Raw genomic sequence first — 57,671 nt, 5'->3', positions numbered from 1 at the left:
CAGCTCTATCACCATCAGATAAAAGCGAGTGTATCACGGATGGAAATGTATCACCGTTGTTCGTATCAACATTTTAGTCAGTATAGTTTAAATCTGGAAGACCGACCAACCTATAAATTAGATGCGCCTGATATTGGCCAGCTTTTTCACGAAGCTTTGAAACAAATTACTGAGTGGGTTCAACAAGATAATCAGTCATTTAAAGACATTCAAGAGACAGATGCAAATCGCTACGCGAAGCAAGCGATTGATCATTTAGCGCCTGTCTTACAACATCAAATCTTGCACAGTTCTAACCGCTATCAATATATGAAAAGAAAGCTTGAGACAGTGATTGCCCGCGCAACGTTCATTTTGAGTGAACAGGCAAGACGTTCAGCTTTTACACCGGTCGGTTTAGAGATTGGCTTCGGCTTAGAACATTCACCGCTCGCTCCGGTACGCATGAATTTAGCAAATGGCTATGAACTTGTGTTACGAGGCCGGATTGACCGGGTTGACCATGCAACCTTAAATGATCAGTTGTTTTTACGCATTATTGATTACAAATCAAGTAGAAAAGATCTTAACTTAATCGACGTTTACTACGGCTTAGCACTGCAAATGCTTGCCTATCTAGATGTGTTACTTAAAAACTCCGAAGCTTGGCTTGGCTTAAAAGCATCTCCGGCAGGGGTCTTATATTTCCATGTTCATGATGCGATATTAAGTAAAAATGAACGTCCGAATGATGCGCAAATAGAAACGGAACTATTTAAAGATTATAAAATGCGCGGTTTACTCCTTGATCAAAAAGAAGTTATTTCATTGATGGATGAAGATTTAGAAGTTGGATTTAGTCCAATTATACCAGCGGCTTTAAAAAAAGATGGCGAAATTAGAAGTGGTTCGAAGATTGCAGCCGGAGAAGATTTTACCACGTTGCAAAACTATGTTCATCAGTTAATCGAACAAGCTGGCCTCAATATATCATCCGGTGAGGTGTCATTAAACCCATATCAAGATGATCAACAAACAGCCTGCACCTATTGCCCGTTTAAATCGGTCTGTCAATTTGATCCTTCGCTGGATGAAAATAATTTCCGTCAAATTAAAAAACTGGATGATCGAACGATTATCGAACAGATGAAACAAAGGGAGGAATCATAATGCCGCAGTGGACGGATGAGCAAAAGCAAGCCATTTATACAAAAGGTCATGATACCCTTGTTGCAGCCGCGGCAGGATCAGGAAAAACAGCGGTATTGGTTGAGCGAATTATCCAAAAAGTTATTGATCTGGATGATCCGGTAAATATTGATGAATTGTTGGTAGCGACATTCACCAATGCAGCTGCCCAGGAAATGCGTAACCGTGTTCAACAAGCCCTCGAGTCAGCACTTGAAGAGAATCCAACTTCAACGCATTTAAAGAAACAAACAACCTTATTACAACAAGCCTCTATTTCAACATTGCATGCGTTTTGTTTGGATCTGGTTAAACGTCATAGCTATCTAATTGATATCGATCCGGGGTTTAGAATTGCTGATAACTTGGAGGCGGACTTATTAAGACAAGAGGTCATTGATGATTTATTTGAAACATGGTATAGCGACAGTCATCCTCAACAAAGCGATTTTTTCAATGTTGTTGAGCGCTTCAGTAATGATCGTAATGATAAAGATGTTGAAACGTTAATTCTAAAACTATACGATTTTGCGATGCAAAATCCCTGGCCAGAAACATGGCTTAGTCATGTTGCGGAAACCTATCATGTTGAAGAAGATCAATTGCTTACTTACCCATGGTTTAACGTATTAAGTCAGTCGATTGATGACGCGCTTCTAGAAGCGGAGAATTATTTAGAAAAAGCGTTACAGCTAACTAAAAATGTGGATGGCCCCTATCATTATGCCGAAGCAGTTGAATTCGACTTAGAACAGCTTCAGCAGTTAAAAGGTCAAAAGGCAATCGGTTGGTCCGAGCTGTACCGCGGCATGGAAACATTAAGTTTTAAGAGTCTATCAAGAAAGAGCGTCGATTGTGATCCGGCTCTAAAAGCGAAGACAAAAGACTATCGGAATCAAGCGAAAGATCGCTTGACCGATTTAAAACAACAACTGTTTACCCGTTCACTTGAAGACTATCTTGCTGATATGGCTGAGTTATATCCAACCATCCAACAACTTGTCACACTAGTGAAAGTATTTAGAGAAAATTATCAGGCTGTGAAGCGAGATAAAGGTTTGGTTGATTTTTCTGATTTAGAGCACTTTGCTTTAGCGGTATTAACACAAAAAACAAGTGAAGGCTTTGAAAAAACCGAAATAGCCAAACAACTTGAAACAAAATATAAAGAAGTTTTGGTTGATGAGTATCAAGATACGAATATGGTACAAGAGACAATCCTACAAGCCATTACTAAAGATGATCCGGGAAACTTATTTATGGTAGGTGATGTGAAGCAGTCGATTTATCGCTTTCGTCATGCTGAACCTAGCCTGTTTTTAACTAAGTATAAAATGTTTTATGATCAGCACCATAGTGGTGAACGGATTGATCTAGCGAAAAACTTTCGAAGTCGTAAAGAATTACTTGCTGGTGCAAACTTTATTTTTCGTCAATTATTTGATGAGAATGTCGGTGAAATGAATTACGATGCTGAGAGCGAATTGATTTATGGGAATTTGAATTATGACGAAGCAAAAAAAAATGATCCTGAAGTCGAACTTGTGATTGTCGACCGTAACGATAATGAGGTGGATGATGACGCAGGTGAAACAACTGTGGATTTAAGAAAAGCAGAATTAGAAGCACGTATATATGCTGAGAAAATTAACAGTTGGATTGGTCGGGGAGCAATGGAACCGGCTGTTATTTTTGACAAGGATACGTTAGAAAGACGTCCGTGCCGTTATCGTGATATTGTTATTTTACTCAGATCAATGACAAGTGCGCCTGTCGTAATGGAAGAGTTAAAAAAACAAGGCATTCCTGTATATGCAGAATTACAAACAGGTTACTTGCAAGCAATTGAAATTCAAGTGATGGTCAATGTGTTGAAAATAATTGATAATACAAAACAAGATATCCCACTAGCTAGCGTGTTAAAGTCACCAATTGTTGGATTAAATGAAGAGGAATTAACACAAATACGCCTAATGGACAAGAAAGCAAGCTTTCATGATTGTTTTAAACTCTACCTGGAAGCAGGTGGAAATGACAAACTTAAAGAACGCTTAAATAGATTTAAAAATCAATTAAGTGATTGGAAAAACCGCAATCAAATTGGAGCACTTTCAGATTTAATATGGTATATATATCGAGATTCAGGTTACTATGATTTTGTGAGTGGTATGCCAGGTGGTAGACAGCGTCAAGCTAATTTACGGGCACTTTATGACCGCGCACGAGGGTATGAAGAGACATCATTTAGAGGCTTATATCGCTTTTTACGAATGATTGAACGTATGGAAGAGCGTGGTGAGGATTTAGGAGCTGCTCGGGCGTTAGGTGAACAAGAAGATGTGGTTAGAATTACCACGATTCATAAAAGCAAAGGACTTGAGTATCCAATTGTTATCCTAGGTGCAATGGATAAAAACTTTAATCAACAGGATTTAAAAGCGAAATATTTACTGCATAAAGATTTAGGCTTTGCCAGCAAATACATTGATCCTGAAAAAAGAATCATGTACCCAACCTTAATTTATCAAGCGATTAAACACCACATGAAACGTGAATTGTGGGCCGAAGAAATGCGCGTGCTATATGTTGCTCTAACACGTGCAAAAGAAAAGCTAGTGATGATTGGAACAGTTGCAAACTTCGAGAAGAAGCAAGCTGCATATCAAGAAGTCATTGATGCACAGGACTGGGTTCTGCCCGCAGATATTCGACTGAAAAGTAGTTCATACTTAGACTGGGTCGCATATAGTTTGGTAAGGCATCCTGCCGGCCAGGTTCTTAGAGTAAAAGCTGATGAAACAGATACACAAGGTGCTGTCTTTACTGGAGACGACGCTCTATTTAAAGTGGAACAACACGGTGTCCACCGCTATCATACAGAGGATGTTGAAAAAGCTAAAACTGTTGTTGATCTAGAAGCAGTAATTAATCACGAGGCACCATTACCAAAAACAGACGAAGCAGACAATCAATTTGTCAAGCATCGCCTAAATTACCAGTACCCACACCAAGCTGCGACCATTCATCGCGCTAAGCAAAGTGTGACAGAAATTAAAAGACGTTTAACAGAGCCAGATCCATATGCAGCTGATGAATTGTTGCGCGAGGTTAAACCCTTAAAAAAAGAGCGTCCCCGCTTCATGCAAGGAACAAAGAAGTTAACGGCCGCTGAGAAGGGGACAGCAATGCATACAGTGATGCAACATCTACCGTTTGATAAGCCTCTAACGGAGGCGACACTGAATCATTTCATTGATCAATTAATTGAGAAAGAATTGTTGACCTATGAGCAAGGTGAGGCAATAGATCGCGCGAAAATACTTGCCTTCTTGGCTTCTCCTGTGATTGATGCACTAAATAAAGCGAAAATCATTGAGCGTGAGGTGCCGTTTAGTTTGATGTTAAATACAGAAGATGTGTATCAGAACTGGGAAGGTGCGTCTGAGCAAGTTTTTCTTCAAGGTGTGATTGATTTGCTTGTAAAAACAGATCAGGGGTGGACCATTGTTGATTATAAAACAGATACAATTACTGGCGCTTTCACGGCAGCTAAACGCAAGCAGTTGGTGGAACGTTACCGGGTGCAGTTAGATTTGTATACGAAAGCCATTGAGACAATTTTAGCCATCACCATTCATAAACGTTTCTTGTATTTCTTTGATGTTAATCAATTAGTGGAAGTGGAATAACCAGATGAAGTACCCGAGACCGACATCGTTATGTACAACGATGTCGGTCTCGTTTAGTTGAAGAAGGACAAAACATGTAAAAGGATCTAGATAACAGACAAAAAAGTATTTTAAGTTTGACTATTGACAGAATATTTATACATGGTAGAATGATAATCATCTAATTGATAATGAATCTCATTATCGAATACAAAAAAAGGATTTTTCTATGACCTATCTTATACTTATTCCATTACTTATTATTTTATCGTTAGCTTCAGTTTTTATCGGTGTTGTCCCCCTAGAGTTAAGTGATATTTTTCAATTAACCGAGCAACAAGTACAGATCATTTGGGTGAGTCGAATTCCAAGGTTATTAAGTATCATCATGGCCGGAGTCGGTTTAAGTATTTCGGGTTTAATTATGCAACAATTAAGCCGAAATAAATTCGTTTCACCGACAACAGCGGGTACCATGGATTCAGCGCGCTTAGGGATTTTAGTTGCCATGATGTTTTTTCACCAAGCTTCACCGCTTGAGCGCATGTTTGTCGCTTTTATCTTTTCAATCGCAGGAACCTTGATTTTTATGAAGATCTTAGAAAAGGTGCAGTTTAAAGATCCAATTTTCATCCCGCTTGTCGGTTTAATGTTTGGTAACATTATCGGCTCGATTACAACGTTTTTTGCTTATCAGAATGATTTAGTACAAAACATGTCTGCTTGGTTACAAGGGAATTTCGCCTTAATTCTTCAAGGGCGTTATGAGTTGCTTTACTTGAGCATTCCACTTGTCATCATGAGTTATCTATTCGCTAACCGCTTTACCATTGCTGGTATGGGGGAAGATTTCTCGAAAAATTTAGGGCTCAATTATAAATGGGTCGTCAATACCGGCTTAATTATCGTTGCCTTAATTACGTCTGTGGTTATTTTAACAGTTGGAACGATCCCCTTTTTGGGGTTGATTGTTCCTAACATCGTTTCGATCTACCGTGGTGATCATCTGAAGAAAAGCTTGCCAATGACGGCGCTATTGGGCGCTGTTTTCCTGCTTTTCAGTGATATTCTCGGCCGACTCATTATTTTCCCTTATGAGATTGCGATTGGTGTCGTAGTTGGTGTAATTGGAAGTTTCATCTTCCTCTATCTTGTTTTGAGGAGGAACGCATATGAGTAATAAATACAAACTGGTGCTATTACTAGGATTAGGGATACTGTTTGTTTCTCTTTATCTTTTTATCGATTTAAGTGGAAACATCGACTATATTTTAACACGCCGTTTGACGCGCGTTTTGTCGATTGTTCTTACTGGCGCTGTCATCGCAATTGCAACGATCGTTTTTCAAACCATTACTAATAACCGTATCTTAACGCCGAGTTTGATTGGACTTGATGCGCTCTATCAGTTAATTCAAACATTTATTATTTTCTTTTACGGATCGACAAGTATTTCGACAACAAATCAGAAATTAAACTTTGTCATTTCTATTGTATTAATGGTTGGGTTTGCATTACTGTTGTTTAAGTTATTATTCAAGCGAGGCAATAATATATATTTCTTACTTTTAATTGGCCTTATCTTCGGCACATTTTTCCAAAGTTTATCGACTTTTATGCAAGTGCTCATTGATCCGAATGAGTTTTTAGTCGTACAGAATCGCATGTTTGCAAGTTTTAATAATGTTCAAACGGACTTATTATATATCTCACTAGGACTGGTTGTACTGATCATTGCTTATGCAAGTCGTTATTATAAGTACTTGGATGTTTTGTCACTAGGGAAAGCTCATGCGGTAAATCTAGGTGTTGATTATGACCGGATAGTCCAGCAGTTAATGATTGTCGTGGCTGTATTAATCGCTGTTGCAACGGCACTTGTTGGTCCAATCATGTTTCTTGGTATATTGGTTGTTAATGTTACTTATGAAGTGTTTAAAACCTATCGCCATACGGTATTGATTGTTGCGACAGTTCTCGTCAGTATTATCGCACTCGTTGGTGGTCAAGTGATTGTTGACCGGGTGTTTAACTTTTCAACCACACTAAGTGTGATTATTAATCTTATTGGAGGGGTCTACTTCCTCTATCTTATTTTAAAGGAGAATAGAACATGGTGAAAATTAAAAATGTAGCAAAACGTTACGGCGATACGATGGTCGTTGACCATGTATCTATGACTATACCTAAAGGGAAAATCACGTCGTTTATCGGCCCGAATGGGGCAGGAAAAAGCACCTTATTATCGATTGTCAGCCGCTTAATTGCTAAGGATGAAGGCGAGGTCCTCATTGATGGGGAGGAAGTCTCGACCGCTAAAAATAAAGATTTAGCTAAAAAATTATCAATTCTAAAGCAAGCCAATCATATAAACGTCCGGTTAACAGTGCGACAACTGGTTAGTTTTGGCCGTTTTCCATACTCGCAGGGACGACTAACAGAACTTGATGAGAAAATGATTGATAGTGCCATGCAATATATGGAATTAGAAACGATGGCAAATAAGTTTCTCGATCAGTTAAGTGGTGGGCAACAGCAACGCGCTTATATCGCGATGGTTATTGCTCAAGATACTGAATATATATTACTGGATGAGCCATTGAATAATTTAGATATGAAGCACTCTGTGCAAATCATGAAAGTACTCAGACGGCTTGTGGATGAATTAGGGAAGACCGTCATCATTGTCTTGCACGATGTTAACTTCGCTTCTGTGTATTCAGATTATATCGTCGCTTTGCGTGATGGAAAGATTGTTAAAAAAGGCGCAACACACGAGATTATTAATAATGGCGTCTTAAAGGAAGTCTATGACATGGATATCAAAATTCAAGATATCGATCAATGTCGCATCTGTTTATATTTTTCTTAACTTTGTTTTAAATATAGGCGTTTGCTGGCTGCTGGGCCCAGAAATAAGCAATTAGTTAACGCCTATTTTAAATATATTAATTAATAAGGGAGCAATTAGAGATGAAAAAATGGCTAATCTACTTGGTAGTAGCATCAATAGTGTTAGTAATCGCAGCTTGTGGAGAAGATACAACTGATGAAACATCGTCAGATCAAGATACAGAAACAGAAACAGAAACAAATCAAGAGCAAGAGGAAAAGACAGAAATTGTGGTGGAACATGAGCTTGGTACAACAACTGTTCCAGTTAATCCAGAAACAATTGCTGTGTTTGATTTTGGTACGATTGATAGCCTTGACTATTTAGGGGTTGAGGTCGATGCTTTGCCAACTGCAAACGTACCAAGTTACTTAGAAAAATTCGAGGACGAACACTATACAAATGCTGGTACGTTGTTTGAGCCAGACTTTGAAACGCTTGCAAACTTAAACCCAGACTTAATCATCATTTCTGGTCGAACGCAAGAAGCTTATGACGACTTAACTGAACTTGCACCGACGATATATTTAGGTGTTGATACCGCACGCTATCTCGAGTCGTTTGAAGAAAACGTAACCTTACTCGGTGAAATTTTCGAAAAAGAAACTGAAGCAGAGGAAGCCGTTTCAACTGTGAAAGCCGAAGCGGAAGCCGTTCAAGCGCTTGTATCAGCTGATGAAACAGCTTTAATCATATTGACCAATGACGGGTCGGTAAATGCATATGGTCCAGGGTCTCGCTTTGGAATCATTCATGATGAACTTGGTGTAAGTCCAATTAGTGAAGAGATCGAGGCATCGACACATGGGCAGAATATTAGTTTCGAATATATTGCAGAGCAAAACCCGGATTATTTATATGTTGTTGACCGAAATGCAGTTACAGGCGGTGACTATACAGCAGAAACGACGTTAGATAATGCGTTAATTAATGAAACTAAAGCAAAGAAGAATGATCAAATCACCTATTTAACACCTGATTATTGGTATGTTTCAAGTGGGGGAATTACTTCGGTATCTGAAATGATTAATGAGGTAAAGGTAAGTATAGCTGAGTAAGAAGTCTCAATATTTGGAAGACCTAAGCATTACTTAATGCTTAGGTCTTTTTTTGGGTTTTGTCAAGAAAATTTTCGCGAAAAATGCTACTTTCTTATATGAATGTCACAAAATGTCTAATTGTAAGTTAGATAGTCATGTTATATATTTAGTATGTATTAACAAATTAAATATAAGAAGGGCAAATCTATTGAAAAGTAGAGACGCAAAACTATAGGGGCTAAAGGCTTAACCAAAGTCAATGCCAGCCAGTTGCATTTTAAAGAAAGGGATCCTTCTAATTTTCGGGGGGTCTTTTTTTGTATAATGTTTTCTAAACAGAGGGAGAGATAGGATGACTAACAAATACTGCGAGTAAACATATAAATACAATTATTGGTCAGCAGGTTTCTGCAGAATAAGAATTGTGTGCGGTGAATGACAGCTGTTTTTTTGTCACAGTTTCTGTTTCGTGGGTCACCTGATTGAATTAATGTTTTCGCTTATGAAAGACATAGATTATGTTTGTTTCTCATTCAGTCATCGCAGTGAGGAATGAAAAACGTCTAATTACATCAATGAATCAAAAATCGTTTTAATAAATCGTACATTGAAAAGGAATGAAGAGCATGAAATTTAACATTTCAAAAAAATTATTGTTGGGATTCTTTGCAGTCTTGTTGTTATTAGCGACTGTATCAATCATCACCTTGGTGCAATTTACAACAGTGGACAGAAATTACTCAAACTCAATAACGGACAGTTTTAATAAAGTAAGAGTCATAACAGAAATGGAGAATGCCGTATTAAATGAACAAATAGCTGTCAGGGGTTACCTTGTCAACGGAAATCAAACGAATTTAGAATTAGTGAATCAATCTGCTGAAACATTTGACCTGATGGCGCAAGAATTTTTAAGCTTAGATATAACTGATGAAGCTGAACAAATTGTTGAAGAGTTTATGGCCGTTGAAGATGAGTATTTTCAATTAGGTCAAGAAGTAATTCGCCTAAGAGATCAAAACCAAATGGATGAGATCACTAGACTGATGGAAGAGAGAGGAAATGGTCTAACCTCAAACGTAACTGCGGTAGGGGCAAAAGCTCGAACCTATCAAGAAACAAATATTAAAGAGACTAGTGATGCTCTTACTAGCAAAGCAGTAGCAAGTAAAAATGTAATTATCGGCATTAGCATTTTGGCGTTCATCATCGGTCTCTTTATTGCCTTATTTATCAGTAGATTGATCTCCAAACCAGTTCAGTTGATTTCTCGATCTGCTGAGGAGGTTGCGAAGGGAAATCTCGCAATTGATGATTTGAAAGTTAAGAATAACGATGAGATTGGTCAATTAGCCGAGTCATTTAATGAAATGAAAACAAATTTAAGGGATTTAATTTATAATGTTAGCAGCACCTCAGAACAAGTGGCTTCTTCAGCAGAAGAGCTTATGGCAAGTGCAGAACAAACGAGTTCTGCGACTGAGCAAGTAACAACTGCGATTCAAAAGGTTGCGAGTGGTTCGGAAGTGCAAGAGAAGGCGACAGAAGAAAGTGCAAGAGGTATTAACGAAATGGCTACCGGAATTAATAGGATTGCAAGCACAGCATCTAATGTAGCAGAATCCTCTACTGATACGACAAACCAAGCTATTAATGGTAATAACATGTTAACAAAAGTAGTTGGTCAAATGAAGTCGATAAATGAAGCTACAAATGGGACAAATACAGTGATTCAACAATTGGATAGCAACTCGAATGAGATTGGAAAAATAATCGATGTTATTACAGGTATTGCAGATCAAACAAATTTATTGGCATTAAATGCAGCGATTGAATCAGCAAGAGCGGGTGAGCATGGGAAAGGTTTTGCGGTAGTAGCTGATGAAGTTAGAAAGCTAGCCGAACAATCAAGAAACTCAGCAAATCAAATTTCAAATTTAGTGCAATTAATCCAAAATGATGTCCTCAAAGCAGTAGAAATGATGAGCAAGAGCACCAAAGAAGCAGACGAAGGCGTAAGATTAGTGAATGATACGGGTAAAAGTTTTAGTGAAATTTTAACTTCTATTGAACAAGTTAGTGGTGAAGTTCAAGAACTTTCCGCCGTTTCTGAACAAATGTCAGCAAGCATGGAGCAAGTAAATGGATCAATTGAAGAAGTTGCTACGATTGCAAAAGCGTCTGTGGAAAGCACAGCAGATATTGCTTCATCATCAGAAGAGCAATTAGCAACAATGGAAGAAGTAACATCGTCAGCTTCTCTTTTAGCTAATATGGCTGAAGATTTGAGAGAAATGATAAAGAAATTCAAAATTTAATGCCTGTAAACTTACCGAGAATGACTGTTAGCAGATGTTGAAACAGTCACCTTTAAAGCGTCTGATGGTAGAATTATCAATCATCAGACGTTCAATTTTTTAAGTGAGATCACATTTTTTGGATATGTTTAAATGTGTGGTGGAAATCTTGGGATTTTGCCAGGGATTAAGAAAGCTAGACAAAATAAGTTGAGAAAAACAGAGTAAGACAGATTAATGTTTTAGCGATAAGATTGAAAATTTAATTCATCCTGGTATAATCGCTCTATCGAAAAGAGCAATTTTTTGGCCTTAAATATAATACTACACGAGGGGTGAAGGCAATGACATGTGTGATTATTACTGGACCACAAGCAGTAGGGAAGATGACCGTCGGGCAATCATTAGCAGAACTGACGGATTTGCAATTGTTTCATAATCACATGACGATTGATTTGGTTAGTCATTTTTTCAATTATGATGAGCCAGCCGCAAAACGCTTGGTCGATCTATTTCGAGAAGAAATATTTAGAGAAGTAGCAAGGTGTAAAGAAAAAGGCCTAATATTCACATACGTATGGGCCTTTAACGAACCTGATGATTGGGCATTTATCGAAAACTTGAAATCAATTTTTCACAACGCTGATAAAGAGGTTTATATTGTTGAACTTGAAGCTGATGTGACTGAGCGGTTGAAGAGAAATGCATCAGAAAACAGGTTGTTGCACAAGCCTTCTAAACGAGATACTACCTGGTCAAAAAGTGAATTGATTTCCTCTATGGAAAATTATCGCTTGAATTCTCTTGATGGAGAAATATCTGATGAAAATTATCTGAAGATAAATAATGAGACACTAACGGCAGCTGAAGTAGCTAGAAAAATCGTGAGTCATTTTAACTTATCAGAACGAGATAAATGACTTGTTTTCGTTTGAGACGATCATCAAATGCAGTTCAAGATTTGATTGCATATAAAGATTTTTTGAAGAATTATTAAGATTTGCTTTATTATTTTGTAATTAATCCGAAAATAATAGGGAACGTAGACATAAAGGATTAAGACGTAAACCATGTGTTTACACATATGGTTTGATTTTGGGGAGGAAGAACATTGACAACAGGGGACAAAAGTATGAATGAAATTATTAGAGAAGTGTATAATGGCACAATCGTTGCTGTTAAGAAAATTATTCCAATCGATCCGACGGTAGGGGCGCCACAGTTGATTAAGCCACCGTTAAAAGTAACTTATGGTGTGATGATTGGTTTTACTGGTAACATCAAAGGAGAATTGATTTTACAGTCGTCTGCAGAATTCTTTAGTGCAGTGGGTGAAAAAATGTTTGGTATGCCAATCAGTGGTGAAATGTTAGAGTCGTTTTCAGGCGAGCTTGGTAATATGATTGCAGGTAGTCTATCGACGTACCTAGCAGAACAGGAATTAACGACAGACATTACGCATCCGACACTTTTACAAGGCGATGCAACCTTGTCTGGGTTTAAACGTGCCTTGCTTGTAGAGGTTAACTACCCAGATGATCAAGTTTTATCCGTATATCTATTACTTAATCAGTAATTTATCATTTTTAGGTTGATTATTGAATTCTTTTTAAGGTATGCTATGGAATGTAACTATTATTGATAATCGTGGACCTCACCGATAAAGGAGACCGAAGATGAGCACAGAAAAGTTTATTGTTTTTCAATTAAAAGGCCAAGAGTATGGCGCAAGCATTCAACAAATTGTTTCTATTGAAAAATTACAAGACATCGTAAGTTTGCCGCAAGTATCTGATTTTATTGAAGGCATCACAAAGTTGCGGGGAGAAGTCATTCCTGTTATTGATCTTAAAGCACGCATGGATATGGAAAAGTCAGAGAAAACAGATCAATCGCGAATGCTTGTAGCACTCGTTGATGGTGTGTCTGTCGGTTTTATTGTAGATGCAGCTTCAGATGTACTAGATATAGACGAAGAAATTATTGAACCTGCACCGACAACAATTAGAGGTGTTCATGCACACTTCTTGAATGGTGTAGCTAAATTAGAGGATCGCTTACTTCTACTTGTTGATTTAGCTTATATTTTAAATCATGATGAGATCAAAGAAGTTAAACAAGTGGTCGAAGAGGAATAAACAGTAAGGGGAGATTAGAGATAATGGCACGTATTTTAGTCACAGATGATGCAGCGTTTATGCGCATGCAATTAAAAAATATTTTTCAATCGCTTGGACATGAAGTAGTTGGCGAAGCTGAAAATGGCCAGGTAGCAATTGACATGTACAAAGACTTAAAGCCTGAATTAGTAACCATGGATATCACAATGCCAGAGATGAATGGGGTCGAAGCAGTTAAAGAAATTAAAAAACATGACGCGAATGCAACAATTGTTATGTGTTCTGCAATGGGACAACAACAAATGGTTTTAGAAGCCATCCAAGCAGGTGCAAAAGACTTTATTGTAAAACCGTTTGATCAAGAGCGTATTAAACAAGCAATTGATAAAATTTTCTAAACTGATGGAGCGCCAAAGGATTGTTGGGTCACTAACAATCCTTTGGCGTTTTTATATAAATTAAAAGATAAAATATTCAGTCGATAGAAGGTTTGAGAAGAACTTAAATAGGATAAAGTAACATATAATGACTTATAAATTGATTGGAGAGTGATCACTAATGTTTGAAAAAATTTTGTTAGCTTCAGATGGTTCGGAATTTGCGATTCGTGCGTGTGAAAAGGCTGTTGAATTAGCTAAATTAAATGAAAATGCACATGTAACGATTTTGTACGTCGTTGACGGAGCGACATCAAAAGCAGATGCGACACGGCAATGGAATGCGAGTGATCTGGATCGAAGTCGTAAAGAAAAACTAGCCATTTCCGAACGTAAATTAAAAGAGGCTAATGTACCGTATGAAATTAAGGTATTGCATGGTGATCCAGGTCCGACGATTGTAGAATATGCAGATGAAAACAGTTCTGATATTGTCATTATCGGTAGCCGTGGCTTGAATAGCTTACAAGAGATGGTGTTAGGAAGTGTCAGCCATAAAGTAGCCAAGCGCACAACTTGTCCAGTTATGATTGTGAAATAACTAGCTATTTTTAAACATTAATTGAATAAGAAGGATCAAAAGGATATATGTTCTGGTGTTGAGCATCTATCCTTTTTCACATTTATGATGCAGATGTTTATTCAGGACGATGAAGGTCGTATGTATGCTGAAACATAATACTGAAAGGTTGATAAATATGACAAAGAAGTATGATTTAATCGTAATTGGTTCTGGGTCTGCTGGTTCAGTCGCAGCAAGTAAATGTAACCAAGCAGGATGGAACGTGGCAATCATTGATGAACGTCCGCTAGGTGGTACTTGTGCGCTAAGAGGGTGTGATCCAAAAAAAGTTTTACATGGTGCAGCAGAACTCTATGATTGGCAAAAGCGAATGAAAGGAAAAGGAATTATCGGTGATATTTCGATTGATTGGTCGGAACTTATAGCATTTAAACGCACCTTTACAGCGCCTGTTCCAGAACAAAGGGAAAAAGCATTTAACAAACAAGGAATTGATACCTATCGTGGGAAGGTGACATTTAGCAGTGAAACAACCGTGACAGTTGAGGGGACCGAATTGGAAGGGGATAAGTTCTTAATTGCGTCAGGCGCAATACCTCGACCTTTAGCCTTCGAGGGGAGTGAGCATTTGATAAACAGCGATGCATTCATGGCGCTAAATGCCTTGCCTGAAACCATCGTATTTGTAGGCGGAGGGTATATATCGTTTGAATTTGCCCATCTTGCGGCGCGAGCGGGAGCGAAAGTTCATATTATTCAGCGCGGAGACCGAGCACTCAAACATTTCGATCCAGAATTAGTGAAAATATTATTAGAAAAGACAAGCGAACTTGGCATCGACGTGCATATTGGACATGAAGTTAATCGGATTGTAAAAGAGGCAGACGGCTATACGGTCCATGCGAAAACTCAAGCAAGCGATGTAGCATTTAGCGCTGACTTGGTTGTTCACGGAGCGGGCAGGGTGCCGGCGCTTAATTTAGCCTTAGAAAAGGCCAATATCACTAGTGAAAAAGAGGGGATAAGTGTCAATGAGTATCTACAAAGCTCATCAAACCAACACGTGTATGCTGCTGGTGATGTCGTCGCAACGACAGGTCTACGATTAACACCAATTGCTAGTATGGAGTCGCACATTGTGGCAAAAAATCTATTAAATGACAATCAGCAAGTGGTTGATTATAGAGCAACGCCCTCAGTCGTATTTACTGTGCCAAAACTTGCATCAGTTGGAATGACAAGTCAAGAAGCGGAGCAATCAAATCGAAACATTGTGATAAAGTATAAAAAAGCAGAGGATTGGTTTACCCATAAACGGACCAACGAATCGCATGCAGCCTTTAAAATTATCATCGACAAAGATGAAGACAAAATCTTAGGTGCGCATTTACTGAGCGAGGAAGCTGATGAATTGATTAATCATTTTGCGACAGCGATTCAAGTGGGTTTAACGACCAACGCCTTAAAACAAATGATATATGCGTATCCAACAGCAGCTTCTGATATTGCCCATATGTTGTAATTAAAAGCGATTAAACTATGTTTCGATGATTTATCGAACAGTTAAAAATGGTCCGCAATTATCAAATTGGATAGGCGTGGCTTGTAGGGGAATAATAGCTACGATTTAACTGAAGGATGGTATTGAAATAAAAAAAGGGCTCACCTGTTGCATTTTCAACAGGTGAGCCCTTTCATATTTATGCTTGTTCTTGGCACTGTGGGCAGAGACCATAAATTTCGAATTTATGACTTTCTATCATATAATTATCGAGTTCTGTTCCGATTGTATCCATGGGGCAACAATGAATTTCTTTGGTTATGCCACAATTCTTACAAATAAAATGATGGTGATGGTGGTTCGTGCAGCGCATTTGGTAGTGCTTCTCGCCGGCTAATTCAGTTGATTCTAAAATGCCCAACTCACTGAATAAATGCAGATTACGATAAATGGTATCAAAACTGATGCCATCAAAATGCGGTTCTAAGTGATTAAGCAAGTCTTTAGCTGTTCGGTATTTACCTTCATCATTAAAATATTCTAAAATCATTGCACGTTTATTGGTGTATTTGTATCCTTTTTCTTTTAATACATCAAGTGCTTCGTCTAAGCGCATTTATACCGCCTTCTTTCTTTGTAGAGATACCCAAGCATTTTTGGCCAAAATAGTAATAAAAAGAATCGAAATCGAGACCATCACGATCGTTCCGCCGGGAGGGATTTCTAAGTAATAACCTGAGATAATTCCGAAGATAACACTTGCTTCTCCAAAAATTATTGAGTAGATAATGGTTTGTTTAAATCCTTTCGCGATGCGAATACTTGCAGCTACAGGCAAGGTCATCAGTGCTGAAACAAGTAAAACACCAACAATTCTAATTGATGCGGAAATGACTAAAGCAGTTAACAGAATAAACAACAGGTGAATGCGCTTAGCATGGATCCCTGAAACTTCCGCGTGTTCTTCGTCGAATGATAACATAAAGAGTTCTTTATAAAAAACAATCATCAGCGTTAGAACAACGACGGCAATGATTCGAATGGTATTAAAGTCTGTGCGGCTCACAGCTGAAACAGAACCAAACAAATAGGAGTAAAGATCGTTATTTAGACCATCGGCAAGGGCAATGAAAATAACACTTAAGCCAACACCGCCAGACAGAATAATTGGTATCGCTAAGTCCTGATAGGATTTATATACGGTTCTTAACTTTTCAATGAGCAAGGCGCCAAAAACAGAAAAAATTGTACCCGTTGTAAACGGTGTTAATGTAGCTAATCCATATTTCTTATCCATGAAAAGGCCGAATGCAATACCAGCTAAGGTGACGTGCGATAAGCCGTCAGCGATCAAAGCTAGCCGCCTGACAACGACAAAGGTACCAAGTAACGGAGCAATTAGTCCAATAATTAACCCTGTATAAAAAGTGGTTCTTAAAAATTCAAATTCAAAAAATTGACTAAACATTCCCTTTACACATCCTTAGTGCTGGTGTGTCACGACATTCAAGTCGTGACCGTAAAATTTTGATAAACGTTGTTCAGATAATTGGTTAAAAGAAGAGGTGTCACCATGGAAGTGAATTTCTTTGTTTAAGCACGCAATACCATTTGCATGCTTTGTCATTGTTCCAATATCATGTGAAACTAAAAGAAGTGTGATCCCCTTTTCACGATTGAGCGTTGCTAATAGTTCATAAAATTTTTGAACATTTTCAGTATCGATTCCCACGGTAGGCTCATCAAGAATTAATAATTCTGGATCCGAGACAAGTGCGCGAGCAATAAAAACACGTTGTTGTTGTCCGCCGGAAAGATCCCCGATGTTTTGGTTAAGGTATTTGCTCATGCCAACAAGTGCAACCGCTTCTTTTACTTTCTGGCGGTGCTTATTGGTAAATAGTTTTAAGTAGCCAATTTGAGCGGTTAGACCGGTGCCAACGACTTCTTTAACTGTTGCTGGAAAGCCGCGGTTAAATGCATTGGCTTTTTGTGAAACAAAACCTATTTTATGCCACGCTTTAAATTGATCGATGTCTTTTTCGAAAAGATTAATCGATCCTTGTTGTGGTTTTAAGACACCAAGTAAAAGTTTAATTAGCGTAGTCTTACCACCGCCGTTTGGTCCAACGAGTCCGAGGAATGCCCCTTTTGGTAAGGTTAAGCTTATGTTATCTAAAGCAATTTTGTCCTCATAGGCATAAGTGATATTTTTAAATTCTACAATTGGTGCGGTCATCTGGGCACACTCCGTTTCAATTCAATGTTATAATTATTGTAGCGTACTTCGACCTAAATGTAAATAAGAACAATTACGGTTTAGTGTAATTAATGAATTGTTAAAGCTGAGAGGGATGACTAGAAAAAGTGGATACATCAGTTTATACTAGAAATGAACAAAAAATGGAGGGATAGATAATGTCAGTAACTTTTTATTGTTATCCGAAATGTGGAACCTGCCGCAATGCAAGAAAGTGGTTTGCCGCAAATGATGTGATTTATAATGAATTACATATCGTTGAACAAACACCAACAGCAGAAGAATTAAAAGCATTAATCCAAATGAGTGGGTTGGAGATTAAAAAGTTTTTCAATACAAGCGGACAAAAATACCGAGATTTACAATTAAAAGATAAACTAAAATCAATGTCAGATGAAGAAAAAATGAACTTACTAGCTAGTGATGGTATGTTAATTAAGCGACCGTTAACAACAAATGGTTCAGTGGTCACGGTTGGTTTTAAAGAAGATCAATTTGAAACAGCGTGGAAATAATGGAGGGATCAAATATGGCATTACCAGAAACATATTATTATACGGATGAACACATATGGTTAAGTATTGAAAGCAATCAAGTACGAATTGGTGTCACGGATTATGCTCAAGATGAATTAGGTGACGTCGTCTTTGTTGAAATCAATGAGGTTGGTGAAAAACTAAAGGCAGAAGACAGTTTTGGTAATGTGGAGTCGATTAAGACAGTTTCTGAACTATATTTACCAATTAGCGGAGAAATTATTGAGGTGAATGAAACCTTAGAAGATAAACCGGAAAAGATAAATACATCACCTTATGATGCAGGCTGGTTAATTGTATTAAAGCCAAATTCTTTAGATGATGTCGAGAAAATGATGACAAAAGATGCGTATGCAGATTTTCTTAAAGGAATAAATGAAGCGTTTATTAGTCAAAACCTTGGACAAATCAACGATATTGATTTAACTAAATAATAAGCGTAACGACAAACACCTCCCAGCAAGGAGGTGTTTGTCGTTACTGCTAGCTAGGGATTATTGGTTTAGTTTTCTGATAGAAAAGGTGCAAGTGTTTCCATGATTTGCAGAGGGCGTGCCTGATCAGAAAATGTTTTGATAATGAAGCCTGTTTGGTCAATAATGACGGTAGTAGGTACACCTAGACAATTGTAGGCCCGGTATGTCTCAAGACCGTGATCAACTAGTGTGGGTTGAGTTAAGAATTGATGATAGTAACGACGTGCTTCTTCTTGATTAGGTTCACGACCACTAACATTAATAGTGATAAATACAATGGCTTCGTTTGTGCTAGCTTGATAAAGTCGTTCTTTAAGGGGAAGGTCATGGCTACAGTCCGGACACCACGAGGTCCAAAAAGTTAAAACAATTACTTTGCCAAGGTGTTTTGATAATTGATAGGTACCTGGTTGATCGATATATGAAAGGGTGAAATCGGGTGCTTTATTCATGTGATCACGTCCTTAATCCTTGTTTTGTTTGGGTTTGTCGAGAATCTAGATGACTTCAGTCAAGCGTGATTGAAGTATCCCTAGTATAGCACGCATAAAAAATCCTGAAAAATGATTGACATGACAAACGTAGCGTGCTATTATCACCATTAACCAATTAAATAGTTATGACTCTTATCAAGAGAGGCGGAGGGACTGGCCCTGCGAAGCCCGGCAACCGTTAACTAACAACGCATGTTAGTTAAAAAGGTGCCAATTCCTGCAAAACACTTAGTGTTTTGGATGATAAGAGAACAACGACACGGTACTGTTATGATACCAGCGTCTTTTTGTTCTCTTATTTAGAGAGCAGGGAGGCGCTTTTCTTAATTTTTAAGAGAGGATTACCATTAGTCATCGACTGGGTGATTAGGTATACTAAAAGAGAGAATTTTGAAATGGGGGAGTCACATGATTGTTATTGATCAATTATCTAAAATTTTTAAAACGGCGTCATCAGAATTGGTTGCCGTAGACCAACTCAGTTTATCGATAGAAAAAGGTGAAATTTTCGGTGTGATTGGCTACAGTGGAGCGGGAAAGAGTACCTTTATTCGATTGATTAATCGCTTAGAAGAACCGACGAGTGGTCGGGTGGAAATTGAAGGGGAGTTAATCACTGGCCTGTCGAAAAATGCCTTACGTGTTAAACGTCAAAATATCGGGATGATTTTTCAGCACTTTAACTTGTTGTGGTCACGTACAGTTAGTGAAAATATTGCTTTTCCGCTTGAAATTGCAGGTGTAAGTAAAGAAGAGATTGAAAAACGCGTACAAGAATTGGTTGATTTAGTTGGTCTATCTGGTAAAGAAACCAGTTACCCGTCTCAACTGAGCGGGGGACAAAAACAACGGGTTGGTATTGCCAGAGCTTTAGCAAATCGACCGAAAGTGTTGCTGTGTGATGAGGCAACATCAGCCTTAGATCCAGAAACAACAGATTCAATCTTGGCTCTCTTAGTAGACATTAACAAGCAGCTCGGGTTAACAATTATTCTTATTACACATGAAATGCACGTTATTCAGAAAATATGTCATAATGTTGCGGTTATGGAAGCGGGTCGTATCGTTGAGCAAGGCTCGGTTTTAGATGTCTTTTCACATCCAAAGAAAAATGTAACGAAAAAGTTTGTCGAACAAGTCATGGGTAAACCTGACGATGAGGTAGCTGAAGATAGTTTTATTGCAACCGTCGCTGAAGGTCATGTGTTAAAACTACAGTTTATCAAAGAAAATACAAATCAAGCATTGATCAGTGAAGTAGCTAAGAAATTTAAGGTGGATGTGAATATTTTGCAAGGAAATATAAAACGGACCCAAGAAGGCGCATATGGATCACTCTATGTACAAATGGTTGGAGAAGAAGTTACGGTTCAAGAAGCGATTCAATATATTGAACAAACCTCAGTAGAAGTGGAGGTTATCACGCATGACTAATTTATTTCCGAACATTGACTGGGCAGATCTTGTCGTCGCGACAGGTGAAACGCTGTATATGACACTAGCAGCACTGCTTGGCACCCTTATTCTAGGTGTCATTTTAGGATTATTGATTTACTTATCTCAGCCAGGTGGTTTGTGGGAAAACAAGTGGGTTCACTTAGTCACAGCAGCCTTTGTTAATATTTTTAGAGCAGTACCTTTTATAATTCTTATTTTCTTAATCTTACCAATTACGATTTTTCTCTTTGGTACATTTAGGGGGCCAACGGCAGCCTTACCCGCGCTAATTCTCGGTTCTGCACCGTTTTATGGTCGACTCGTCGAGATTGCTTTGAAAGAAGTAGATGGTGGTGTAATTGAAGCAGCGAAAGCAATGGGGGCAAAGACACGCACAATTATTTTCAAAGTACTATTACGCGAATCACTACCAGCTCTCGTTTCAGGACTTACTGTTACCGCTATTGCGTTGATTGGCTACACAGCAGTTGCTGGTGCAATTGGAGCCGGCGGACTTGGCGACTATGCTTACTATTATGGTTTTACTAGACGTGACATGGATATCGTTTATATTTGTACGATTTTAATTGTAGTTATTGTGTTTATTTTCCAAGCGATTGGTGATGCGGTAACGAGAAAGATTGATAAGCGGTAATACGGCTTTTAAATATAAATATAAAAAGGAAAAGGGGAATACAAAATGAAAAAAATTGTAACGTTATTAGTTGTGTTATTGTCGGTAAGTTTTCTAGCAGCATGCAGTGAGGATAGTGCAGAAAATGAAATTAAAGTGGGTGCAACATCTGTACCGCATGCCGAGGTACTTGAAGAAGCGAAGCCGATTTTAGAAGAGGAAGGCATTACCTTAACCATTGAAACGTATACAGACTATGCACTACCAAATGAAGATTTGTCACGCGGAGAAATAGATGCGAACTACTTCCAACACATTCCGTTCTTTGAACTTTCGATGGACGATAACGGATATGATCTAGTGAACTTAGGTGGCATTCATATTGAACCTTTAGGCGTCTATTCGAAAGATATTTCAAGTGTAGAAGAGATTGAAGAAGGCACAGAAGTTATCATCAGTCGTAATGTACCTGATCATGGTCGAATTCTTTCGTTATTTGAAGCACAAGGCTTTATTACATTAGCGGAAGGTGTAGATAAAGCTGGGGCTACTGTGGATGATATCATTGACAACCCATTAAACTTAACCTTTTCACCAGATGTTAACCCGGAATTCTTAATCGAAGCCTATGAGAATGAGTCAGACACATTGGTTGCTATTAATACAAACTATGCGATTGAAGCGGGTCTTTCGCCGGCGGATGATGCACTCTTTGTTGAAGATTCAGACTCATTGTATGTGAATATTATTGCCGCACGTGCAGAAGATGAGGATGATGAACATCTAAATCGATTAGTTGAAGTCCTGCAGTCAGAAGAGATTCAAAGCTTTATCGAAGAACAGTACGAAGGTCAGGTTGTTCCTGTCGGCGCTAACTAAGAGGAATAGGGACGATTTCAAAAGAAATCGTCCCTATTTGCTATTTATGATACGTGAGTTTTACTGAACTTAATATTTGGGGATATTTCGCTTAAGAGCCTCGTATTTGACGTTTGGCTAAATACCTATCGGATGCTACACTTTATGTATTAAATAAAACAAAAAGGGAGACATCTAAATTAGATATGTCTGAAAAGCTAAATTTAACGTACACACCAGAAATGGAAAAGGCGATGCACCAGTCACATGGAATGAATTTTAGCGAGTATGAAATGAATATTGAAAAGCGCTTAGAAGTAGAGAAAAAACGTGAACAAAGTCACCGTAGAGGTTTGGAAGCAGCGAAAGAGATGGACCACGATATTCATCGTTAGGTCAGTCAATTAAATAAACTAAATGAGAAAAAGTGATCCCCCCCATCTATCAGATTATTACTGATAAGGTGAGGGGGTGTTTTATTTTAGTTAACTTTTATAAGCGTAACTTAAAGAAAAATTCATGAATTAGCTAGTTTTTAAACGTTTCGGTATAATAAGTTGGATTGAATGGTCTTAAAATCTTGATATAAGATTTGAAATAGTATAAGATTGTAATGAGAATAAAGTGAGAATGATTGAGTTTATCGATCATGTCTTAATAATTATAAACTATATTTAAGTTGGAGGTATAGAGATGAGTGGATCAACGTTAGAAATAAGAAATCTTCATGTAGAAATCGAAGGTAAAGAGATATTAAAAGGTGTCGATTTAACAATAAAAGGTGGCGAATTTCATGCCATTATGGGACCGAATGGTACGGGTAAATCAACACTAGCATCTGCAATTATGGGGCATCCGAAGTATGAAGTGACTAAGGGTGAAATCTTAATTGATGGTAAGGATGTTTTAGAGATGGAAGTTGATGAACGTGCAAAAGCGGGGCTATTCCTCGCTATGCAGTACCCGAGTGAAATCAGTGGTGTAACGACATCAGACTTCTTGCGTTCATCGATTAATGCCCATCGTGAAGAAGGCGATGAAATCCCATTGATGAAATTCATTAAAGAAATGGATAACGCAATGGATTATCTTGAGATGGATAAGAATATGTCGCAACGTTATCTTAATGAAGGTTTTTCTGGTGGCGAAAAGAAACGTAATGAGATTTTGCAGCTAATGTTATTAAAACCAGCCATCGGTATACTTGATGAAATCGATTCTGGACTCGATATCGATGCTTTAAAAGTTGTGTCGAAAGGAATCAATAAATTACGGAATGAAAATTTTGGTTGCTTAATTATTACCCACTATCAGCGCCTACTTAACTATGTTACACCAGATTACGTACACGTGATGATGCAAGGACGTGTTGTGAAATCAGGTGGACCGGAACTTGTTGATCGTTTAGAAAGTGAAGGGTATGAATGGATTAAAGAAGAATTTGGTATTGAAGACGAGACGGTAGGAGAATAAGTTAAAGTAGTAAGGAGGGGTTATATGTCAGCGGAAGTAACTACACGCTTCGATAAAGCTTATATTGAAGCTTATTCAGATAAAAATAATGAACCAGATTGGATGAAAGCATTTCGTTTAACTGGATTTGAGAAAGCTCTAACACTAGACATGCCAAAACCAGATAAAACACGAATTACACGCTGGGATTTTGATTCTTTTGAACATGATGCTGTTAAAAGTAATGCGATTAATGATTTATCCGAGCTCCCAGCAGACATTCAAAAGTTTGTCGATCTTAAGGAAAAACAAAACCTATTGATTTTAAAGGATAATCACTTAATCTATAAACATGCAACGGAAGGATTAATGAACAACGGCGTTATTTTTACTGATTTAAACACAGCACTAAAAGATCATCCAGAGCTAGTAAAAGCCTATTTTATGACTGATGCCGTCACGATTGATGAGCACAAATTAACTGCACTTCATGCCGCATTAGTCAATGGTGGAGCCTTTGTCTATGTTCCAAAAAATGTCGTGGTTGAAGAACCGCTACAAGCCATCTTTTGGCAAGATCAAAAAGATTTAGCTTTGTTTAATCATGTTATCATCGTGGCAGAAGAAAATAGTGAACTCACCTATGTTGAAAATTACCTAGCAACTCACGATGAGACAAAAGCGGTGGCGAATGTTATAGCTGAAGTTTTTGCTAAAGATAATGCAAAGATTTCGTTCGGTTCGGTTGATAACTTCGCTCATGGAACGACCTCTTATATTAATCGTCGTGGTTTAGCAGAGCGTGATGCAAAAATCGAGTGGGCGCTCGGTCAGATGAATGACGGGAACACCATTTCAGAAAACATTACGCATTTACTAGGTGATTCGTCTGTATGTTATGCGAAGGCTGTCTCAGTAGGTCGTGGCGATCAAATACAAAACTTTACGGCGAAAATAGTTAATTACGGAAAGCATTCAGACGGAATGATTTTCCAACACGGTGTGATGAAAGATAAAGCAACGGCTATTTTCCATGGAATTGGTAAAATTGTACGTGGGGGTACAAAAGCAAATGCAGAACAAGAATCACGCGTCTTGATGTTAAGTAAAGATGCGCGTGGTGATGCGAATCCGATTCTTCTTATTGACGAAGATGATGTAACAGCAGGACACGCTGCTTCAGTCGGTCGCGTAGACCCAGTTCAATTGTATTATTTGATGAGCCGCGGTATCTCTCAACAAGAAGCAGAGCGTCTCATTATTCATGGTTTCTTAGCGCCCGTTGTAAATGAGATTCCAATCAAAGCTGTTCGGGAACAACTAACAGATGTTATTGAAAGGAAAGTAAATTAATGTGTGCAAGAGACATTCGTCGGGACTTCCCAATTTTGGACCAAGAGGTTAATGGCTATCCATTTGTATACCTTGATTCAGCGGCAACATCACAAAAACCAAGCCAAGTGATTGAAGCGGTCAGTGATTATTACCGTCAAGATAATTCAAACGTGCATCGTGGTGTCCATACTGTTGGTACGCGAGCAACGGAAGCTTATGAGGGGGCACGTGAAAGTGTTCGATCATTTATTGGTGCAAGTAAAACCGAAGAAATTATTTTCACACGTGGTACTACTGAAGCGATTAATCTTGTCGCTAGGGGTTATGCAGATAAGCATATCCAAGCCGGTGATGAAATCTTAATCACCCAAATGGAACATCATAGTAACCTTATTCCTTGGCAACAAGTAGCAAAACGGACAGGAGCAACCTTATCCTACATCCCTATGGAACCAGATGGAACGATTAGTCTTGAACAAGTAAGGCAATCGGTGACCAGGCAGACGAAACTTGTAGCCATTACACATCTGTCTAATGTGTTAGGTACAATCAATCCAATTGCCGATATAACTAAGATTGTCCATGCTCATGGTGGTGTTGTGTTAGTTGATGGGGCGCAAGCAGTCCCACATATGACCGTTAATGTGACAGCGCTAGATTGTGATTTCTATGCATTTAGTGGTCATAAAATGTGTGGACCGACGGGTATTGGTGTTTTATACGGAAAACGTGAGCTGTTAGAAGTGATGGAACCTGTTCAATTTGGCGGAGAAATGATTGATTTTGTTGAACTGTATGACTCAACGTGGAAAGAGTTGCCTTGGCGGTTTGAGGCTGGTACACCTATTATTGCAGGGGCTGTGGGCCTTAAAGCAGCAATCGACTATTTGACTGAGGTTGGCTATGATTATATTGAAGCACATGTAGCGATGTTGACCGATTATGCAATGAAGCAGTTACGAGCACTTGGGGGTATCACCATTTATGGACCAGAGCATCGATCAGGATTAATTACATTTAATTTAGATGACGTTCATCCACATGATACAGCAACTGTTCTTGATTCTTATGGTATTGCTGTCAGGGCGGGTCATCACTGTGCACAACCACTAATGAAATGGTTAGAGGTTACAGCTACTGCCCGTGCGAGCTTCTACTTATACAACACGACAGAAGATGTGGATCGCTTAGTAGAAGGACTTAAAAATGCGAAGGAGTTTTTCGGTGATGTCTTTTAATAATTTAGATACCTTGTATCGTCAAGTAATTATGGATCATTATAAAAACCCAAGAAATAAAGGTACATTAGCTGATGATGCGATCACGTTAGAAATGAACAACCCAACTTGCGGGGACCGGATTCAATTACATTTCATTATCGAAGATGATACAGTGATTGATGCCAAGTTTGAGGGAGAAGGTTGTTCAATCAGTTTAGCTTCGGCATCAATGATGACTCAGGCAGTTAAAGGAAAACAAGTAAATGAAGCGCTTGAAATGGCGCAGTACTTTTCTCAAATGATGCTGGGGCAAGAGCCTGAAACTGATGACCTAGAGCTCGGTGATATTCAAGCCTTGCAAGGTGTTCAAAAATTCCCAGCACGAATAAAATGTGCAACACTCGCTTGGAAAGCAATGGAGAAAGCAATTGATAAAAAGAATGAATAGAGAGACTTAAGCTTGAAATAAAGGAGGGCTATTATGTCTAAGAATGCACCTGATGTTGGGGAATACAAATACGGCTTTCACGATAAAGACGTATCAATCTTCCGGACAGAAAAAGGATTAACAGAAAAAGTTGTCAGAGAAATTTCAAATATAAAAGATGAACCAGAGTGGATGTTAGATTACCGCTTAAAAGCACTGAAACATTTTTATAATACACCAATGCCACAGTGGGGTGGCGATTTGTCAGAACTTGATTTTGATGAAATCACTTATTATGTTAAGCCTTCTGAACGCTCTGAAGTCTCATGGGACGAAGTACCTGAAGAAATTAAACGCACGTTTGATAAGCTAGGGATACCTGAAGCTGAACAAAAATATTTAGCAGGGGTTTCAGCACAATATGAATCAGAAGTTGTTTATCATAGTTTGAAAGAAGACTTGAGCAATTTAGGAATCATCTTCAAAGACACGGACACAGCGCTTAAAGAAAATGAAGATTTATTTAGAGAATATTTCGGGAAAGTAATTCCTTATACTGATAATAAGTTTTCTGCATTAAATTCAGCGGTGTGGTCAGGTGGTTCGTTCATTTACGTACCTAAAGGAGTTAAAACAGATACACCCCTTCAAGCATACTTCCGAATTAACTCTGAGAACATGGGACAATTCGAACGGACGTTAATTATTGTTGATGAAGGTGCATCGGTGCACTATGTAGAGGGGTGTACAGCACCAGTCTTTACAACAAATTCACTGCATAGTGCCGTCGTTGAAATTTACGTGAAGAAAGATGGCTATTGTCGATACACAACCATACAAAACTGGGCAAACAATGTCTATAACTTAGTAACGAAAAGAGCAACAGCCGGAGCAAATGCAACGATGGAATGGGTTGATGGCAACATTGGGTCCAAACTAACGATGAAATATCCAGCCGTTCTCTTAAAGGGTGAAGGCGCACGCGGAATGACCTTGTCGATTGCAATTGCGGGTAAAGGTCAACACCAAGATGCAGGAGCGAAAATGATTCACTTAGCACCGAATACATCATCCACGATTGTCTCAAAATCAATCGCAAAACAAGGTGGTAAGGTATCGTATCGCGGGATTGTTCACTTTGGTCGTAAAGCAGATGGTGCACGTTCGAACATCGAATGTGACACATTGATTATGGATAACCAATCAGCATCTGATACGATTCCATACAATGAAATCTTAAACGAAAATATTTCACTTGAACACGAAGCAAAAGTTTCAAAAGTATCAGAAGAACAACTCTTCTACTTAATGAGTCGAGGAATTTCTGAGCAAGAAGCGACAGAAATGATTGTCATGGGCTTTATTGAGCCATTCACAAAAGAGTTACCGATGGAATATGCGGTAGAGATGAATCGATTGATCTCCTTCGAAATGGAAGGCAGCATTGGTTAATTTGGTATGATAAAACCCCGAAATGATGTGTACACGCATCGTTTCGGGGTTTTTAAGTATTGAGATTTAGCATAGAGCTTATAATTGACGCTCGAGGATGAAACCAGTGATTAGACCAAGTGCAATAGGTAATAAAGCGATATCGACATTGAAATTAAATCCTCCGTCATCGGGTGAGTGAAGCACCAGTGAGAAATCAAGCAGAGATAAATCAAAGGTAGCGCCTATCCAAAACAAGAGAACCATGGTGGCGACAGCGGCTAACAACGGTAAAATTACTTTCTTCATTAAATCACTTCTTTCCTGTCAATTTTGAAGCCCCCTATTAAGTAGGGCATGTGGTTAGTGTGTAAAAAGAATAACATATATTTACATATAAATGAATATAAAACCAGAAAAGAATCCTTTCTATTAGCCATTTAAAACAACTTGAAAGACTTGAAGATTTCGCAATAGCTGCTTTAAACCGTTAGTCCAGCGCTTCTGGATTAACGTAAACAAGATGTGTGTCAAGTGAATAACCCAGACTAAATCATTTACTTTCGCAAGTGCTTAGTCAGCAGTTTGATCACCTGATCGAGATCTTCCAATGACGTGAAATAACCACAGCTTATTCTGAGAAAATGATGATGCTGATTGTCACCAAATAGTGGTGCTAACGAACGAAGGGGGCCAGATGAATGGCTCTGGCAAGCGCTCTTAGTGGAGACGTATATTTGTTGGCGATTAAGTGCTTGTTGAATCAAGTCGCCAGAAACGTTGTCGCATAGGCAAGCAATGATATGTGATTGTTCATTTTCACGATTGATTATTGTCAGAGGTAATTGAGCTGCTTGTAACTGTTCAATAAAATAACGTCGGCACATTTTGAGTTGATCAAGACGTGTCTTTTCATGGCTAATATAATCATCGGTGGCAACTGCAAAGCTAGCAATAAGGGCAGGGTCGATGGTCCCTTGTTTAAACCCAAATTGACTTCCAGCATAAAAAGGTTTTGCTAAATTTTCTGGGTGCTTAATTAAAAGGGCTCCGATTCCTTTAACACCATGAATTTTATGTGCGGAAATTGATACGGCATCTGCATGATCAAAGATATGCGCTAGATTGCATTTACCAAAAGCTTGCACGGCGTCTGTATGAAAAAATAACTTGTGCTCTTGGGCAAATGCCCCGATCATTTTAATGTCTTGTTGAATACCAGTTTCGCTGTTTGTTGTTTGAATGGTAATGAGTTTTGTTGTGGGTTTAAGTGCTTGAACCAATTGATTTCTGCTTATTTTTCCATTTTTTTCTGGTTGTAGGAAGGTTACTGAAATGTCTGATCTTCTCTTTAATATTTTTAATGTTTCATAAAGAGAAGCATGTTCGACGGTTGTCGCAATAATATGTACAGCTTCATTTTGGCGCTGCTGAAAAAGTAAGGTTTTAATCAGTAAATAATTGCTTTCTGTTCCCCCAGACGTAAAAATGATGCCGTGTGCAGGAATATTAAAGTAATCGCACCAAATCTTTTTTGCTGCGAGGATTATGTCTTCTGATGATTCGCCTAAGTGATGGGGACTAGATGGATTCGCAAAGTGTTTGGATGCGATTTGATGATAAGTAGCTAAGACATTTTTTAATGGTTTTGTTGTGGCAGCATGGTCCAAATAAATCATTTCTCTCACTCTCTTCTTGAAATAGGTTGTTGTTTCCTTTATTATATGTAAATATAGGTGTAAAGACAACTGTAAAGTAGGGTGACTATGAAACGAAAAAAACTGTTAATAATCGGAACAGGCCTTGCGGCTTGTCAGCTTGCTCGCTATCTCTTCATGGATTATCAGATAACGATGATTACGAAAGGGAAACTAACACATGGGAATTCGGTAAAAGCACAAGGCGGTGTCGCTTGTGTGGTTGAAACGAATGATCATCTAGATAGCCACATCCATGATACACTCATTGCAGGTGGGTTTCATAATGATGTTGAACAAGTGCAGAAGCTCATAGCTGGTGCCCAATCTGTAATTAATGACTTGATTGATTCTGGGTTTTCATTTGACCGATCAGGGAGACGGTATCACTTAGGGAAAGAAGGAGCGCATCAATACCGCCGAATTCTTCATGCGGGTGGTGATCAAACGGGACGCCGACTAATCAAGCATTATCATCACCTCCTAAAAGGGCACGTAACGATAATAGAAAATCAAACAGTGATTGACTTAATGACTGTCGCGGGTCGCTGTGTGGGTGTAAGAACGGTGAATCAAAAACTTAAGAGGCAAGAATACATTGCTGATGTGGTTGTACTTGCGACGGGTGGCTATGCTGGAATATTCGAAAACCACTCTAATCATCCATTATTGATGGGGGATGGGATTGCCCTTGGGTACCGTGCCGGTGCCAACGTTAAAGATTTAGAATTTATTCAGTTTCATCCAACACTTGCATCAATAAAGGGACGTCCCTTCCTTATTTCTGAGGCAGTTCGAGGAGAAGGGGCTGTGTTAGTCAATGGTCAAGGGGAACGATTGTTGGACAATTATCCACTCAAAGATTTATCTTCTCGTGATGTGGTCAGCCAAGCGCTCTATCAGGTGCAGTTAAATGGTGAAGAAATTTATTTAGATATTACGCCTGTAAAGCAATTTGACCAAAGGTTTCCGCAAATCTCTGGGCTATTGAAGCGACATGCGCTTGATTTATCACAAGGACTGATCCCTGTTCAACCAGGCGCACATTTTACAATGGGTGGTTTACAGGTAGATGCAAACCACGAAACAGCAGTTAATGGTTTGTTTGCAGTTGGCGAAGTGGCAGCGACAGGTGTTCACGGTGCTAATCGCTTGGCGAGTAATTCATTACTTGAAGCACTGGTCTTTGGTAAAGATCTGGCAGAAGTATTAAAAGGTAGAAAACCTATAGAAAAACCGCAAAAAATAATCTGTGAACCAGTCAATCCGCTAACGCAAACGAGATCATTGTCAATAGCTGCATTAAAGCGTTACAATGAGCGATATTTAGGTGTGATACGCTATGAAAAAGAGCTACTTCACTATCAAAAGATACTTAATCAATACCCAATGACTAAGCAAGCATCAATTTATCATCCGGAAAAATCGTTAGATGACTATCAATCTGAACAATTGTTGCTGGTTAGCCATTTGGTTTTATCTGCCGCACTAAGCAGAAGAAATTCACTGGGTGCGCATCAAATCAGACGACAAGAAGCTGAACAGGCGGTGAAAGGATGAATCAACTGTTACTTGAAGATCAGTTAAAGCAATTTTTTAATGAAGATATTGGCTATGATGACTTATCAGCCCGCATTATCCCCGAAACGAAAAAGGGGTGCGCACGTTTTTTAGTAAAAGCACCAGGTACGTTTTGCGGAAAAACAATCATTGAGACAAGTTATAAATTGTTTGGGGAGCCATATGCGATTAGGTGGTATAAGCAAGACGGTGATCGTTGTGTCGCTAATGAGGTTATTTGTGAAGTGAGAGCACCCTATCGGCTGCTTCTTTCAACAGAACGCGTCATTCTAAACCTTATTCGCCATTTAAGCGGAATAGCAACGGCGACACAACAAGCCGTTCAAGTGTTAGAAGATTCAGCAACAAAGCTCGTAGATACTCGGAAAACAACGCCGGGTTTGAGGATGTTAGAAAAATATGCGGTGACATGTGGCGGGGGGCATAATCATCGTTTTGCACTTTATGACGCGGTGATGTTAAAAGAAAATCATTTGGCTTGTTTTGATTCATTAGCTGAAGCAGTTAACCAAAGTCGAAATCAGGTTTCACACTTAACAAAGATCGAAGTAGAAATTGAAACGAGGCAACAATTGAAAGCAGCAATTGAAGCAGATGTTGATGTGATTATGTTTGATAATTTAGCGCCTAGTACAATTGCTGAGTGGATAACTGATGTACCAAAAACGATTTTAACGGAAGCATCAGGAACCATTACCCTGAAAAATCTACATACATATAAGACGTGTGGCGTTAATTTTATATCAATGGGCGCGTTAACACATTCTGTTAAGGCGTTAGACATTAGTTTACTGATTGAGGAGGAATCTTAAGTGTTATCATTATTTCAACAAGCAACCATACCTGAACAGTTTTTGACTGCTGACGAAGCGGTGTTGATAGCTAGAATAAAAGAAATTAAAGAGAGACTCGGTGATGATTTATTTATTCCTGGTCACCACTATCAACGAGATGATGTGATTCAATTTGCTGATGCGACCGGTGATTCATTACAACTTGCCCTCTACTCAAAAGAAAAAACGGCGAAGTACATTGTTTTTTGTGGGGTGCATTTTATGGCAGAAACTGCAGATTTATTAGCGAAACCACACCAATGTGTGGTCCTGCCGGATATGCGTGCTGGATGCTCCATGGCTGATATGGCAACAAAAAGCCAAACAGAACAAAGTTGGGAAATACTTACGCAACGGTTTGGTGAGGGAATTTTACCCATTACTTATGTGAACTCATCGGCAGATATAAAAGCATTTGTTGGAAAACACGGTGGAGCGACTGTCACTTCATCGAATGCTAAGAAAGTCATGGCATGGGCAATTAAACAAAACAGACGCATACTTTTTTTACCTGATCAACACCTTGGAAGAAATACAGCTGTAGAACTAGGTATACCACTTGAACATATGGCGGTATGGGATCCAGTTAAAGAAATACTAGAATCAACTGAATCGGACGATATGATTCAGTTAATTTTATGGAAAGGTCATTGTTCGGTGCATCAACATTTTACTGTTAAACAGATTGAGAATTTAAAGAATACAGAACCGGATGTCAGTGTGATTGTCCATCCGGAATGTTCTTATGATGTTGTTCAGGCCGCTGACTTCAATGGCTCTACAAAATACATCATTGAAACGATTGAACAAAGTGAACCAGGCAGCAAGTTTGCGATTGGTACAGAGATGAACTTGGTCAATCGCTTAAAAGACCAACACCCGGATAAAGACATCCGTTCACTGAATCCACAGATGTGTGCATGCATCACAATGAATCGTATTGATTTACCACACTTGGCCTGGACACTTGAGAGCATTATGAGCGGTACGCCAATTAATGTGATAAAAGTTGCCGACAGTAATAGAAAGGATGCGAAAAAAGCAATTTCTACAATGTTTACTATTTAACCAAAGCATTGATTTTTTTGAATAGTACAGAGTTTTTATCTATTAATAAAGAAGTGACTTGGCTACTTGTCTCCGTTATTGATTCCGGGCAGGTAGCCAATCGCTTGTCTATCTATTTGCCCCTTACAACTCTCCATATAAATCACAATGGGATTTCTAGGTTATGTTCCCGTGAGCCCTCTTATTTATAGCAATTACTGGACAGCCTGATCTTATTAATATTAATCCCATTAGGCGTTTTTTTAAAAAATCACTGCTGTATATGATCGACAATCGTATGTTCTCTTCGAATTTCTTTCAAGACGTGTGAAATTAATTTCAGCGATGTCATGTACCCGGAAAGTATCTATCTCTTTATCCAATCTAGAACATCTCCCTAATTATCAAATATTCTTTTCTTTTGCCCATCTAACTATTGGACGAGAGACGTTTTTTTGTATACTATGAGAGAAGAGTAAGACAAAATTAAAATAAAGGAAATAATCAATAGCGTGACACTGGAACACTAAGTAATTGAGTATTCTCTTATGAAACTATGGGAGCACAAAAGGGTGGAGAATATGGAAGAGATATTATACATGTACTATACAAGTGACTTACATAGCCATTTCGAAAATTGGCCGAAAATTAATCACTACTTAAAACATCGATTTAATGAACACCAACACAAAAACGAACAATATTTCTTATTGGATAATGGTGATCACCTTGATCGTGTCAATCCAATGTCAGAAGCCACACTTGGAAAAATAAATGTTGATTTATTAAATCAGAGTAATTATGATGTGGTTACACTTGGTAATAACGAAGGGATTACCCTCGATCGAGGAGACTTATTCCATTTATATGATGATGCTAAATTTGATGTGGTATGTGCGAACCTAGAAAGTCAAGATGATGTGGCACCTTCATGGTTAAAAAGATATAAAATGATAACAACTAAGAGTGGGGTGAATATCGCTGTTATTGGGTTGACCGCTCCTTTTAATAACTTTTATCATCCGATGGGTTGGCACGCTTTAGATCCATTAAAGGTGTTGAAATTAACCTTAACTGAGGTGAGGCCAAAAGCGGATGTGATTATTCTGCTTTCTCACTTAGGAGTAGATCAAGATGAGATCATTGCGGATCACTTTCGAGAAATTGATATCATTATTGGTGGACATACACATCATTTGTTTAAAGAAGGTGAGCGTATCAACAATAGTGTTTTAACCGCTGTTGGAAAGTTTGGTCATTATGTTGGACAAATACGTCTTTATTTCGATCATGAAAAAGGTCGATTAATCAACAAAGAAGCGAACGCAGTTGATATAGATGCTGATAGCCTTGATCGTGAAACAGTTGCATTGCTTGATGATTATCAAGTGAAGACAGCTGCGTTACTTAATCAGACCGTCTGTTACTTAAATGAGGAATTAGAAGTTAATTGGTTTAAAGAAACTCCCGTGATTAAACAATTAACGGAAACGTTGCGGTCTTGGACCGATGCAGATGTAGCCATGCTAAACGCCGGTATTTTAATTGAATCCTTGCCGGCCGGTCCTGTAACCCTTGCTGACCTCCATCGAATTTGTCCTCATCCTATTAATCCTTGTGTAGTTAATATTAAAGGAAGTGCATTAATTGAAGTTATACGAGCTGGTTTAACAGAAACTTATACACACTATCCGGTTACCGGATATGGATTTAGGGGTAAAGTCATGGGTAAATTAATATATGACGGCATTGAAGTAGAATTGAAAGATGAACAAGCCAATGAGCCATTAATCCGAAGTATCTATATTAATGGCAAAGCAATTGATCGTAAAAAATCGTATCGCCTGGCAACGGCGGATATGTTCACCTTCGGTCATTTGGCGCCACAGATTGCGCGTGCCAAAGAAAAACGTTTTTTCATGCCAGAATTTATGCGGGACTTATTGCGAGTTATGTTGGCAACGGATAGTGAAAAGGACTTAGATTAAACAAAAATAGTAGAAAAAATGCGAAAACAATGATAGGATTTGAAGTGTACTTAAATTGAACGGAAAAGATGGGAACAATAGATGAGACTAATTGCAGCTAGAGGTTTAGAAGAAGGACATGAATTAGCCAAACCGATATATAATGATCGTGGTCAGATCCTCGTTCAAAAAGACATCAAGCTTACAAGAGCAATGGTAGATCGCCTTTTAGCTCTTGGTGTGACTTTTGTGTATATAAAAGATGCAATTTCTGAAGATATTATTATTACCTCTCCTGTATCAGAAGAATTGAAAATTGAGTCAATGCGCACGGTTAAATCCGTTTTTCATTCTTATAAATCCGCTGGTTTTAAGGAGAAAGCTTTTCTTTTTGATAAAACAAGTGAGAACATGGCGGCTTTAGTTGATAGCATCATCATGCAAATTCAGCGTGATGATGAGGTTTTATCAATTATGTCCGATATATTTATTAGTGATGATTATTTATTTAGCCATTCAGTTAATGTCACGATTTATGCAGTGGCTCTTGCAAATGAAATGAAATTAACCCGGAAGCAAACACGACAATTAGGTCTTGGTGCAATGCTCCATGATGTTGGTAAAGTCTTCTTACCAGAAGAAATTTTAAAAAAGACGGGAAGATTAACCGATTTCGAGTTTGATCTTGTTAAAACTCACCCAGAACTTGGATTTGAGTTTTTACGTTCTTCATCTGATTTACCATTACTCGTTGCTCATTGTGCTTATCAACATCATGAACGCATTGATGGTTCTGGTTACCCTCGTGGTATCGAAGGTAAAGACATGCATTTGTTCGGAAAAATACTTGGGGTAGCTGATGTATTCGACGCCGTTACAAGTCAGCGTGTCTATCGAGATGCCATGTTACCGCAAGAGGGCTTAGAAATTTTATATTCTGGAAGTGGCACGTTGTTTGAACCTGAAATGGTGAGAGTGTTCAGAGACACAATTGCAGTCTATCCGAATGGTGTTACGATTGCACTGAATGATGGCCGTCGTGCTATTGTAGTTAGGCAAAACCCTAAACTATATAACCGTCCAGTCATTCGTGTGGTTCAAGAAAATGGTCAAACTGTATCTCCCTATGACTTAGACTTGGCAAAAGAGTTGAGTATCACAATCACAGGTTATAAAATGTAGAAGCATATCCTCATGGTCTGAATACCGAAAGTTAGATAAATAAACTAACCTTTAGGAGTCAGCATAAAGAGGCTATGCTTTTTGGTGTGTTCAAGTAATAAATGGAATAATTGTAAAGATACTGTCTTGCAATTCTTCTCTATCATTGTTAAACTGTCTAAGGAAAATTTAATATACCTTATCAGATCGATGAGATAGAGGCGCAGTTTAAAAAAAGTAGTGATTGTGAGTTAGGTCAGATGTTGATCAATCATGAAAGGGTTAAATTGCCGAAGCATGACCATGGACCAAATGGTAGTGCTGGTATGCAGCTGAATAAGCGTCATACTGTCATGACTTTAAAACGTGATGGGCTGTTGATCGACCGGAGGATAACACCATGCATATTTATCAAGATAAATAGCAGCGATAGGTTATTGTCTATTGTTGCTATTTTTTTATGTCTAAAATCGAGTAATGTGGTAAGTGTATATAAAAATCGAGGAGGAAATGATAGTGATTGGATCAATTTATTCATTAATACCGGCGTTACTAATGTTGGTATTGGTTGTATTAACAAGACGTATTTATTTATCATTAGGCACCGGTATTATTGTAGGTGCGTTAATGTTACAGGATTTTAATGTGGTTGATACAACGGTTGAAATATGGACAGTTTTCTTGAATATTTTTTATAACACAGATGATGGGTTAAACTATGCAAGTATTTATTTGCTTGCCTTTTTATTACTCCTTGGTGTGCTCACTGCGGTAATGATTGCAACTGGCGGGAGTCGTGCCTTTGGTCGATTCGCTAGTCGCCATGTCAAGTCTAGGCGAGGTGCCCAAGTCGTCCCAGCTGTCTTAGGGATTCTTATCTTTATTGATGATTATTTTAATGCGCTAGCGGTTGGGCAAGTAGCTAGACCAGTGACTGATCGTCAAAAAGTTTCGCGTGCGAAACTCGCGTATATCATTGACTCGACATCGGCACCTATCACAGTTATCTCACCAATATCAAGCTGGGGTGCTTATATAATTGGAACAATGGGAAGCATTTTTGCAGCTAACGAAATCATTGAGTACGGAGCGCTCGAGGGATTCATTCGAATGATACCGCTCAATATGTATGCTTTTACTTCAATTATTCTTGTCTTTTTGGTTGTTTTTTTCAACTTGAATATTGGGGCCATGCGTGTACATGAAAATCGCGCGAAAGATGAGGGTCATCTGTTTGATCCGGGCAAAGAAAATATGGCAGGTGATATCAAAGAAGAGGTCGATCCACATGATGATGGGAGAATGTATCATCTGATTGTTCCAATTCTTACTTTGATTTTTGCTACTGTAGCATTGATGCTTTACACGGGTTATCAAGCAACTGAAGGAACAGTAACTATTTTTGATATGTTTGCGAATACCAATGTGAATTACTCGCTCTTTGTCGGTGGGCTAATAGCGGTGATTGTAGGTTTCTTATTGTTTAGTGTTCAATCAAAACCACGTACGAGTAGAAGACATGTGTTTATCAAAGGAATGGAGTCGATGCTTCCAGCCATCTACATCCTAATCTTGGCTTGGATGATTGGTGATATTATTGGTACACTCGATACGGGTGGTTATTTAGCGGACTTGGTAACAGAGGCTTCATTTGATATAAATTATCTACCCTTGATTTTATTTGTCATTGCTGGATTTATGGCGCTTTCAACGGGGACGTCTTGGGGAACCTTTGGAATTATGTTGCCGATTGCAGCTCAAGTAGCAGTTGGTGTTGATCCAGCGCTTGTTTTACCAGCGATGTCAGCTGTTTTAGCAGGTTCTGTATTTGGTGATCACTGTTCTCCAATTTCTGATACATCGATACTTTCATCAACCGGCGCAGGCGCTAATCATATTGATCACGTACTGACGCAATTACCATATGCATTTATTAGTGCATTTGCATCAATGGCTGGCTACTTTGTCTTTGCCTTAACACAAGCTGTTGCTTTCTCGCTACTATCAAGTATCGTTATTGTGACAGTATTAGCGGTTGTCATCTACTTTACTAAAAAAAATAAATAATTATTTTTTACTCCACGTTCTAGAAGAGAATTTTAACTTCTAGAACGTTTTTTTAAAATAGCATCCTTTTTATTTGGTGAAAAAATAAATTTACTTTGACAATTTAAAAAACTATCGCTATACTCAGTAAATGTCAGAAAAAAATAAATATTAAAAGAATAAAGAATCAATGATTATAAAGCTTGTGAAATCTTTTATTTTAGTTTACAATAATCAGAAAATTCTTTTTATTCTAAATGAAGGGGAGTATGAAACATGGAACAACGATCTCAATGGGGAACGCGTCTAGGGTTCTTACTTGCAGCGATGGGTTCTGCAATTGGGCTTGGTAATATTTGGCGTTTTCCGGCAACAGCTTATGCGAATGGCGGTGGGGCATTTTTTATTCCGTACTTATTTGCACTTATCACAGCCGGTATTCCACTACTAATATTGGAGTACACGATTGGTCACAAATACAGAAGTTCTGCACCACGTGCATTTCGTAAATTTAATAAGAAATCAGAGTGGATTGGTTGGTGGCAAGTTGGTATTTCATTCGTAATCAACACGTATTACCCAATTATTGTTGCTTGGGCACTTATGTATACGTATTTTTCATTCACTGAAGCATGGGGTAGTGACAGTGAAGCCTTTTTTGTTGGTGACTTCTTAAACGCAAGTGCACCGGGAGAGTTTGGCTCGATTGTACCAAACGTATTATTGCCACTAGGTATTGTATGGTTAATTGTTTTTGCAATTTTATTCCGTGGCGTTAAAAAAGGGATTGAGGTTGCTAATAAAATCTTTATTCCATTACTAATGGTCAGTTTTCTATTGATCGTTATCCGTGCCTTAACGTTACCTGGTGCAGCTGAAGGATTAAACACTTTCTTCGAGCCGAACTGGGATAAGATATTTGATGGATCTGTCTGGATTGCAGCCTATGGACAAATCTTTTACAGTTTATCAATTGCCTTTGCGATTATGATTACTTTTTCATCTTATCTTCCAAAGGATTCTGATATTACAAATAATGCATTTATTACTGGATTTGCAAACTCTAGTTTTGAATTGTTAGCCGGAATTGGTGTTTTCTCTGCCCTAGGGTTTATGGCCGCACAATCTGGACAAGAGGTATCTGAAGTGGTTAGAGGCGGCATTGGCCTAGCCTTTATGGTTTTCCCAGAAATCATCAGTCAAATGCCTGCGTCTTCATTCTTCGGTGTTTTATTCTTTGGTTCCTTAGTTCTCGCCGGTCTATCATCGATGGTTTCAATCTCGGAGACCTACATTGCAGCGTTACAAGAGAAGTTTAGCATTAAGCGTCATACCGCTGTATTTGTTGGTGTCGGCCTATCTGCGGTAATTTCTGTGGTTTACACGAATCAAAGTGGACTATTCTTACTTGATACGGTTGATTACTTTGTTAATAACTACGGTGTTGCTTTGGTTGGTTTAGTTGAAGTAGTCGTTATCGCTTGGTTCTTAAGACAACTTAAGCCATTAAGAGAACATGCAAATAATGTTTCTGATATTCACGTGGGGAAATGGTGGTCATTCTCACTTGGTGTGATTACCCCCGTTGTTTTAGGGTTTATGATGGTCCAAAACTTTAGAACAGACTTCACAGAAAACTATGAAGGGTATCCAACTGCATTTTTAATCTCGTATGGGTGGATTGTTGCTGCTGCGTTAATCGCAATTGGTTTCATCTTTACTCTGAAGAAATGGCCAAAGGAGGAAGTTAAATGAGTGCTTCTGCAATTACAATGATGGTTATTGGTATAGTTATTATATGGGGTGGCTTGATCGCAAGTGTTAGTCATGCTGTTAAAGTAGCTAGAAAATATTAATTGACGAATACATTTATAAAATGCCTTGGTTTTTTTAAAAATCAAGGCATTTTTTTGTTTTCAGTAGAAGAGTATTAAGCGGAGTCCTATTGCTTACTTGAAAGAGTGTGAATAAAATGAAGATAGCTATAACTACTGAAAAACTTTCTGTTGAAACGATCCCCGATAATCGATTTGGTGAAGGGCGCGCTATTAAAGTATTCTGATATGGCTAACTCATAAGTGATATGATAGAATGGGAATAATGATGTGATAAGAAGTGAGGGGTTAGTATGATACAAATAGAAGGTTATAACTATAAAGTAGTTGAAGATTATCGCGATGCTTTTCAAGAACAGGCGTTCATTGACCGTTATAGTGATATATTAGCCAAATATGATTTCATTGTGGGAGATTGGGGATACGAGCAGTTACGTTTAAAAGGCTTCTATGATGATCAAAACAACAAGGCGACTTTTGATACAAAGGCAAGTACAATTGATGATTACTTATATGAATATTGCAATTTTGGCTGTGGCTATTTTATTGTTCAACGGATTGATGATTAATAAAAAGGCGTGAATATCATTTGATATTCACGCCTTTAGATGTTAATCGAGGTCATTTTCAACGTCACTGTGTGCGAGGCGACTTGAGGCTGCAGCCGCAATAGCTCCTACAATATCATCTAAAAAGGTATGGCATTTTTCATTTGATTTATCATTTAGCATTTCTAAAATCCCTGGCTTTTGCTTATCAATGTAACCGAAATTTGTTAAGCCAATTGAACCATAAACATTAACGATAGATAAAGCGACAATTTCATCAACACCATAAAGTCCTTCATCTGATAAAAGGATTTCTTGTAGCGGTGATTCTAATTTATTTTCTTCAGCTAATATATCTAGTTGAATACCTGTAATAATTGCATTTTGAACTTCACGTTTAGATAATACGGCTTCGACGTTTTCAGTGCATGTTTCCATGTCTAAGTTGTCGTGATAGGGTGACTGTAGGTAATAGACGAGCTCGGCCATGTCTTTTACCGTGACGCCACGTTCTACTAACCAATCGCGAGCTTTTTTTTCTAAATTTTGTTTTGGTGTTTTTTTATTCATATGTAATCCATCCCATCTTTAAGTCAATAATTAAGTATACCCGTAAAAAATCAGCATAAAACATAAAAAAACGTGTTGAAATATGATAAACTGTTTACAGGGTTAATCGGAGAATCTTTTGATTTTTTCTTTTTTCAGAAATTTATGTGAATTTAACACTTGAAACTAGTAGAGTCTGACGGTATAATGTCCTCTATAGATAAACAAGTGTGCACGAAAAGAATACAGTTAAGGGGGCGACAAGATGGATAAGATTAGAGTGGGATTATTTGGATTAGGGACTGTAGGTACAGGAGTGGTGAAAGTCCTTGATGACCATAAGGAACGTATTATTCATAAACTAGGCTGTGAAGTTGAAATTGTTAAAATCTTAGTAAACGATGTGAGTAAAACACGCGATGTCATTATTAAAAAAAATTGGTTGACTGACAAGCCAGATGATTTAATTGATGATGAATCAATTGATGTGATAGTAGAAGTTATGGGTGGCGTTGAAAACACTAAAGAACTTCTTGAACGTGCGATAAAGAATAAGAAGCACATCGTGACAGCAAACAAAGATTTAATGGCTGTTAGTGGCCAAGAACTATTAAGACTGGCGAAAGAAAACCATACAGATATTCTTTATGATGCGAGTATTGCAGGCGGGATCCCGATTGTAAGAACACTAGTTGATGGACTTGCAAGCGATCATATTGAAAAGGTAATGGGCATTGTCAATGGTACGACAAACTTTATCATGACCAAGATGACCGACGAAGGCTTACCATTTGATCAAGTGTTGAAAGAAGCTCAAGATCTTGGGTTTGCAGAAGCTGATCCAACATCAGATGTAGAAGGGCTTGATGCAGCACGAAAAATGACCTTACTTGCTAACTTGGCATTTAAAATGGAAGTGAATCTAGCTGATGTAGAAGTTAAAGGTATTACTGCAATTACTCAAGACGATATCAATTTTGCAAAAAGCCTCGGGTACACCATTAAATTGATTGGGATTGCTTCGATGCATGATCATAAAGCAGAAGTGATGGTTGAACCAACGCTATTACCGAAAGATCATCCGTTAGCAAATGTTAAGAATGAATTTAATGCCGTTTATGTCTATGGCGATGCGGTGGGTGAGACGATGTTTTACGGTCCTGGTGCAGGTAGCCTACCAACAGCGACAGCAGTTGTATCTGATTTAATGGAAGTGATTCGTAACATCAGACTAGGCATTAGTGGGAATACTTATGTCGATCCACAGTTTAAGCGCCAAATAAAAACGCCAGACGAAAAATTCTCACGACACTTTATTCGGCTAGAGGTAGAAGATCAAGCAGGCGCGTTCCAAGAAATCACAAACATTTTTACTGATAATAATGTAAGCTTTGCGAAAATCCTACAATTACCTGCAACCGAAGAAGAAGGTCGAGCAGAGATTGTTATGATTACACATAAAATAAGCAAAGCGCAATTGATGAAAAGTTTAGAAGCGTTAGAAAAAATAGCTGTAGTCGACCGGATTATTAGTCATTATCGCGTCGATGGGGAGGAATAATATTATGGTATGGCAAGGATTATTAAGTGAGTATAAAGAGTTTTTACCTGTTACAGATCAAACGCCAGCATTAACGTTGCACGAAGGGAATACACCTCTTATAAAGCTAGATACATTGTCTGAAAAATATGGGATTGAGGCATATGCCAAAATAGAAGGTGCTAATCCTACCGGTTCATTTAAAGACCGCGGCATGGTAATGGCGATGGCTAAAGCAATCGAAGAGGGTTCGAAAACAGTTATTTGTGCGTCAACAGGAAATACATCAGCTGCAGCTTCGGCGTACGCAGCAAAAGCAGGATTACGTTCAATCATCGTTATCCCTGAAGGGAAAATTGCTCAAGGGAAATTAGCGCAAGCTGTTATGTATGGTGCCGAAACTTACTCGATTAAAGGGAATTTTGATGATGCTTTGCGAATAGTCCGTAAGTTAGGCGAACGTGACGACATCACACTAGTTAACTCTGTAAATCCATATCGGATTGAAGGACAGAAAACGGCTGCTTTTGAAGTGTGCGATGCATTAGGTAAAGCACCTGATTATTTATTCATTCCTGTCGGTAATGCGGGTAATATTACTGCTTATTGGAAAGGATTTAAAGAATATAATGAAAAGAAACAAACAGGTCTTCCGAAAATGATGGGCTATGAAGCAAGTGGGGCAGCAGCGATTGTACATGATCGCATCTTTGAAAATCCTGAAACGGTTGGAACAGCGATTCGGATTGGGAACCCAGCGAGCTGGAAGCAAGCGATAAATGCACGTGAGGAATCTGGTGGTACCATCGATGAAATCACTGATGAACAGATGCTAGAAGCGTACAAGTGGATGGCAGCAAATGAAGGTATTTTTGCCGAACCTGCATCAAACGCTTCTGTCGCTGGTTTATTTAAAGCATTAAAAAATAATCAAGTCAAATCGGGGTCTAAAGTCGTTTGTGTGCTTACTGGCAACGGATTAAAAGATCCAAATACAGCGATTGATCATAGCGACATTAAACCAACAGTACTTGAAAATGATGAAGCCGCTGTGATGAAAGTTATCCTGGAACGTGGCGAGGTATGAGTTGGCGAATAAAGGTACCTGCAACGACTGCTAATTTAGGCGCAGGATTTGATTCGATAGGTATTGCTTTAGATATGTATTTGTTTATTAAAGTTAGTTCGTCAGATAAATGGTCATTTGTTTCGCACTCAGCACATCTGAAAGATGTGCCAAAAGGAAAAGATAATTATATTTATCAAATCGCACTTAAAATCGCAAAACAATATGGTTATGAGGAATTACCAGCTTGTCATGTGGAACTTTTTAGCGATATTCCTCTTGCAAGAGGTTTAGGTAGTAGTGCTACGGCAATTGCCTGTGGGATTGAGCTTGCTAACTTGTTACTCGACCTGCATTTGTCTAACCACACAAAAGTAACCTTAGCGACAGAAATTGAAGGACACCCTGATAATGTTGCACCAGCCATCTTAGGGGGCTGTGTGATTGGCTATTATGACGGTGAAGTTGATTATGTGAAAGTCCCCTTAAACAATTTAGTATTCGTAACCATCGTTCCTGATTTCGAGCTTAAAACAAAAGATGCACGAAAAGTGTTGCCAGAGCAATTTAGTCATAGAGATGCTGTGCAAGCAAGTAGTATCGCAAACGTGACAACCGCTGCATTGTTTCAAGGGAACTGGCCTTTGCTTGGAAAGATGATGGAAAAAGAGATGTTTCATCAACCTTTCCGCAAAGCGTTAATTCCGCATTATGATAAGGTGAAAGAAATATTAAAAGATGATGTCTATGGTGTGTATTTAAGCGGCGCAGGTCCAACGATGATTGCACTTGCTGAAGAAGCCGTTGTGACGAAAAATATGCAGAAATGGCGAAATCAATTAAGTGAATGCGAGTGGCTAACACTTCACCCAACAAACCAAGGGCTTGAAGTTGTTGACGGCTATTAAACGAAAAAGACTATATGGGTTCTCACCCATATAGTCTTATTTATATTATATCTCATATTTAAACGATTTGTTCAATTTCTTTAACGCCAGGAACTTCTGCAATAAGTGCACGTTCGATGCCTGCCTTTAAAGTAATGGTAGAACTAGGGCAGGTACCACAGGCGCCCATCAAGCGGAGACGTACAATACCATCATCGACTGTGACAAGTTCAACATCGCCACCGTCACGTAGTAAAAATGGACGTAATTTATTTAAAACTTCTTGTACTTGTTCTTGCATCATCCATCTACTCCTTTCTTTGACCTTCGTTTAGTATAACATTTTTTCAAGTGATTAAGAAGTATTAAAATTGAAGATCATTTGATTTTAAAAAACGAAGTTGCAATTTCATTAAATATCACTATACTAATAAATAACGAATTACCACAGGAGGCACATATGCAAAGATTACCTTTCACTAAAATGCACGGATTAGGAAACAGTTATATTTATATCAATGCCATTGAAACAGATATGACCGGTGTTGATTTAGCTGAATTAGCACAACAGATATCTAATGTGAATACCGGTATTGGATCTGATGGTTTGATTCTCATTGCTCCTTCAGAAATAGCTGATGTGAAAATGATAATGTACAACAAGGACGGTTCAGAAGGAAAGACGTGCGGAAATGGCTTGCGATGCGTCGCAAAATATAGTTATGAAAATCAATTGGTCACCAGTAAAACTTTCGCAATTGAGACAAAGGCTGGTCTTGTCGATGCAGAGGTATCATTTATAGAGGACCAAGTAGATGTTGTAACGATTAACATGGGTGAGCCATTATTAAACAGAAGTCAGATTCCTATGCTAGGAAAAGAACAAGAAAAAATCGTAAATGAACCGTTTCAGATTGGCGACCAGCTGTTGCAGCTAACAGCAGTTTCAATGGGAAACCCGCATGCAATTTTCTTTGTCGAAGATATCAACGCAGCTCCGCTTTATGAACTTGGTCCAATCATTACGAACGATTCTCGTTTTCCTGAAGGGGTAAATGTTGAGTTTGTCGAAATAGTCAATGAGAGAGAAATGAACTTTAGAGTTTGGGAACGTGGTTCTGGTGTGACGCAAGCGTGTGGGACAGGTGCTTGTGCTGCTACTGTTGCAGCAATTTTAAATGGGTATGCGCCCAAAAATGGAGCGGTTACTGTACATCTTGATGGTGGAGACTTGGAAATTCGCTTAGATCAACATAACCAAGTTTGGATGACAGGTGCTGCTGAGGTAACGGCCACGGGGACGTATCAGCTTAACAGGTAATAGAGTACGCAATATTTGAAACGCATTCTACTATTCAGTATACTTATGAGTAAGGGTAAGGAAGGGATAGATGGATGTGCTCATTATTACTGATCAAGCAAAATTACAAATAGATGATATGTTATTTCAAGAAACTAATAAAAAATTAAGGTTGCGTTTTGGCGTGAAAGGCAGTGTATGTAATAGTCTTTCTTATACGTTAGGTTTTGATCAAGCAATTACAAAAGAAGATTATACAGGGACAGCCAATGGCATTCCTTTTACAATTAATCAAGCTGATTTAGAGATACTACGCGGGACGAAAATTGATTTCATCCAAAATATGATGGGCGGCGAGTTTGCGATTCTGAATCCAAACACAGTAGCTGCTTGTGAGTGTAGTCCGACAAATGAACGTGCTTAAGTATTTGTCAAAACATTTTTGATAGTGCCTTATAACGGGTTGAGTTAAAGATTTAAAAGCCCCACCTCTTTTCTGAAAAAGAGGTGGGGCTTTTGGGTATAACAGAACCTTATTCAAAAAGACTTGTTGAATGTTTTGGTTGTAAACGTTCTTTAGGTTCAGTATGATTAATGGCATTATTAATTGCTGTGGGTCCTTCGCCAAATCCAGTCGCAATTAATTTGACTTTACCTGGATACGTACAGATATCACCAGCCGCATAGATGCCTTCAATGTTTGTTTCCATTTTCGAGTTGACGACAATGCTGTTTTTATCTATTTCAAGGCCCCAATCTTTAATCGGGCCCAGTGATGAGATAAAGCCATAATTCACAATAACATCGTCAACATCTAAGGTAATGGTTTCCTCACCTTTTACTTGTTTAACAACGACTTGTTCAATCTGATCATGTCCCGTTAAAGCTTCTGGAACATATGGCGTTAAAACGTTAACGTTTGATTGTTGTAGTTTTTCAACGCTATGTTCATGTGCACGGAACTGCTCGCGGCGGTGCACGATTGTGACTTCTTTTGCGATTGGTTCTAACATTAGTGCCCAATCAAGTGCTGAATCACCACCACCAAATAATACCACTCGTTTGTCTTTGAACTGCATCATCTGGTCAACGTAGTAATGTAAATTACGTCCTTCGTATGCTGTGGCTTCTTTTAAGGCTAATTTTCTCGGCTGAAAAGCACCATTACCAGCAGTGATAATTACCGCCTTTGTTAGGTGTATGCCTTTATCTGTTTCGAGGCTAAATGTACCATCTGATAGTTTTTCAACAGACAGAACATGTTCTTCAAGACAGAAGTTCGGATTAAACATTTGGACTTGTTGTTCTAAATTAGATACAAGGTCTTGTGCGCGTACTTTAGGAAAGCCGGCAATATCATAAATGTATTTTTCAGGATATAGTGCGCTGAGTTGGCCACCTGTGTGTGGTAAACTCTCAATAATTTTTACATCTTTCTGACGTAATCCGCCGTAAAAGGCGGCGAAAAGCCCAACTGGACCAGCCCCGATAATGATAATATCATTTATATTTTTTTGGTTCATTTATATCCCTCCGTTAACATCTGAAACTATTGAATAGTTTAACACACTTCTTTAAGAAATGAATATATCTTGCTCTAAACGAATAATGATTGAAAATAGTTGATAAAAAAGCTAAAATTAAAATATGACAACATTGTGACGGAGAAGAAGGAAGTAGGTGGTTAATTATGACTGAAGTACTCGTTTTAGGGGCAGGTTATGCAGGTTTAACAGCGGTGTTGAAACTTCAAAAATTAGTAAAAGATCAAGATGTTCATATCACATTAATTAATAAACATAATTATCATTATCAAACCACATGGTTACATCGAAATGCCGTAGGTGTATACAAAGATAAACAGTCGATGATTCCAATCGAATCAGTTATTGATCCAAATAGAGTGACCTTAAAAAAAGAAACGGTCGAAATGCTAGATGTAGAGAATCAAGTTGTTACAACAGATACAGGTGAACATAGCTATGACTACTTGATTATAGCACTGGGATCCGAAATGGACACGAAAGATATTCCAGGATTATCTGAACATGCACAGAGCATCGTCACGTTAGCTAAAGCTAATCGATTATACAATCGTTTATTGACTGTGTTATCGGATTATAAAAAGACAAAGCAAACACAACCGCTATCGATTGTGATTGGTGGAGGAGGATTTACAGGCGTAGAGCTCTTGGGTGAGTTAACAGAGCATCTGTCGCAACTCTGTATTGAATACGGAGTTGATTATGAGAAGGTTCGACTACTTGCTGTTGAGTCTGAAGCGACGGTCTTACCAGAGTTTGATCTAGAACTTGGTGAATATGCAATGCAGAAGCTAGAAGGTGAAGGTGTTGAATTTAAGTTAAACACGCGCGTGAAAGCAGTCGAACGTCATCAGATTAAAGTGGAGCACGCAGGTCTTGTATCAACTATTCCAACGGATATGTTCGTTTGGACTGCCGGTGTAAAAGGTAGTCATTTGATTGACAAATCAATATTAGATTCTGTGAACGGTCGTGTTGAAGTGAATGAGGATTTAACGGTGCCGGGTTACGAGAATGTCTTTGTGATTGGAGACGTTGCACTGGTGAACAATGGGCATGGGAACCCCTATTTACCTAACGCTGATATCGCTATTCAAAAAGGAAAATATTGTGCGAAAAATGTAAGTGCTCGTATTAAGGGGCAGCCGGTGAACCATGCTTTTCGTTTTAAACCGTATGGTAGTCAGATTGCTTCACTTGGTCCAAAAGATGCGATTGGCGTTTTAGGGAAGGGTAAAAAAATTGTAGGTTGGCTTGCATCACGTTTTAAACGAACGACGGATCATATTATTTTATTGCAAATGGGTGGAATGGATTTATGGTGGAAATTTCATGTTGAGTATCACGATTAAGTAGCTTTTAAAAGTTGGAGCTTAATTTGAGGGATTAAGTAGTAAAAGAACATAAGGGACATTTAAAAAAGGTGTTACTTTTCAGCGATCGGCCTAGATACTAGACCATCCACTGAAAAGTAACACCTTTTTAGAGCTGTTTATATGCGCCCCTCAGCTAAAAATAGGGTGCATTAAGAATGCTAAAAGAATGCCTGTTAATCCGCCGAAGAAAACTTCAATCGGCTGATGACCGAGCAATTCTTTAAGCTCTTGTTTACGTTCATATTGTTTCTTTTTATTCCAAACTTTAGCTTCATCAATAAAATACTGAAAGTCTTTGACGAGCATATTTAAAACGATGGCTTGTTCTCCGGCTTGTCGACGAATACCAGTGGCATCAAACATAATAATAATACTAAAAATGCAAGAAATCGCAAAAATGCCAGAGGTTAAACCGTGTTCAATACCAACACCTGTTGTTACAGCGGTAACTGCAGCAGAATGACTTGAAGGCATGCCACCTGTACTAAATGCTAATCCAGGTTTAAATTCATGAGTAGCGATAAAATGAATTGGTACTTTTACACCTTGCGCAAATAAGATGGCAAAAAGTGCAACAACTAATGGAAAATTTTGAAAAACTGTCAATATCATCTGTCCCTTCTCTTTCTCTACGACTGTTATCAATAGTATAGCATAAATCTAACGTCGTTCGCATTAAAGTGCTTACCTTCGGCCATTTTTCAAGTGGGGAAGCTGTGTTAATAACCTTAATGCAATGCTCGCAAGTAAAAGTGCTAGGACGAGATCTTTGATTAAAAAGGGGATCATGCTTATCCAGGCAGCGGCATAAGAAACGTTCAGATTGAGCCACACATTCATCGCTAAATACATGTATGAAACACCAATCAGATAACTCACGATGGTACTCGTCATTGTGATTGTTGTTAATGACTTAAGATTCGTGACAGGTAGTTTTTCTTTTAAAAAGCCTGATAAGAAGCTGATGAGAACAAATGATAATAAAAAACCACCTGTGTAATTAAATAACACAAAAGGACCGGCTTGAAGTTGACTAAAAACAGGCACACCAATAACGCCAAGTGCAAGGTATCCTGTCATAGAAAGTACACCTAACCGTCGTCCTAAAAGCAACCCGGATAGAATGGCGAAAAATGGTTGAAGAGATAAAGGTACATTAACACCACCAATCGGAATAGCTAGAAATGGCAGCCAAAACGTAATATTTGCACCTATTGTCATGAGTACGATAAAGATAGCGCTGAAAGTTAGATCTTTTGCGGTAAATGTAAACAATGGGTTTACCTCCTTGTTAGTATTGTTAACTTTAAATTTCTAAAGTTAACAATACTAACAAAAAAAGAGCAAGTCAATACTTGCTCTTAAAAAAACTATTTAATGACAGCATCAAGTGCAACTTCAATCATGTCATTGAAAGTTGTTTGACGTTCTTCAGCTGTTGTTTCCTCACCAGTAAGAACATGGTCTGATACGGTAAGTACAGCTAGTGCTTGACGATTGTACTTCGCCGCAATGGTGTAAAGAGCTGTTGCTTCCATTTCAATCGCTAACACTTGGTATTCAGCTAACTTTTTAAACAAGTCTAAAGCGTTGTCACGATAAAAACTATCACTTGTGAAAACATTACCAACACGTAACTTCATGCCTTTTTCTACACCTGTCTCATAAGCGTTTTTCAATAATTCAAAGTTAGCCGTTGGTGCAAAGTCAATCCCACCAAATACCATCCGATTCATCTGTGAATCTGATGTTGAGCTTTGTGCTAAAATGACATCTCTCACCTTCACGTCTTTTTGAATAGCCCCGCATGTACCAACGCGAACAAGTTTTTGAACATCATACTCTTGGATAAGTTCATTGACGTAAATAGAAATTGACGGTACGCCCATTCCGGTCCCTTGCACAGAAATACGCTCACCTTTATAAGTGCCTGTATATCCATACATTCCTCGCACTTCATTATAACAGGATACATCTTCTAAGAAGTTTTCAGCGATATATTTGGCCCGAAGTGGGTCACCAGGTAGTAAAATTTTATCTGCGATTTCACCTTTTTTTGCTCCAATATGTGTACTCATAAAAATAAAAACCTCCTTCTACAATTTATATTGTTAAGATAGCATAACTAACTTCTGATTACAATTGAATCACTTTTCAGATAAGTACTAATAAATTAACGAAGGAAGCGATTACAATGAAAATAAGCGATCAATGATTTATGAAACAGTAAATATGGACATTAATATAGTGGTTAGAAACAAGATATAGAATCGAAAGAAATGAAAACGGTGTAATAATACTTGTAATGCTATTTATTCTATGGTAAATTTCGTATATAATAGAATTAATTAATTCGTTTACGTAAAGAATGAGTTGATTAAATAATGTTGAATAAGTGGGAGGAATAAAAATGAAAGAACAAACGTTTACAATTACAGATGATACAGGTATTCACGCACGTCCAGCTACTTTGTTAGTAAATAAAGCAGGTCAATATGAATCGCATGTCGAAATGCACTACAACGGTAAAGCGGTTAACTTAAAATCAATTATGGGCGTAATGTCTTTAGGCGTACCTAAAGGTGCTCAAATTAAAGTGACGGTTGATGGTTCTGATGAAGATCAAGCAATCGAAGGTATCTCAGCTGCTATTCGCGAACAATTAGGCGAATAATCTCTGGTTAAACATTCAATAGACTAAAGTAAAAAAACGCCTAAATTAGGCGTTTTTTTTATGTTTAGCTAAAGCGTCTGTAAGTTTATCGAGTGCTTCTTTGATGTAGGCGGTCGGACTGGCGATATTCATGCGCATAAAGCCACTGCCGTTTTCACCAAAGGTAATGCCGCTATTTAATCCGAGCTTTGCTTCCGTTTCCATCCATGTTTTTAAGGTATCATGATCTAGGTTTAAGGCATTTAGATCCAACCATAAAAGATACGTTCCTTCTGCTTTAGTCACTTGAACGAGCGGCTCATTTTCAAAAGTATCTTCAACGAGCTGTTTATTTGTTGCGAGTAATTTAAGTAAGTCATCCAACCAGTGCTTTCCATTTGAGTAGGCAGCTTCTAATGCAGTAATGCCAAGTGTATTAAGCATGGTGATACCATATTTCGAGAAAGCATGTCTAAGTTGCATCCGGACCTTTTTATCAGGAACAATCGCATAGGAGACTTGTAATCCTGCTAAATTAAATGATTTTGTTGGTGACATCAGTGTGATGATTTGTTCTTGAATGGGAGAGTCAAGCGATCCAATCGGTATATGCTTTGATCCTTGATAAACCAAATCAGCGTGAATTTCATCAGAGATAATTAAGACGTTATATGCTTCAGCAAGTTCAAGCACACGTTTTAGTTCAGGTTCAGTCCATACCCGACCAACTGGGTTATGTGGACTACAAAAAATCATGGCTTTAACGCCATCTTTAAATTTAGCTTCTAAATCTTCAAAGTCAATCGTATAGTGTCCATTGGTATTTATTAGTGGGTTTTTCACCAATTCGCGGTTATGATTCTTGATCATACTATGAAAGGGAAAGTACACCGGTGTTTGAATTAATACTTTATCATGTTCTTCAGTCTGCGTAAGAATCGTCATATGAATGGTTTCTAACACACCAGGACTATAAATTAATGAGGCAGTTGACACATTAAAATCATGTTGCGTATCCAACCAGTTCGTGACTAATTGATCCAATAAATCATCAGTAAATGTGTAGCCGAATACGCCGTGGTCGACGCGGTCTTTAAGTGCTTGTTTAATGGGTTCAGCAATTTCTAAGTCCATGTCGGCAACCCAGAGGGGCTGAACGTCAGCGTCACCATAGATTGCTTTTACTTTGTCCCATTTCACCGATCGGGTATTATGGCGGTTAGGTAAATGTTTAAAAGATGTCATGTCTTCACTCCTATATCAATTAATGTTTATCCATACTATCACGCTTGAATGGTTACACCATACAATGGATAAGTAGTAATAACTGGTAAGTATTTCCCTTTACCAAATGATATCATAGAGTAGGTTGTAAGGCCAAGGGTTAGCACTAAGACGTGAGATGAAAAAAGTAAGTGAACTTTTCAACTAAAATGCTTGTATTCTTTCATCAACCTATGCTAATATTAATAATTGCGTATACACGATATCGGTAAATCAAAGACTTTATGTCATTTTCGATTTGTCAAAATTAAATGAGGAGTTGTAATTATGTCAGAAAAATTCACTGAAGGTCAAGTTTTAACAGGTAAAGTTACAGGAGTGCAGCCATACGGTGCATTCGTTGCATTAGATGATCAAGTACAAGGTCTTGTTCACATCTCAGAGGTTACTCATGGTTTCGTTAAAGATATTAATGAGCATATTTCTGTTGGTGATGAAGTTAACGTTAAGATTCTTGCAATTGACGAAGCAAAAAATAAATATTCATTATCTATCCGCGCGACGCAAGAAGCACCGAAGCAAAGTGCACCACGTAAGCAACAAGAACGTCGCCAAGCACCACAACAAGAAGAGCAAGGTTTTAATACACTTAAAGATAAATTAGGTGAATGGTTAAAACAGTCGGACATGAATAAATAAGGTTACAAAAGGCCAGTGTTAGTAACTGGTCTTTTTTTTGTGATTTAATTTCGTCTGGCTATTGTTATAGGTAATGGGTCGATAAAGATGAGCTTTTAGTTTGGCGACTGTCCCTTACCTGTTTAAGTGAAATGAATAAATAATGTTTATGATAAGGAGACAAACATTTAATACTTCTCTGTAAGTTATAGTTTGAATTTTTTGAAAAAACAATGAGTTTTTATTCATTTTAGACGAAGCTACTTGATTTTCGATGCCTTTTTAGGTATCTTTAAGGTGGAGTCTAATAAAATAATAAGTGGGGGTAATTTAATGACACACGTACGTTTTGAATATGACAAAGCATTATCTTTCTTTGGTCAGCATGAGTTAGATTATTTAAAAGAACCAGTAAAGTTAGCACACGAGATGATACATAATAAAACGGGTGCAGGTAACGCCTTTTTAGGGTGGGTTGACCTCCCGGAGAACTATGATAAAGAAGAATTTGCGCGCATTAAAAAATCAGCAGAAAAAATTAAGGCTGATTCTGATATTCTGTTAGTTATCGGAATTGGTGGTTCATATTTAGGTGCTAGAGCAGCAATTGAAATGTTAAATCACTCATTCTACAATATGCTTGCGAAAGACCAACGGCAGACACCGCAAGTGATCTTTGTTGGTAACAGCATCAGCTCAACTTATATGAAAGACTTATATGATTTACTTGAAGGAAAAGATGTTTCCATCAATGTTATTTCAAAAAGCGGAACAACTACTGAGCCAGCATTAGCGTTCCGTATCTTCCGTAAATATTTAGAAGATAAATATGGTGTTGATGAAGCGAAGACGCGTATCTACGCAACAACTGATCGTGCGAAAGGTGCACTTAAAACTTTAGCAACAGAGCAAGGGTACGAAAGTTTTGTTATCCCTGATGATGTTGGTGGACGTTACTCTGTACTCACAGCAGTTGGTCTTTTACCAATCGCTGCTAGTGGCGTTGATTTAGATGAAATGATGAAAGGTGCACATCAAGCACAACTTGATTTAAGTGAAGCGGATTTAGATAAAAACCCGGCGTATCAATATGCTGCTGTTCGAAATATTCTTTACAATAAAGGTAAAACCATTGAAATGTTGATTAATTATGAACCAGCTTTACAATATTTCAGTGAATGGTGGAAGCAATTATTTGGCGAAAGTGAAGGAAAAGACTTTAAAGGGATCTATCCTTCATCTGCTAATTTCTCAACGGACTTACACTCATTAGGTCAGTACGTTCAAGAAGGGCGTCGTGACATCTTTGAAACCGTGTTGCATGTTGAAACACCAAAATATGATTTAACGATTGAAAAAGAAGCGCAAGATCTTGATGGTCTTAACTATTTAGCAGGCGAGACGGTTAATTTTGTTAATGAGAAAGCCTATCAAGGAACGATGCTCGCGCATACGGATGGTCAGGTACCTAACTTGATTGTTCACTTGCCTGAGCTTGACGCGTATACATTTGGTTACGTTGCCTATTTCTTTGAAAAGGCGTGTGCCATTAGTGGATATTTACTAGGGGTGAACCCATTTGATCAACCAGGCGTTGAAGCATACAAGAAGAATATGTTTGCCTTGCTTGGTAAACCAGGATTTGAGAAAGAAAAAGAAGAATTAGAGAAACGCTTATAATTTTCACGAGTGTTTGATTTTCTAACTAATCTAGGGTTAACCTCTATGGCAAGATAGAGGTTAACCCTTCTTTGATGGACAATGCACAGTGAAGTTATGGCGTGAGGCTTAGTATTAGATTAATATGTTCATATGCTTAGCGAAGATGACCAGGAAGGTTAAGACAATACACAAGGAGTGAGTGAAATGCCTTTAGAAAATCAAGATTTTTTATTTGAACTATTATCAACCCCTTCACCTTCAAGTATGGAGATGGAGATTCAAAAGAAATGGATAAACTACGTAGAAAACTTTGCAGACGAAATAATAACAGATTATGCCGGTAATGCCATCGGTGTTTTAAATAAAGAAGCTGAATTTAAAATATTGTTGGCGGGACACTGTGATGAAATAGCGCTTGTGATTAATCGTCTTGGTGATGATGGTTTTCTTTATTTCGATAAAATGGGCGGTATTAACCCTAAAGCGGCGATTGGTATGCGGGTGGATATTAGAGGGTATGCGAAGACAATTAGTGGTGTTATTGGCGTGAATGCTCAACACCACGGCGGCATAAAAGGCGATTTTGAGGTAGAAGATTTGTATATTGATTGTGGAGCTAAGTCAAAGGAAGAAATTAGTCAGTATGTTCAGGTCGGTGATTTAGCTGTGTATGATCGTTCACCAGATGTAATGATGGACCGTTATATTACGGGGCGTGGCTTAGATAACCGGACTGGGGCTTTTATTGTGGCAGAGGTTCTACGTAAGTTAAAAGGAAAAGACTTGAATGTAGGTGTATACGCAGCAAGTACTGTCAATGAAGAAACAAATATGGGTGGTGCTTACTTTGCAGCAAGTGGTATTAAACCAAGTCTTGCGATTGCCTGTGATGTGACATTTGCAACAGATTATCCTCACGTGAATAAAAATAAATACGGAGACATCAAATTAGAAGGTGGGCCAGTCTTAGCAAAAGGCGCACCGATTAATCGAAAGATCAATCTTTGGCTTGAACAAGCAGCTAAACGATTAGACATGTCAATTCAGTATGAATTAACGCCGCGAATGACGGGAACAGATGCAGATAAAATGCGGTTAACCAATCAAGGTGTGCCAGTTAGTTTGGTTTCGCTTCCGCTTCGTTATATGCACTCACCGGTTGAAACAGCTAGCATGCAAGACATCACGGAAGAAATTGATTTAATTGTCGATTGGATTAGTCATATGACCGGAAAAGAAAACCTTAATCCTTTAGAAGATTAAGCGTTAATGGGTTGATTGTGTAATTAGTCACAAAGTTGTCACAGCATATCTATTGTCGAAAATAAGTTTTTACGGTAGAATGTAAGTATAATTATATATCGATTTAATCTTCGGGGCAGGGTGAGATTCCCGACCGACGGTAACTAACAGTAATGTTAGAAGTCCGTGACCCGTGTATGGTATACGCGGTGGACCTGGTGTGAATCCGGGACCGACAGTTAAAGTCTGGATGGGAGAAGATCAGAGTTAAATGGTTGCGTGCAACCGTTTATTTCTTGATGCCATCAAACCTAAAGCCCAAACTGCTTTAGGTTTTTTATATGACATCAGAAATTAGACTCCCTTCATCATTAAGAGTAAATCGATATAAAAAAGATGAAGGAGGATGACGACAACATGAAAAATGTTCAATCATCAAATTTAACAAAACTTATTATTTTATCGCTATTAGGAACCATTTCAATGATTTTATTATTACTAAATTTCCCGCTCCCCTTCTTACCTTCTTACTTAAAAGTAGATTTTGGGGAAGTGCCAACCCTACTAGCAGCCTTGATTTTCTCGCCAATGGCAGGTGTTGTAGTACAGTTGATTAAAAACGGTCTGTATTTGGTTGTATACGGTGCGAGTGATCCTGTCGGTGTGCTTGCTAACTTTATCGCAGGTGTTACGTTTGTTGTACCGATATCAATGATTTATCACCGCTATAAAACAAACAAAAGCCTTGTATCTGGTTTAGTAATTGGCACAATAATTATGACCATTTCAATGGGCGCATTAAATTATTTCGTGCTCTTACCGATCTATAGTGTGTTTATGGGCTGGACCAATCTAACGCCAACCTTTTTACTCAATACGATTCTAATTGGTGTCGTACCATTTAATATTGTGAAAAGTATAATCGTATCTGCGTTGTTTATTCCGCTATTCATTAAATTGAAGCCATGGATAAAACAAAAACAGATGAGTTATAGTTCAAGATAATAACAAGCAAGATGACGATTCATT

General features: G+C 38.3%; 56 protein-coding genes, 1 pseudogene and 4 riboswitches (1 of these 61 running past the window's edge). Of the genes and pseudogenes, 44 read left to right on the top strand and 13 right to left on the bottom strand.

All coding sequences use genetic code 11. The features are described from left to right. The 13 genes from addB to DES38_RS06040 all read left to right on the top strand — a co-directional run. A protein-coding gene (addB, locus tag DES38_RS06100; RefSeq protein ID WP_110251219.1) for a helicase-exonuclease AddAB subunit AddB crosses the window boundary here: on the top strand, nucleotides 1–1,149 show its final stretch. 2,313 nt of this gene lie to the left of the window's left edge; the window shows 1,149 of its 3,462 coding nt (coding positions 2,314–3,462); its start codon lies beyond the left edge, outside the window; its stop codon occupies nucleotides 1,147–1,149. Beyond that, nucleotides 1,149–4,856, top strand: a complete 3,708-nt coding sequence (gene addA / locus DES38_RS06095; RefSeq protein ID WP_110251218.1) for a helicase-exonuclease AddAB subunit AddA — start codon at nucleotides 1,149–1,151, stop codon at nucleotides 4,854–4,856. Before addB ends, addA begins: the two co-directional genes overlap by 1 nt. Before the next feature lie 208 nt (nucleotides 4,857–5,064). Beyond that, nucleotides 5,065–6,015 carry an ABC transporter permease gene (locus tag DES38_RS06090; protein WP_110251217.1) on the top strand — a complete coding sequence of 317 codons (951 nt, stop codon included), beginning with the start codon at nucleotides 5,065–5,067 and terminating at the stop codon, nucleotides 6,013–6,015. Continuing rightward, entirely contained in the window at nucleotides 6,008–6,955 is a 948-nt protein-coding gene (locus DES38_RS06085) for an iron chelate uptake ABC transporter family permease subunit (protein WP_110251216.1), read from the top strand. The genes DES38_RS06090 and DES38_RS06085 overlap by 8 nt, the downstream gene beginning before the upstream one ends. Beyond that, nucleotides 6,949–7,707: an iron ABC transporter ATP-binding protein gene (locus tag DES38_RS06080; RefSeq protein WP_110251215.1), complete on the top strand. Its 759-nt coding sequence runs from the start codon at nucleotides 6,949–6,951 to the stop codon at nucleotides 7,705–7,707. Before DES38_RS06085 ends, DES38_RS06080 begins: the two co-directional genes overlap by 7 nt. 101 nt (nucleotides 7,708–7,808) lie before the next feature. Continuing rightward, complete coding sequence (locus DES38_RS06075; protein ID WP_110251214.1) at nucleotides 7,809–8,786, top strand: siderophore ABC transporter substrate-binding protein; 978 nt, start codon at nucleotides 7,809–7,811, stop codon at nucleotides 8,784–8,786. Between the two features lie 170 nt (nucleotides 8,787–8,956). Then, nucleotides 8,957–9,046: riboswitch (cyclic di-GMP riboswitch) on the top strand. Nucleotides 9,047–9,394: 348 nt separating this feature from the next. Next, a complete protein-coding gene (locus DES38_RS06070; protein ID WP_110251213.1) occupies nucleotides 9,395–11,086 on the top strand; it encodes a methyl-accepting chemotaxis protein in 1,692 nt (563 codons plus the stop codon). Nucleotides 11,087–11,409: 323 nt separating this feature from the next. Next, a complete protein-coding gene (locus tag DES38_RS06065; protein ID WP_110251212.1) occupies nucleotides 11,410–11,985 on the top strand; it encodes an AAA family ATPase in 576 nt (191 codons plus the stop codon). A 212-nt stretch (nucleotides 11,986–12,197) separates the two neighbouring features. Next, on the top strand, nucleotides 12,198–12,641 hold the full coding sequence (locus DES38_RS06060) for a chemotaxis protein CheX (RefSeq protein WP_245881968.1): 444 nt from the start codon (nucleotides 12,198–12,200) through the stop codon (nucleotides 12,639–12,641). Between the two features lie 100 nt (nucleotides 12,642–12,741). Next, nucleotides 12,742–13,203 carry a chemotaxis protein CheW gene (locus DES38_RS06055; RefSeq protein WP_110251210.1) on the top strand — a complete coding sequence of 154 codons (462 nt, stop codon included), beginning with the start codon at nucleotides 12,742–12,744 and terminating at the stop codon, nucleotides 13,201–13,203. Between the two features lie 23 nt (nucleotides 13,204–13,226). Beyond that, entirely contained in the window at nucleotides 13,227–13,583 is a 357-nt protein-coding gene (locus tag DES38_RS06050) for a response regulator (protein WP_110251209.1), read from the top strand. A gap of 160 nt (nucleotides 13,584–13,743) precedes the next feature. Next, complete coding sequence (locus DES38_RS06045) at nucleotides 13,744–14,163, top strand: universal stress protein (RefSeq protein WP_110251208.1); 420 nt, start codon at nucleotides 13,744–13,746, stop codon at nucleotides 14,161–14,163. A gap of 157 nt (nucleotides 14,164–14,320) precedes the next feature. After that, the gene (locus DES38_RS06040; protein WP_110251207.1) at nucleotides 14,321–15,667 is read left to right on the top strand and encodes a dihydrolipoyl dehydrogenase family protein; all 1,347 of its coding nucleotides are present in this window, start codon (nucleotides 14,321–14,323) and stop codon (nucleotides 15,665–15,667) included. A gap of 178 nt (nucleotides 15,668–15,845) precedes the next feature. On the opposite strand, the gene DES38_RS06035 is transcribed toward DES38_RS06040, so the two are convergent. The 3 genes from DES38_RS06035 to DES38_RS06025 are packed head-to-tail and all read right to left on the bottom strand — an operon-like array spanning nucleotide 15,846 to nucleotide 17,885. After that, the gene (locus DES38_RS06035; protein ID WP_110251206.1) at nucleotides 15,846–16,262 is read right to left on the bottom strand and encodes a Fur family transcriptional regulator; all 417 of its coding nucleotides are present in this window, start codon (nucleotides 16,260–16,262) and stop codon (nucleotides 15,846–15,848) included. Continuing rightward, nucleotides 16,263–17,114, bottom strand: coding sequence for a metal ABC transporter permease (locus tag DES38_RS06030; RefSeq protein ID WP_110251205.1), 852 nt, complete (start codon nucleotides 17,112–17,114; stop codon nucleotides 16,263–16,265). Between the two features lie 15 nt (nucleotides 17,115–17,129). After that, nucleotides 17,130–17,885 carry a metal ABC transporter ATP-binding protein gene (locus DES38_RS06025; protein ID WP_110251204.1) on the bottom strand — a complete coding sequence of 252 codons (756 nt, stop codon included), beginning with the start codon at nucleotides 17,883–17,885 and terminating at the stop codon, nucleotides 17,130–17,132. 179 nt (nucleotides 17,886–18,064) lie between these two features. Between DES38_RS06025 and DES38_RS06020 the strand changes: the two genes are divergently transcribed. After that, entirely contained in the window at nucleotides 18,065–18,421 is a 357-nt protein-coding gene (locus DES38_RS06020) for an arsenate reductase family protein (protein ID WP_110251203.1), read from the top strand. A gap of 14 nt (nucleotides 18,422–18,435) precedes the next feature. Beyond that, nucleotides 18,436–18,810: pseudogene (gene gcvH, locus DES38_RS06015) on the top strand (glycine cleavage system protein GcvH); the annotation flags it as partial. Nucleotides 18,811–18,944: 134 nt separating this feature from the next. Here the strand turns inward: gcvH and DES38_RS06010 are convergent. Next, the gene (locus DES38_RS06010; RefSeq protein WP_110251201.1) at nucleotides 18,945–19,370 is read right to left on the bottom strand and encodes a TlpA family protein disulfide reductase; all 426 of its coding nucleotides are present in this window, start codon (nucleotides 19,368–19,370) and stop codon (nucleotides 18,945–18,947) included. Nucleotides 19,371–19,541: 171 nt separating this feature from the next. Further along, a riboswitch (SAM riboswitch) is annotated at nucleotides 19,542–19,662 on the top strand. Nucleotides 19,663–19,820: 158 nt separating this feature from the next. On the opposite strand from DES38_RS06010, the gene DES38_RS06005 reads away from it, so the two are divergent. The 9 genes from DES38_RS06005 (at nucleotide 19,821) to sufB (ending at nucleotide 28,227) form a co-directional block, all read left to right on the top strand. Further along, on the top strand, nucleotides 19,821–20,846 hold the full coding sequence (locus tag DES38_RS06005) for a methionine ABC transporter ATP-binding protein (RefSeq protein ID WP_110251200.1): 1,026 nt from the start codon (nucleotides 19,821–19,823) through the stop codon (nucleotides 20,844–20,846). After that, nucleotides 20,839–21,504, top strand: coding sequence for a methionine ABC transporter permease (locus tag DES38_RS06000; protein WP_110251199.1), 666 nt, complete (start codon nucleotides 20,839–20,841; stop codon nucleotides 21,502–21,504). The genes DES38_RS06005 and DES38_RS06000 overlap by 8 nt, the downstream gene beginning before the upstream one ends. Nucleotides 21,505–21,549: 45 nt before the next feature. Further along, complete coding sequence (locus DES38_RS05995; protein ID WP_110251198.1) at nucleotides 21,550–22,362, top strand: MetQ/NlpA family ABC transporter substrate-binding protein; 813 nt, start codon at nucleotides 21,550–21,552, stop codon at nucleotides 22,360–22,362. 185 nt (nucleotides 22,363–22,547) lie between these two features. Then, nucleotides 22,548–22,736, top strand: a complete 189-nt coding sequence (locus DES38_RS05990) for a YuzK family famiily protein (RefSeq protein WP_110251197.1) — start codon at nucleotides 22,548–22,550, stop codon at nucleotides 22,734–22,736. 298 nt (nucleotides 22,737–23,034) lie between these two features. Continuing rightward, nucleotides 23,035–23,814, top strand: a complete 780-nt coding sequence (gene sufC, locus DES38_RS05985; protein WP_110251196.1) for a Fe-S cluster assembly ATPase SufC — start codon at nucleotides 23,035–23,037, stop codon at nucleotides 23,812–23,814. Nucleotides 23,815–23,838: 24 nt separating this feature from the next. Continuing rightward, entirely contained in the window at nucleotides 23,839–25,146 is a 1,308-nt protein-coding gene (gene sufD / locus DES38_RS05980; protein ID WP_110251195.1) for a Fe-S cluster assembly protein SufD, read from the top strand. Further along, entirely contained in the window at nucleotides 25,146–26,366 is a 1,221-nt protein-coding gene (locus DES38_RS05975; RefSeq protein ID WP_110251194.1) for a cysteine desulfurase, read from the top strand. Before sufD ends, DES38_RS05975 begins: the two co-directional genes overlap by 1 nt. After that, on the top strand, nucleotides 26,356–26,796 hold the full coding sequence (gene sufU, locus DES38_RS05970) for a Fe-S cluster assembly sulfur transfer protein SufU (RefSeq protein ID WP_110251193.1): 441 nt from the start codon (nucleotides 26,356–26,358) through the stop codon (nucleotides 26,794–26,796). The genes DES38_RS05975 and sufU overlap by 11 nt, the downstream gene beginning before the upstream one ends. A gap of 33 nt (nucleotides 26,797–26,829) precedes the next feature. After that, complete coding sequence (gene sufB / locus DES38_RS05965; protein ID WP_110251192.1) at nucleotides 26,830–28,227, top strand: Fe-S cluster assembly protein SufB; 1,398 nt, start codon at nucleotides 26,830–26,832, stop codon at nucleotides 28,225–28,227. Nucleotides 28,228–28,305: 78 nt separating this feature from the next. Here sufB and DES38_RS05960 read toward each other — a convergent pair whose 3' ends face one another. Both DES38_RS05960 and DES38_RS05955 read right to left on the bottom strand, forming a co-directional pair. Then, nucleotides 28,306–28,515, bottom strand: a complete 210-nt coding sequence (locus DES38_RS05960) for a hypothetical protein (protein ID WP_110251191.1) — start codon at nucleotides 28,513–28,515, stop codon at nucleotides 28,306–28,308. Nucleotides 28,516–28,763: 248 nt separating this feature from the next. Then, the gene (locus DES38_RS05955; protein ID WP_110251190.1) at nucleotides 28,764–29,885 is read right to left on the bottom strand and encodes a cysteine desulfurase family protein; all 1,122 of its coding nucleotides are present in this window, start codon (nucleotides 29,883–29,885) and stop codon (nucleotides 28,764–28,766) included. Between the two features lie 87 nt (nucleotides 29,886–29,972). On the opposite strand from DES38_RS05955, the gene nadB reads away from it, so the two are divergent. The 9 genes from nadB (at nucleotide 29,973) to DES38_RS05910 (ending at nucleotide 40,942) form a co-directional block, all read left to right on the top strand. Next, a complete protein-coding gene (nadB, locus tag DES38_RS05950) occupies nucleotides 29,973–31,463 on the top strand; it encodes an L-aspartate oxidase (RefSeq protein ID WP_110251189.1) in 1,491 nt (496 codons plus the stop codon). Continuing rightward, nucleotides 31,460–32,296, top strand: a complete 837-nt coding sequence (gene nadC / locus DES38_RS05945; protein WP_110251188.1) for a carboxylating nicotinate-nucleotide diphosphorylase — start codon at nucleotides 31,460–31,462, stop codon at nucleotides 32,294–32,296. Before nadB ends, nadC begins: the two co-directional genes overlap by 4 nt. Next, complete coding sequence (gene nadA, locus DES38_RS05940) at nucleotides 32,297–33,385, top strand: quinolinate synthase NadA (protein WP_110251187.1); 1,089 nt, start codon at nucleotides 32,297–32,299, stop codon at nucleotides 33,383–33,385. Nucleotides 33,386–33,945: 560 nt separating this feature from the next. Beyond that, nucleotides 33,946–35,352: a bifunctional metallophosphatase/5'-nucleotidase gene (locus DES38_RS05935; RefSeq protein WP_110251186.1), complete on the top strand. Its 1,407-nt coding sequence runs from the start codon at nucleotides 33,946–33,948 to the stop codon at nucleotides 35,350–35,352. Nucleotides 35,353–35,433: 81 nt separating this feature from the next. Beyond that, a complete protein-coding gene (locus tag DES38_RS05930) occupies nucleotides 35,434–36,513 on the top strand; it encodes an HD-GYP domain-containing protein (protein ID WP_110251185.1) in 1,080 nt (359 codons plus the stop codon). Nucleotides 36,514–36,700: 187 nt separating this feature from the next. Continuing rightward, a riboswitch (Lysine riboswitch) is annotated at nucleotides 36,701–36,877 on the top strand. 125 nt (nucleotides 36,878–37,002) lie between these two features. Then, nucleotides 37,003–38,559: a Na+/H+ antiporter NhaC family protein gene (locus tag DES38_RS05925; protein ID WP_425450536.1), complete on the top strand. Its 1,557-nt coding sequence runs from the start codon at nucleotides 37,003–37,005 to the stop codon at nucleotides 38,557–38,559. Nucleotides 38,560–38,814: 255 nt separating this feature from the next. Beyond that, nucleotides 38,815–40,293 (top strand): sodium-dependent transporter, encoded by a 1,479-nt coding sequence (locus DES38_RS05920; RefSeq protein WP_110251183.1) that lies wholly within the window; start codon nucleotides 38,815–38,817, stop codon nucleotides 40,291–40,293. Beyond that, complete coding sequence (locus DES38_RS05915) at nucleotides 40,290–40,394, top strand: methionine/alanine import family NSS transporter small subunit (protein WP_110251182.1); 105 nt, start codon at nucleotides 40,290–40,292, stop codon at nucleotides 40,392–40,394. The genes DES38_RS05920 and DES38_RS05915 overlap by 4 nt, the downstream gene beginning before the upstream one ends. Before the next feature lie 272 nt (nucleotides 40,395–40,666). Next, the gene (locus DES38_RS05910; RefSeq protein WP_110251181.1) at nucleotides 40,667–40,942 is read left to right on the top strand and encodes a YutD family protein; all 276 of its coding nucleotides are present in this window, start codon (nucleotides 40,667–40,669) and stop codon (nucleotides 40,940–40,942) included. A gap of 42 nt (nucleotides 40,943–40,984) precedes the next feature. On the opposite strand, the gene DES38_RS05905 is transcribed toward DES38_RS05910, so the two are convergent. After that, nucleotides 40,985–41,491, bottom strand: coding sequence for a phosphatidylglycerophosphatase A family protein (locus DES38_RS05905; RefSeq protein ID WP_110251180.1), 507 nt, complete (start codon nucleotides 41,489–41,491; stop codon nucleotides 40,985–40,987). Nucleotides 41,492–41,735: 244 nt separating this feature from the next. Between DES38_RS05905 and DES38_RS05900 the strand changes: the two genes are divergently transcribed. Genes DES38_RS05900 through thrB form a run of 3 tightly spaced genes read left to right on the top strand, consistent with a single transcriptional unit; the run spans nucleotide 41,736 to nucleotide 44,984 of the window. After that, the gene (locus tag DES38_RS05900; RefSeq protein WP_110251179.1) at nucleotides 41,736–43,031 is read left to right on the top strand and encodes a homoserine dehydrogenase; all 1,296 of its coding nucleotides are present in this window, start codon (nucleotides 41,736–41,738) and stop codon (nucleotides 43,029–43,031) included. A gap of 4 nt (nucleotides 43,032–43,035) precedes the next feature. Further along, nucleotides 43,036–44,097, top strand: coding sequence for a threonine synthase (thrC, locus tag DES38_RS05895; RefSeq protein ID WP_110251178.1), 1,062 nt, complete (start codon nucleotides 43,036–43,038; stop codon nucleotides 44,095–44,097). Then, nucleotides 44,094–44,984, top strand: a complete 891-nt coding sequence (gene thrB, locus DES38_RS05890; protein WP_110251177.1) for a homoserine kinase — start codon at nucleotides 44,094–44,096, stop codon at nucleotides 44,982–44,984. Before thrC ends, thrB begins: the two co-directional genes overlap by 4 nt. A 58-nt stretch (nucleotides 44,985–45,042) precedes the next feature. Here the strand turns inward: thrB and DES38_RS05885 are convergent, their stop codons facing one another. Continuing rightward, the gene (locus DES38_RS05885) at nucleotides 45,043–45,267 is read right to left on the bottom strand and encodes a NifU family protein (protein ID WP_245881967.1); all 225 of its coding nucleotides are present in this window, start codon (nucleotides 45,265–45,267) and stop codon (nucleotides 45,043–45,045) included. A gap of 156 nt (nucleotides 45,268–45,423) precedes the next feature. On the opposite strand from DES38_RS05885, the gene dapF reads away from it, so the two are divergent. Then, nucleotides 45,424–46,284, top strand: coding sequence for a diaminopimelate epimerase (gene dapF, locus DES38_RS05880; protein WP_110251176.1), 861 nt, complete (start codon nucleotides 45,424–45,426; stop codon nucleotides 46,282–46,284). A gap of 70 nt (nucleotides 46,285–46,354) precedes the next feature. Beyond that, nucleotides 46,355–46,687 (top strand): HesB/IscA family protein, encoded by a 333-nt coding sequence (locus DES38_RS05875; RefSeq protein ID WP_110251175.1) that lies wholly within the window; start codon nucleotides 46,355–46,357, stop codon nucleotides 46,685–46,687. A 109-nt stretch (nucleotides 46,688–46,796) separates the two neighbouring features. On the opposite strand, the gene DES38_RS05870 is transcribed toward DES38_RS05875, so the two are convergent. Next, nucleotides 46,797–47,786, bottom strand: a complete 990-nt coding sequence (locus DES38_RS05870; RefSeq protein WP_110251174.1) for an NAD(P)/FAD-dependent oxidoreductase — start codon at nucleotides 47,784–47,786, stop codon at nucleotides 46,797–46,799. 167 nt (nucleotides 47,787–47,953) lie between these two features. On the opposite strand from DES38_RS05870, the gene DES38_RS05865 reads away from it, so the two are divergent. Beyond that, nucleotides 47,954–49,159 carry an NAD(P)/FAD-dependent oxidoreductase gene (locus DES38_RS05865; protein WP_110251173.1) on the top strand — a complete coding sequence of 402 codons (1,206 nt, stop codon included), beginning with the start codon at nucleotides 47,954–47,956 and terminating at the stop codon, nucleotides 49,157–49,159. A 153-nt stretch (nucleotides 49,160–49,312) separates the two neighbouring features. Here DES38_RS05865 and DES38_RS05860 read toward each other — a convergent pair whose 3' ends face one another. The 3 genes from DES38_RS05860 to deoD form a co-directional block, all read right to left on the bottom strand. After that, a complete protein-coding gene (locus DES38_RS05860) occupies nucleotides 49,313–49,789 on the bottom strand; it encodes a divergent PAP2 family protein (RefSeq protein WP_110251301.1) in 477 nt (158 codons plus the stop codon). A 78-nt stretch (nucleotides 49,790–49,867) separates the two neighbouring features. After that, nucleotides 49,868–50,458 carry a biotin transporter BioY gene (locus tag DES38_RS05855; protein ID WP_245881966.1) on the bottom strand — a complete coding sequence of 197 codons (591 nt, stop codon included), beginning with the start codon at nucleotides 50,456–50,458 and terminating at the stop codon, nucleotides 49,868–49,870. 95 nt (nucleotides 50,459–50,553) lie between these two features. Further along, the gene (gene deoD / locus DES38_RS05850; RefSeq protein ID WP_110251172.1) at nucleotides 50,554–51,261 is read right to left on the bottom strand and encodes a purine-nucleoside phosphorylase; all 708 of its coding nucleotides are present in this window, start codon (nucleotides 51,259–51,261) and stop codon (nucleotides 50,554–50,556) included. Nucleotides 51,262–51,593: 332 nt separating this feature from the next. Here deoD and DES38_RS05845 point away from each other — a divergent pair, with 332 nt between their 5' ends. Further along, nucleotides 51,594–51,857 carry a phosphocarrier protein HPr gene (locus tag DES38_RS05845; RefSeq protein WP_110251171.1) on the top strand — a complete coding sequence of 88 codons (264 nt, stop codon included), beginning with the start codon at nucleotides 51,594–51,596 and terminating at the stop codon, nucleotides 51,855–51,857. 45 nt (nucleotides 51,858–51,902) lie between these two features. Here the strand turns inward: DES38_RS05845 and DES38_RS05840 are convergent, their stop codons facing one another. Further along, complete coding sequence (locus DES38_RS05840; RefSeq protein ID WP_110251170.1) at nucleotides 51,903–53,081, bottom strand: MalY/PatB family protein; 1,179 nt, start codon at nucleotides 53,079–53,081, stop codon at nucleotides 51,903–51,905. 306 nt (nucleotides 53,082–53,387) lie between these two features. Here DES38_RS05840 and yugI point away from each other — a divergent pair, with 306 nt between their 5' ends. From yugI to DES38_RS05820, 4 genes are all read left to right on the top strand, one after another. Continuing rightward, nucleotides 53,388–53,759, top strand: a complete 372-nt coding sequence (gene yugI, locus DES38_RS05835; RefSeq protein WP_110251169.1) for a S1 domain-containing post-transcriptional regulator GSP13 — start codon at nucleotides 53,388–53,390, stop codon at nucleotides 53,757–53,759. A 312-nt stretch (nucleotides 53,760–54,071) separates the two neighbouring features. Beyond that, on the top strand, nucleotides 54,072–55,418 hold the full coding sequence (locus tag DES38_RS05830) for a glucose-6-phosphate isomerase (RefSeq protein WP_110251168.1): 1,347 nt from the start codon (nucleotides 54,072–54,074) through the stop codon (nucleotides 55,416–55,418). A 186-nt stretch (nucleotides 55,419–55,604) separates the two neighbouring features. Beyond that, nucleotides 55,605–56,663, top strand: coding sequence for a M20/M25/M40 family metallo-hydrolase (locus tag DES38_RS05825; protein WP_110251167.1), 1,059 nt, complete (start codon nucleotides 55,605–55,607; stop codon nucleotides 56,661–56,663). Between the two features lie 102 nt (nucleotides 56,664–56,765). Beyond that, nucleotides 56,766–56,908, top strand: a riboswitch (FMN riboswitch). Between the two features lie 151 nt (nucleotides 56,909–57,059). After that, nucleotides 57,060–57,647, top strand: coding sequence for an ECF transporter S component (locus DES38_RS05820; protein ID WP_110251166.1), 588 nt, complete (start codon nucleotides 57,060–57,062; stop codon nucleotides 57,645–57,647). Nucleotides 57,648–57,671 lie beyond the last annotated feature (24 nt).

The organism is Streptohalobacillus salinus (genome assembly GCF_003201605.1).
Lineage (GTDB): Bacteria > Bacillota > Bacilli > Bacillales > Amphibacillaceae > Streptohalobacillus > Streptohalobacillus salinus.
The sequence above is the reverse complement of the archived record's forward strand: the minus strand, read 5'-3'. Positions and strand labels throughout refer to the sequence as shown.

Coding starts and splice junctions, on each gene's coding strand:
- addA (WP_110251218.1), top strand. CDS start 1,149: ATGCCGCAGTGGACGGATGAGCAAAAGCAAGCCATTTATACAAAAGGT.
- DES38_RS06090 (WP_110251217.1), top strand. CDS start 5,065: ATGACCTATCTTATACTTATTCCATTACTTATTATTTTATCGTTAGCT.
- DES38_RS06085 (WP_110251216.1), top strand. CDS start 6,008: ATGAGTAATAAATACAAACTGGTGCTATTACTAGGATTAGGGATACTG.
- DES38_RS06080 (WP_110251215.1), top strand. CDS start 6,949: ATGGTGAAAATTAAAAATGTAGCAAAACGTTACGGCGATACGATGGTC.
- DES38_RS06075 (WP_110251214.1), top strand. CDS start 7,809: ATGAAAAAATGGCTAATCTACTTGGTAGTAGCATCAATAGTGTTAGTA.
- DES38_RS06070 (WP_110251213.1), top strand. CDS start 9,395: ATGAAATTTAACATTTCAAAAAAATTATTGTTGGGATTCTTTGCAGTC.
- DES38_RS06065 (WP_110251212.1), top strand. CDS start 11,410: ATGACATGTGTGATTATTACTGGACCACAAGCAGTAGGGAAGATGACC.
- DES38_RS06060 (WP_245881968.1), top strand. CDS start 12,198: ATGAATGAAATTATTAGAGAAGTGTATAATGGCACAATCGTTGCTGTT.
- DES38_RS06055 (WP_110251210.1), top strand. CDS start 12,742: ATGAGCACAGAAAAGTTTATTGTTTTTCAATTAAAAGGCCAAGAGTAT.
- DES38_RS06050 (WP_110251209.1), top strand. CDS start 13,227: ATGGCACGTATTTTAGTCACAGATGATGCAGCGTTTATGCGCATGCAA.
- DES38_RS06045 (WP_110251208.1), top strand. CDS start 13,744: ATGTTTGAAAAAATTTTGTTAGCTTCAGATGGTTCGGAATTTGCGATT.
- DES38_RS06040 (WP_110251207.1), top strand. CDS start 14,321: ATGACAAAGAAGTATGATTTAATCGTAATTGGTTCTGGGTCTGCTGGT.
- DES38_RS06035 (WP_110251206.1), bottom strand. CDS start 16,262: ATGCGCTTAGACGAAGCACTTGATGTATTAAAAGAAAAAGGATACAAA.
- DES38_RS06030 (WP_110251205.1), bottom strand. CDS start 17,114: ATGTTTAGTCAATTTTTTGAATTTGAATTTTTAAGAACCACTTTTTAT.
- DES38_RS06025 (WP_110251204.1), bottom strand. CDS start 17,885: ATGACCGCACCAATTGTAGAATTTAAAAATATCACTTATGCCTATGAG.
- DES38_RS06020 (WP_110251203.1), top strand. CDS start 18,065: ATGTCAGTAACTTTTTATTGTTATCCGAAATGTGGAACCTGCCGCAAT.
- DES38_RS06010 (WP_110251201.1), bottom strand. CDS start 19,370: ATGAATAAAGCACCCGATTTCACCCTTTCATATATCGATCAACCAGGT.
- DES38_RS06005 (WP_110251200.1), top strand. CDS start 19,821: ATGATTGTTATTGATCAATTATCTAAAATTTTTAAAACGGCGTCATCA.
- DES38_RS06000 (WP_110251199.1), top strand. CDS start 20,839: ATGACTAATTTATTTCCGAACATTGACTGGGCAGATCTTGTCGTCGCG.
- DES38_RS05995 (WP_110251198.1), top strand. CDS start 21,550: ATGAAAAAAATTGTAACGTTATTAGTTGTGTTATTGTCGGTAAGTTTT.
- DES38_RS05990 (WP_110251197.1), top strand. CDS start 22,548: ATGTCTGAAAAGCTAAATTTAACGTACACACCAGAAATGGAAAAGGCG.
- sufC (WP_110251196.1), top strand. CDS start 23,035: ATGAGTGGATCAACGTTAGAAATAAGAAATCTTCATGTAGAAATCGAA.
- sufD (WP_110251195.1), top strand. CDS start 23,839: ATGTCAGCGGAAGTAACTACACGCTTCGATAAAGCTTATATTGAAGCT.
- DES38_RS05975 (WP_110251194.1), top strand. CDS start 25,146: ATGTGTGCAAGAGACATTCGTCGGGACTTCCCAATTTTGGACCAAGAG.
- sufU (WP_110251193.1), top strand. CDS start 26,356: ATGTCTTTTAATAATTTAGATACCTTGTATCGTCAAGTAATTATGGAT.
- sufB (WP_110251192.1), top strand. CDS start 26,830: ATGTCTAAGAATGCACCTGATGTTGGGGAATACAAATACGGCTTTCAC.
- DES38_RS05960 (WP_110251191.1), bottom strand. CDS start 28,515: ATGAAGAAAGTAATTTTACCGTTGTTAGCCGCTGTCGCCACCATGGTT.
- DES38_RS05955 (WP_110251190.1), bottom strand. CDS start 29,885: ATGATTTATTTGGACCATGCTGCCACAACAAAACCATTAAAAAATGTC.
- nadB (WP_110251189.1), top strand. CDS start 29,973: ATGAAACGAAAAAAACTGTTAATAATCGGAACAGGCCTTGCGGCTTGT.
- nadC (WP_110251188.1), top strand. CDS start 31,460: ATGAATCAACTGTTACTTGAAGATCAGTTAAAGCAATTTTTTAATGAA.
- DES38_RS05935 (WP_110251186.1), top strand. CDS start 33,946: ATGGAAGAGATATTATACATGTACTATACAAGTGACTTACATAGCCAT.
- DES38_RS05930 (WP_110251185.1), top strand. CDS start 35,434: ATGAGACTAATTGCAGCTAGAGGTTTAGAAGAAGGACATGAATTAGCC.
- DES38_RS05925 (WP_425450536.1), top strand. CDS start 37,003: ATGATAGTGATTGGATCAATTTATTCATTAATACCGGCGTTACTAATG.
- DES38_RS05920 (WP_110251183.1), top strand. CDS start 38,815: ATGGAACAACGATCTCAATGGGGAACGCGTCTAGGGTTCTTACTTGCA.
- DES38_RS05915 (WP_110251182.1), top strand. CDS start 40,290: ATGAGTGCTTCTGCAATTACAATGATGGTTATTGGTATAGTTATTATA.
- DES38_RS05910 (WP_110251181.1), top strand. CDS start 40,667: ATGATACAAATAGAAGGTTATAACTATAAAGTAGTTGAAGATTATCGC.
- DES38_RS05905 (WP_110251180.1), bottom strand. CDS start 41,491: ATGAATAAAAAAACACCAAAACAAAATTTAGAAAAAAAAGCTCGCGAT.
- DES38_RS05900 (WP_110251179.1), top strand. CDS start 41,736: ATGGATAAGATTAGAGTGGGATTATTTGGATTAGGGACTGTAGGTACA.
- thrC (WP_110251178.1), top strand. CDS start 43,036: ATGGTATGGCAAGGATTATTAAGTGAGTATAAAGAGTTTTTACCTGTT.
- thrB (WP_110251177.1), top strand. CDS start 44,094: ATGAGTTGGCGAATAAAGGTACCTGCAACGACTGCTAATTTAGGCGCA.
- DES38_RS05885 (WP_245881967.1), bottom strand. CDS start 45,267: ATGATGCAAGAACAAGTACAAGAAGTTTTAAATAAATTACGTCCATTT.
- dapF (WP_110251176.1), top strand. CDS start 45,424: ATGCAAAGATTACCTTTCACTAAAATGCACGGATTAGGAAACAGTTAT.
- DES38_RS05875 (WP_110251175.1), top strand. CDS start 46,355: ATGGATGTGCTCATTATTACTGATCAAGCAAAATTACAAATAGATGAT.
- DES38_RS05870 (WP_110251174.1), bottom strand. CDS start 47,786: ATGAACCAAAAAAATATAAATGATATTATCATTATCGGGGCTGGTCCA.
- DES38_RS05865 (WP_110251173.1), top strand. CDS start 47,954: ATGACTGAAGTACTCGTTTTAGGGGCAGGTTATGCAGGTTTAACAGCG.
- deoD (WP_110251172.1), bottom strand. CDS start 51,261: ATGAGTACACATATTGGAGCAAAAAAAGGTGAAATCGCAGATAAAATT.
- DES38_RS05845 (WP_110251171.1), top strand. CDS start 51,594: ATGAAAGAACAAACGTTTACAATTACAGATGATACAGGTATTCACGCA.
- DES38_RS05840 (WP_110251170.1), bottom strand. CDS start 53,081: ATGACATCTTTTAAACATTTACCTAACCGCCATAATACCCGATCGGTG.
- yugI (WP_110251169.1), top strand. CDS start 53,388: ATGTCAGAAAAATTCACTGAAGGTCAAGTTTTAACAGGTAAAGTTACA.
- DES38_RS05830 (WP_110251168.1), top strand. CDS start 54,072: ATGACACACGTACGTTTTGAATATGACAAAGCATTATCTTTCTTTGGT.
- DES38_RS05825 (WP_110251167.1), top strand. CDS start 55,605: ATGCCTTTAGAAAATCAAGATTTTTTATTTGAACTATTATCAACCCCT.
- DES38_RS05820 (WP_110251166.1), top strand. CDS start 57,060: ATGAAAAATGTTCAATCATCAAATTTAACAAAACTTATTATTTTATCG.